At 35.3% G+C, this 57,671-nt stretch carries 53 protein-coding genes, 1 tRNA gene and 1 riboswitch (1 of these 55 running past the window's edge); of the genes, 36 read left to right on the top strand and 18 right to left on the bottom strand.

What is annotated here, in order from left to right; translation table 11 throughout:
* Nucleotides 1-148: riboswitch (cobalamin riboswitch) on the top strand; it begins 32 nt to the left of the window's first position.
* A 116-nt stretch (nt 149-264) separates the two neighbouring features.
* On the top strand, nt 265-648 hold the full coding sequence (locus tag DRF65_RS23675; RefSeq protein ID WP_047098292.1) for an acyl-CoA thioesterase: 384 nt from the start codon (nt 265-267) through the stop codon (nt 646-648).
* A 183-nt stretch (nt 649-831) separates the two neighbouring features.
* Here DRF65_RS23675 and DRF65_RS23670 read toward each other — a convergent pair whose 3' ends face one another.
* Together DRF65_RS23670 and DRF65_RS23665 are read right to left on the bottom strand one after the other, a co-directional pair.
* Nucleotides 832-1,422 carry an HD domain-containing protein gene (locus tag DRF65_RS23670; RefSeq protein ID WP_115973190.1) on the bottom strand — a complete coding sequence of 197 codons (591 nt, stop codon included), beginning with the start codon at nt 1,420-1,422 and terminating at the stop codon, nt 832-834.
* A gap of 1 nt (nt 1,423) precedes the next feature.
* Nucleotides 1,424-2,128 carry an XAC2610-related protein gene (locus tag DRF65_RS23665; RefSeq protein WP_115973189.1) on the bottom strand — a complete coding sequence of 235 codons (705 nt, stop codon included), beginning with the start codon at nt 2,126-2,128 and terminating at the stop codon, nt 1,424-1,426.
* Between the two features lie 519 nt (nt 2,129-2,647).
* Here DRF65_RS23665 and DRF65_RS23660 point away from each other — a divergent pair.
* From DRF65_RS23660 to DRF65_RS23625, 8 genes are all read left to right on the top strand, one after another.
* A complete protein-coding gene (locus tag DRF65_RS23660; RefSeq protein ID WP_115973188.1) occupies nt 2,648-2,977 on the top strand; it encodes a PadR family transcriptional regulator in 330 nt (109 codons plus the stop codon).
* An 11-nt stretch (nt 2,978-2,988) separates the two neighbouring features.
* Nucleotides 2,989-4,710 carry a PspC domain-containing protein gene (locus DRF65_RS23655; RefSeq protein WP_115973187.1) on the top strand — a complete coding sequence of 574 codons (1,722 nt, stop codon included), beginning with the start codon at nt 2,989-2,991 and terminating at the stop codon, nt 4,708-4,710.
* Between the two features lie 315 nt (nt 4,711-5,025).
* The gene (locus DRF65_RS23650; RefSeq protein WP_115973186.1) at nt 5,026-5,610 is read left to right on the top strand and encodes a 1-acyl-sn-glycerol-3-phosphate acyltransferase; all 585 of its coding nucleotides are present in this window, start codon (nt 5,026-5,028) and stop codon (nt 5,608-5,610) included.
* A 39-nt stretch (nt 5,611-5,649) separates the two neighbouring features.
* The gene (locus DRF65_RS23645) at nt 5,650-6,078 is read left to right on the top strand and encodes a PaaI family thioesterase (RefSeq protein WP_115973185.1); all 429 of its coding nucleotides are present in this window, start codon (nt 5,650-5,652) and stop codon (nt 6,076-6,078) included.
* Between the two features lie 105 nt (nt 6,079-6,183).
* Complete coding sequence (locus DRF65_RS23640; protein ID WP_115973184.1) at nt 6,184-7,242, top strand: hypothetical protein; 1,059 nt, start codon at nt 6,184-6,186, stop codon at nt 7,240-7,242.
* Between the two features lie 200 nt (nt 7,243-7,442).
* Nucleotides 7,443-8,540: an RNA polymerase sigma factor gene (locus tag DRF65_RS23635; RefSeq protein ID WP_165852305.1), complete on the top strand. Its 1,098-nt coding sequence runs from the start codon at nt 7,443-7,445 to the stop codon at nt 8,538-8,540.
* Nucleotides 8,527-9,432 (top strand): hypothetical protein, encoded by a 906-nt coding sequence (locus DRF65_RS23630; RefSeq protein ID WP_115973182.1) that lies wholly within the window; start codon nt 8,527-8,529, stop codon nt 9,430-9,432. The genes DRF65_RS23635 and DRF65_RS23630 overlap by 14 nt, the downstream gene beginning before the upstream one ends.
* 26 nt (nt 9,433-9,458) lie before the next feature.
* Nucleotides 9,459-10,427 carry a chorismate-binding protein gene (locus tag DRF65_RS23625; protein WP_115973181.1) on the top strand — a complete coding sequence of 323 codons (969 nt, stop codon included), beginning with the start codon at nt 9,459-9,461 and terminating at the stop codon, nt 10,425-10,427.
* Nucleotides 10,428-10,730: 303 nt separating this feature from the next.
* Here DRF65_RS23625 and DRF65_RS23620 read toward each other — a convergent pair whose 3' ends face one another.
* From DRF65_RS23620 to DRF65_RS23570, 11 genes are all read right to left on the bottom strand, one after another.
* Nucleotides 10,731-10,928 (bottom strand): hypothetical protein, encoded by a 198-nt coding sequence (locus tag DRF65_RS23620; RefSeq protein WP_066694630.1) that lies wholly within the window; start codon nt 10,926-10,928, stop codon nt 10,731-10,733.
* A 5-nt stretch (nt 10,929-10,933) separates the two neighbouring features.
* On the bottom strand, nt 10,934-11,536 hold the full coding sequence (locus DRF65_RS23615) for a MarC family protein (protein ID WP_115973180.1): 603 nt from the start codon (nt 11,534-11,536) through the stop codon (nt 10,934-10,936).
* A gap of 44 nt (nt 11,537-11,580) precedes the next feature.
* Nucleotides 11,581-13,320 carry a BatD family protein gene (locus DRF65_RS23610; RefSeq protein ID WP_115973179.1) on the bottom strand — a complete coding sequence of 580 codons (1,740 nt, stop codon included), beginning with the start codon at nt 13,318-13,320 and terminating at the stop codon, nt 11,581-11,583.
* Complete coding sequence (locus DRF65_RS23605; RefSeq protein WP_115973178.1) at nt 13,320-14,060, bottom strand: tetratricopeptide repeat protein; 741 nt, start codon at nt 14,058-14,060, stop codon at nt 13,320-13,322. The genes DRF65_RS23610 and DRF65_RS23605 overlap by 1 nt, the downstream gene beginning before the upstream one ends.
* Before the next feature lie 99 nt (nt 14,061-14,159).
* Nucleotides 14,160-15,167 carry a vWA domain-containing protein gene (locus DRF65_RS23600; RefSeq protein ID WP_115973177.1) on the bottom strand — a complete coding sequence of 336 codons (1,008 nt, stop codon included), beginning with the start codon at nt 15,165-15,167 and terminating at the stop codon, nt 14,160-14,162.
* Nucleotides 15,167-16,159 (bottom strand): VWA domain-containing protein, encoded by a 993-nt coding sequence (locus DRF65_RS23595; protein ID WP_115973176.1) that lies wholly within the window; start codon nt 16,157-16,159, stop codon nt 15,167-15,169. Before DRF65_RS23595 ends, DRF65_RS23600 begins: the two co-directional genes overlap by 1 nt.
* Entirely contained in the window at nt 16,152-17,048 is an 897-nt protein-coding gene (locus DRF65_RS23590; protein ID WP_115973225.1) for a BatD family protein, read from the bottom strand. Before DRF65_RS23590 ends, DRF65_RS23595 begins: the two co-directional genes overlap by 8 nt.
* Before the next feature lie 54 nt (nt 17,049-17,102).
* Nucleotides 17,103-17,966 (bottom strand): DUF58 domain-containing protein, encoded by an 864-nt coding sequence (locus tag DRF65_RS23585; RefSeq protein WP_115973175.1) that lies wholly within the window; start codon nt 17,964-17,966, stop codon nt 17,103-17,105.
* A 45-nt stretch (nt 17,967-18,011) separates the two neighbouring features.
* Nucleotides 18,012-18,470 carry a GNAT family N-acetyltransferase gene (locus DRF65_RS23580; RefSeq protein ID WP_115973174.1) on the bottom strand — a complete coding sequence of 153 codons (459 nt, stop codon included), beginning with the start codon at nt 18,468-18,470 and terminating at the stop codon, nt 18,012-18,014.
* On the bottom strand, nt 18,470-19,474 hold the full coding sequence (locus tag DRF65_RS23575; protein ID WP_115973224.1) for an AAA family ATPase: 1,005 nt from the start codon (nt 19,472-19,474) through the stop codon (nt 18,470-18,472). The genes DRF65_RS23580 and DRF65_RS23575 overlap by 1 nt, the downstream gene beginning before the upstream one ends.
* Nucleotides 19,475-19,743: 269 nt before the next feature.
* Nucleotides 19,744-21,045 carry a hypothetical protein gene (locus tag DRF65_RS23570; protein WP_115973173.1) on the bottom strand — a complete coding sequence of 434 codons (1,302 nt, stop codon included), beginning with the start codon at nt 21,043-21,045 and terminating at the stop codon, nt 19,744-19,746.
* Between the two features lie 239 nt (nt 21,046-21,284).
* Between DRF65_RS23570 and DRF65_RS23565 the strand changes: the two genes are divergently transcribed.
* The 8 genes from DRF65_RS23565 (at nt 21,285) to DRF65_RS23530 (ending at nt 30,738) form a co-directional block, all read left to right on the top strand.
* On the top strand, nt 21,285-22,622 hold the full coding sequence (locus DRF65_RS23565; protein WP_115973172.1) for a peptide-N-glycosidase F-related protein: 1,338 nt from the start codon (nt 21,285-21,287) through the stop codon (nt 22,620-22,622).
* A 294-nt stretch (nt 22,623-22,916) separates the two neighbouring features.
* Nucleotides 22,917-23,387, top strand: coding sequence for a DinB family protein (locus DRF65_RS23560; protein ID WP_047487264.1), 471 nt, complete (start codon nt 22,917-22,919; stop codon nt 23,385-23,387).
* Nucleotides 23,388-23,476: 89 nt separating this feature from the next.
* On the top strand, nt 23,477-24,214 hold the full coding sequence (gene rlmB, locus DRF65_RS23555) for a 23S rRNA (guanosine(2251)-2'-O)-methyltransferase RlmB (protein ID WP_115973171.1): 738 nt from the start codon (nt 23,477-23,479) through the stop codon (nt 24,212-24,214).
* Nucleotides 24,215-24,251: 37 nt separating this feature from the next.
* A complete protein-coding gene (locus DRF65_RS23550) occupies nt 24,252-25,301 on the top strand; it encodes a DUF6263 family protein (protein ID WP_115973170.1) in 1,050 nt (349 codons plus the stop codon).
* Between the two features lie 35 nt (nt 25,302-25,336).
* On the top strand, nt 25,337-26,518 hold the full coding sequence (locus DRF65_RS23545; protein WP_123947426.1) for a hypothetical protein: 1,182 nt from the start codon (nt 25,337-25,339) through the stop codon (nt 26,516-26,518).
* Between the two features lie 11 nt (nt 26,519-26,529).
* On the top strand, nt 26,530-26,760 hold the full coding sequence (locus DRF65_RS23540) for a hypothetical protein (protein WP_115973168.1): 231 nt from the start codon (nt 26,530-26,532) through the stop codon (nt 26,758-26,760).
* 31 nt (nt 26,761-26,791) lie between these two features.
* Entirely contained in the window at nt 26,792-29,332 is a 2,541-nt protein-coding gene (locus DRF65_RS23535) for a YfhO family protein (protein ID WP_115973167.1), read from the top strand.
* Between the two features lie 122 nt (nt 29,333-29,454).
* A complete protein-coding gene (locus tag DRF65_RS23530) occupies nt 29,455-30,738 on the top strand; it encodes a glycosyltransferase family protein (protein WP_115973223.1) in 1,284 nt (427 codons plus the stop codon).
* Nucleotides 30,739-30,874: 136 nt separating this feature from the next.
* Here the strand turns inward: DRF65_RS23530 and DRF65_RS23525 are convergent, their stop codons facing one another.
* On the bottom strand, nt 30,875-31,519 hold the full coding sequence (locus tag DRF65_RS23525; RefSeq protein WP_115973166.1) for a hypothetical protein: 645 nt from the start codon (nt 31,517-31,519) through the stop codon (nt 30,875-30,877).
* A 185-nt stretch (nt 31,520-31,704) separates the two neighbouring features.
* Here DRF65_RS23525 and DRF65_RS23520 point away from each other — a divergent pair, with 185 nt between their 5' ends.
* The 6 genes from DRF65_RS23520 (at nt 31,705) to DRF65_RS23495 (ending at nt 38,393) form a co-directional block, all read left to right on the top strand.
* A complete protein-coding gene (locus tag DRF65_RS23520; RefSeq protein ID WP_115973165.1) occupies nt 31,705-32,682 on the top strand; it encodes a YpdA family putative bacillithiol disulfide reductase in 978 nt (325 codons plus the stop codon).
* A gap of 72 nt (nt 32,683-32,754) precedes the next feature.
* Nucleotides 32,755-33,699, top strand: coding sequence for a hypothetical protein (locus tag DRF65_RS23515; protein WP_123947425.1), 945 nt, complete (start codon nt 32,755-32,757; stop codon nt 33,697-33,699).
* A gap of 3 nt (nt 33,700-33,702) precedes the next feature.
* Complete coding sequence (locus DRF65_RS23510; RefSeq protein WP_115973163.1) at nt 33,703-33,990, top strand: hypothetical protein; 288 nt, start codon at nt 33,703-33,705, stop codon at nt 33,988-33,990.
* A gap of 21 nt (nt 33,991-34,011) precedes the next feature.
* Nucleotides 34,012-34,728: a hypothetical protein gene (locus DRF65_RS23505; RefSeq protein WP_115973162.1), complete on the top strand. Its 717-nt coding sequence runs from the start codon at nt 34,012-34,014 to the stop codon at nt 34,726-34,728.
* 48 nt (nt 34,729-34,776) lie between these two features.
* Nucleotides 34,777-35,295 carry a hypothetical protein gene (locus DRF65_RS23500; protein WP_115973161.1) on the top strand — a complete coding sequence of 173 codons (519 nt, stop codon included), beginning with the start codon at nt 34,777-34,779 and terminating at the stop codon, nt 35,293-35,295.
* Between the two features lie 344 nt (nt 35,296-35,639).
* The gene (locus DRF65_RS23495; protein WP_115973160.1) at nt 35,640-38,393 is read left to right on the top strand and encodes a reprolysin-like metallopeptidase; all 2,754 of its coding nucleotides are present in this window, start codon (nt 35,640-35,642) and stop codon (nt 38,391-38,393) included.
* A gap of 84 nt (nt 38,394-38,477) precedes the next feature.
* On the opposite strand, the gene DRF65_RS23490 is transcribed toward DRF65_RS23495, so the two are convergent.
* Entirely contained in the window at nt 38,478-39,659 is a 1,182-nt protein-coding gene (locus DRF65_RS23490; RefSeq protein WP_115973159.1) for an MFS transporter, read from the bottom strand.
* A 303-nt stretch (nt 39,660-39,962) separates the two neighbouring features.
* Between DRF65_RS23490 and DRF65_RS23485 the strand changes: the two genes are divergently transcribed.
* Nucleotides 39,963-40,841 carry a helix-turn-helix domain-containing protein gene (locus tag DRF65_RS23485; protein WP_115973158.1) on the top strand — a complete coding sequence of 293 codons (879 nt, stop codon included), beginning with the start codon at nt 39,963-39,965 and terminating at the stop codon, nt 40,839-40,841.
* Between the two features lie 90 nt (nt 40,842-40,931).
* Nucleotides 40,932-42,872 (top strand): oleate hydratase, encoded by a 1,941-nt coding sequence (locus DRF65_RS23480; protein WP_115973222.1) that lies wholly within the window; start codon nt 40,932-40,934, stop codon nt 42,870-42,872.
* Nucleotides 42,873-43,028: 156 nt separating this feature from the next.
* Here DRF65_RS23480 and DRF65_RS23475 read toward each other — a convergent pair whose 3' ends face one another.
* Nucleotides 43,029-44,699, bottom strand: a complete 1,671-nt coding sequence (locus DRF65_RS23475; protein WP_115973157.1) for a glutamine--tRNA ligase/YqeY domain fusion protein — start codon at nt 44,697-44,699, stop codon at nt 43,029-43,031.
* 154 nt (nt 44,700-44,853) lie between these two features.
* Here DRF65_RS23475 and DRF65_RS23470 point away from each other — a divergent pair, with 154 nt between their 5' ends.
* The 8 genes from DRF65_RS23470 (at nt 44,854) to DRF65_RS28645 (ending at nt 51,429) form a co-directional block, all read left to right on the top strand.
* Entirely contained in the window at nt 44,854-45,984 is a 1,131-nt protein-coding gene (locus DRF65_RS23470; protein WP_115973156.1) for an alpha/beta hydrolase, read from the top strand.
* A gap of 817 nt (nt 45,985-46,801) precedes the next feature.
* Nucleotides 46,802-47,986, top strand: a complete 1,185-nt coding sequence (locus DRF65_RS23465; RefSeq protein ID WP_115973155.1) for an NAD(P)-dependent alcohol dehydrogenase — start codon at nt 46,802-46,804, stop codon at nt 47,984-47,986.
* Nucleotides 47,987-48,067: 81 nt separating this feature from the next.
* Complete coding sequence (locus DRF65_RS29325) at nt 48,068-48,271, top strand: transposase (RefSeq protein WP_394337827.1); 204 nt, start codon at nt 48,068-48,070, stop codon at nt 48,269-48,271.
* On the top strand, nt 48,262-48,396 hold the full coding sequence (locus DRF65_RS29320) for a hypothetical protein (RefSeq protein ID WP_123319075.1): 135 nt from the start codon (nt 48,262-48,264) through the stop codon (nt 48,394-48,396). Before DRF65_RS29325 ends, DRF65_RS29320 begins: the two co-directional genes overlap by 10 nt.
* A 54-nt stretch (nt 48,397-48,450) precedes the next feature.
* A complete protein-coding gene (locus tag DRF65_RS23455; protein WP_115973154.1) occupies nt 48,451-49,278 on the top strand; it encodes a phosphatase PAP2 family protein in 828 nt (275 codons plus the stop codon).
* Nucleotides 49,265-50,785, top strand: a complete 1,521-nt coding sequence (gene eptA / locus DRF65_RS23450) for a phosphoethanolamine--lipid A transferase EptA (protein WP_115973153.1) — start codon at nt 49,265-49,267, stop codon at nt 50,783-50,785. Before DRF65_RS23455 ends, eptA begins: the two co-directional genes overlap by 14 nt.
* 126 nt (nt 50,786-50,911) lie before the next feature.
* A complete protein-coding gene (locus DRF65_RS28650; protein ID WP_165852304.1) occupies nt 50,912-51,079 on the top strand; it encodes a bacteriocin-like protein in 168 nt (55 codons plus the stop codon).
* 197 nt (nt 51,080-51,276) lie between these two features.
* Nucleotides 51,277-51,429, top strand: coding sequence for a bacteriocin-like protein (locus DRF65_RS28645; protein WP_165852303.1), 153 nt, complete (start codon nt 51,277-51,279; stop codon nt 51,427-51,429).
* 8 nt (nt 51,430-51,437) lie between these two features.
* Here the strand turns inward: DRF65_RS28645 and DRF65_RS23440 are convergent, their stop codons facing one another.
* Together DRF65_RS23440 and fbp are read right to left on the bottom strand one after the other, a co-directional pair.
* The gene (locus DRF65_RS23440; RefSeq protein WP_115973151.1) at nt 51,438-52,442 is read right to left on the bottom strand and encodes an o-succinylbenzoate synthase; all 1,005 of its coding nucleotides are present in this window, start codon (nt 52,440-52,442) and stop codon (nt 51,438-51,440) included.
* On the bottom strand, nt 52,442-53,458 hold the full coding sequence (gene fbp / locus DRF65_RS23435) for a class 1 fructose-bisphosphatase (RefSeq protein WP_068944199.1): 1,017 nt from the start codon (nt 53,456-53,458) through the stop codon (nt 52,442-52,444). The genes DRF65_RS23440 and fbp overlap by 1 nt, the downstream gene beginning before the upstream one ends.
* A gap of 571 nt (nt 53,459-54,029) precedes the next feature.
* Here fbp and DRF65_RS23430 point away from each other — a divergent pair.
* The 3 genes from DRF65_RS23430 to DRF65_RS23420 all read left to right on the top strand — a co-directional run bounded on the left by DRF65_RS23430 (nt 54,030) and on the right by DRF65_RS23420 (nt 57,314).
* Nucleotides 54,030-55,268, top strand: coding sequence for an aspartate kinase (locus DRF65_RS23430; RefSeq protein ID WP_115973150.1), 1,239 nt, complete (start codon nt 54,030-54,032; stop codon nt 55,266-55,268).
* A 22-nt stretch (nt 55,269-55,290) separates the two neighbouring features.
* The gene (locus tag DRF65_RS23425; RefSeq protein ID WP_115973149.1) at nt 55,291-57,132 is read left to right on the top strand and encodes a lysophospholipid acyltransferase family protein; all 1,842 of its coding nucleotides are present in this window, start codon (nt 55,291-55,293) and stop codon (nt 57,130-57,132) included.
* A gap of 109 nt (nt 57,133-57,241) precedes the next feature.
* Nucleotides 57,242-57,314, top strand: a tRNA-Phe gene (locus DRF65_RS23420).
* The last annotated feature ends 357 nt before the right edge of the window (nt 57,315-57,671 follow it).

Genomic DNA, 57,671 nt, shown 5'->3' with positions numbered 1-57,671 from the left:
GCAGATTAAAAGGGAACCGTGTGAAAATCACGGACTGTCGCGCAACTGTAAGTAACTGAAATCTTTATCAAAAGATCCACTGTGCGAGGCATGGGAAGGAGATAAAGATGTTACAAGTCAGGAGACCTGCCGCTTTCTTAAACAAGAAACTTTCGCGATCTGAAGTTTTATTGATCTGATGGATTATTTCAGGGATTTCCAAAGTTCCTGTCATTATTCTGTTGTTTTGATACTATTTCATTTCGCTTTAATTAATAATGAAATATGACTACAGAAGAAAGAATTGAAGCTGCCGAAACCAGAATCTTTAAAGCGGTTTTCCCTAACACAACCAATCATTATGATACCCTTTTCGGAGGTACTGCCATGCAGCTTATGGATGAAGTAGCCTTTATTGCAGCGACTCGTTTCGCAAGAAAAAGAGTGGTAACAGTAAGCAGTGATAAAATCGATTTTAAAAAACCTATTCCTGCAGGAACGATTGTAGAGCTTATCGGAAAAGTTTCATATGTTGGAAAAACCAGTATGAAAGTAAGTGTAGAAATCTATACAGAGCAGATGTATTCTTATGAAAGAGAAAAAGCAATTGTAGGTGACTTCACCTTTGTAGCAATTGATGAATTCAAGAAACCAATCCAGATACTATAAATAAAAATTTTCGGGCGGCCTTTGGCCGCCCGAAAATTTTATGATATTTATTTTACTCTAAATTCAGAATAAAACATTTCTGTTTTTATTGATATCAGAAAGGCCAAACAAGTGACTTTTATTAATTACAGGAATAACTTCCAGCCTCCATGCTCTAAACTGACCATCCTTATCAAACTCAGATTATTTTAAGACCTTTTCTGTTTCCAGACCTCTGCTCAACAACATTTCAAAAGCCTCTCCCATTTCATCTGACGCTCTGGTAATAGCATTTTCAAGCATATTTCTGATCTGTTTTTCAGTCACTCCAGCTTCTGTCCAGCTTTTGCCGGAAGTATAGGAATTAAGAATAAAAGGCATAATTCTGTCGATAGAACATGCAAAAATAGCATCTGGAGTTGCTTCTTCCTCAAACTCAAGCCATAGATTAAAGAATTCTGTTCTTAAAGGTTCATCGAGAATTCCGAAGATCTTCTGTGCGGAAATTTTTTCTCTTTCAAACTTCCCCACCATTGCTGCCTCATCAAAAAGGAAAGTATCACCTGCTTCAATCTCCACAAGATCATGAATCGAAAGCATTCTTATAACTCTTAACAAATCAATATCTGTGCGGTTTTTTGCATACGGATAAAGGATTTGGGCAAGAATAATAATCTGCCATGAATGCTCTGCTGTATTCTCTCTTCTGGAATCGTCTGCATTATAATTTCTTCGCTGTACATTTTTCAGGGCATCTACTGCCAGGATAAAATCAATTTCTTTCTGGATCTTCATCTTACTTATCTTTATTATATTGTTCTGATGTATATACCTTGGTTTTGGTTACCCATTTATTGTTTATTTTTTCTTTCGTGATCACTTTTACACGATCTTCACTAGTCATATCCACTTCTTTTTCAAAAACTCTATCCAGTCCTTTATTCGGAATTATGGCATATTCTGTAGTGAAAATATCACAACATCCCGATTTTCCGGAAGTGATAAGACGTTTACGTTTGGAATCAACATCAAAAATATCAAACCCATTCGATGCCAGATCCGTAAGCTCTTTACTTTTTACAAAACTCATTCTTGTACTGTTGAAAACGTATACATCATATGAAGCACTGTGATAGTTCCCCATATTTCCGTTCCTTATAGCTATATCTTCGGTACCATCAAAATTAAAATCATCTATAATAAGCGATCTCTGTTCATCGGTCAGCGTCATCATTTTTCCGGGCCTCGGTTTTTGATCCGGCTTTAAGTCTATTACCAGGTCATCAGATACAAAAGTCTGGACCTTGGCATTGTTGTTATTAAACAGATCTACTGTACTTTTGCCTTTACAACTACCTTCAAAACAGTTTTCAGAATGAATGACAGCACTATAATTTTTTGATATATTTTTGACTTCAAGCTGGTATTGCCCAAAACATAAAGGTCCTAATAATATAAAAGCGGATAAACTCCTGTAATAATTCAAAATATTCATGTTCATAGTAATATAGGTTCAAATGTTTTTTAAAAACGTCCAAACAAAAATACGAATCATTACTCCGATTTCAAAACCCAAACGTATTTACATGAGTGACAAAACTTGAAAAGATAGCAGTCAGTTCTGTTATTTTGAATTTTGGATATTTTGTACACAAAAATTATACAAATACTTCACTAATTATTTGGATCGCTATACATAAAACACATTTTACCACAGATAAAAAACCAGATATATAAACTATCAGTAAAAACGGTTTTCATCCTCTATATTTTTCCAAAATTCATCAAAATCTTAAACTTTTCAAAAGACTTTTTTCTCAAAATAAGATTTTCAAAAATATGAATTAAAAATTATAATACTGATTATCAATTAATTAAATGTTTTATTTTAAAAATTTCACTACTTTGTATTGCATAATACCATTTTATTTACATATCTTTGTAATGTAAAATTAGAATAGGCTCAACTAGCTAGGAGCATTTTTCTAAAAATATAACCTAATTAACAAACTTATACAAGATGAATACTGAAAATACCAAAGCGCAAATGCGAAAAGGAATTCTGGAATTCTGTATTCTAAGTCTCATTAATAATCGCGAAATGTATGTTTCCGATCTTATAGATGAGCTGAAAAAAGGAAAACTGGATGTAGTGGAAGGTACCCTCTACCCTCTTCTTACAAGACTTAAAAACGGAGAGTTTCTCTCTTATAGATGGGAAGAATCTACAGGCGGGCCACCCCGAAAATATTATCAGATCACGGAAAAAGGAAAACTTTTCCTGAATGAACTTCTAAATACGTGGAATGAGCTTACAGCCTCAGTAAACCAAATCACACAACAACATTAAAAAACAAAGCTATGAACAAGACACTCTCAATAGGACTCGCAGGTTTTTCTTTTACGATAGAAGAACACGCATATATAAAGCTCAGCGATTACCTGAACGCTCTGAGAAGCTCACTGGATGCTTCCGAAGCAGATGAGGTAATGCATGACATAGAAATAAGAATGGTGGAGATCTTCAGAGATTCACTGGGAAAACGTGAAGTGATCAACGATACAGATGTAGAAAAAGTAATCGCACAGATCGGAACCCCTGAAAAAATCGAAGAACAGGAAGAGGCTTATTTTTCTGAAAAAAATACAACTAAAAATACCAATACAGGAACTAATTACTCAGATAAGAAACAATTGTTCCGTGATCCTGAAAAACAAAAAGTAGCAGGTGTTTGTGCTGGTTTAGCTCAGTATGTAGGAATGGATATTACGGCTATGAGAGCGATTTGGCTGGGGGTTTTCGTCTTAGGAATCTTCACTGCAGCAATCTCCTCTTCATTAATAGGTCTTCTTTATGTAATTCTTTGGGCCGTACTTCCAAAGGCTGAAACTGCAGCAGATTTCCTGAAAATGCAGGGAAAGCCTATGAACTTCGACAATCTTAAGAATGAGTCTAACAAATTGGTACAGTTTGCCAATGAATCCACTCAGAGAGTCGGAGAAATCTACAACGAAAACAAGCCTTACATCAACAATGCAGGAAGTGGAGCATGGAATATAATCAAATATATTGTAGGAGGAATCTTCGTATTGATGGCGGTAGGAAGTATTATCGGAGTATTTGTGTTATTCGGTCTTTTCGGAATGGATACAGATTTTCCCGGGGCTAATCAGATCAGATTTTATATGGATGATCAGGGACTTGATAAAGTATTGGCAGCCATAATGGTAATCGGAAGCTTAATCCCTGCAATTCTGTTCAGTTTATTAAGCATCAAGATCTTTTCTCCAAAAACAAAGTTGAGAAACATAGGATGGGTAATAGGAGGTTTATTCCTTCTTCTGATAGGACTGGGAACTTACTTTGGAATCAGTATGGCTAAGAAAAATCTGATCTACAAAGGAAGTAAAGAAGATACTGAAAATGTAGCGATCAATACAACTTCTGATACGATATATGTAGACATGAAACAGGTAAGTATTCCACAGAACTACAAAGCGTATGATGATGATATTTATTCGGATAAGAAAAATGTGTATGAGGAAGATTATGTTTCTGTAGAAGTTACAAGAAAGCCGGATATCAAAACACCATACCTTATTATCAAAAAAGAAGGAAACGGATATAACTTCCCTATCCAGCTTACCGTTCCTGTAGAAGTAATTAACAATAAAGTAATGCTTCCTAACTTCGTAAAGTATCCTTATGATCACAGATTCAGAGATTACAGAGTGAACTATGAACTTGTAGTACCACAGAAAATGCGGGTAATCTCAATGAACAAAAACAGAATCAATATAGATGGAGATCTGGATGGTGATGGTATTAATGATGATGATCAGAACAGAGATGAAGACGAAAACGGAATCAGAATTGAAAAGAATAAAATCACAGTAAACGGTTCCAGCATAGAATATAACTCTGATGACAAGGACAGCATTATCATCAATGGTAAAAAGGTTCCGAATAACCAGGCTAAGAAAGTAATTGATTCTGTAGCATCTGATATTAAAAAGATCAACAAGGATGTAGATATCAAAATCAAGGACGGAAAAAACGAAATATCCATACAAACTAAATAATTAACTACAGAGAGTGGTAGCAGGTGTGAATGGAAAGCAACCGTTTGAAATTCACACCATTCTTCTCTCAGAAAAGTGAAAAAAGCTACTATTTAGTTCTCTATGTGAAAAAATTGTTTTAATTTCGTATAGTTAAAAATTTAATAACCAACCAACACTAAAAAAACACTCTTATTATGATACAATTTGCAATGGAATTCGTAATGAAAATCGTAGATTTAATCAACGGTTTGTTTTAAGAGCAATAATATTTCAATATATTTGTAAAAGTATAACCAATTTGGTTATACTTTTTTGTTTTTAATCCAAGAATCTATGAAAAAGCTGATAGGCAAACTGATGTTAAAGTTATTAGGATGGAAAGTTGTTCTGCAGGGCGATGTTAACGTCCTCAACAGATGTATCCTGGTGGTGGCACCGCACACCCATAATATGGAATACATTTTAGGAAATTTTGCCTATTGGTCCCTGAATAAACCTTTGAAAATCATCATCAAGGATGCTCACACCAAAGCCTGGTACGGAGGAATTGTAAAAGGACTGGGAGGAATTGGAATAGACAGAAGCCAGAAAAACGACCTTGTTAATTTTGTGGCCAGTCAGTTTGCTAAGGAAGATTTCAGCCTTGTGATTACCCCGGAAGGAACAAGAAGCTGGGTTCCGAAATGGAGAAAAGGATTCTACCATATGGCTATGGCAGCAAAAGTGCCTATTGTACTGGCGGCAGGAGATTTTAAAAGAAATGTTGTTTACCTGGGTTATACCATTCCTTATGAAAGAATTGCATCTGTGCCATTTTCTGAAATCATGCAGGAAATTCAGGATTATTATGTAACAAACGATATTGTACCTAAAATTCCGGCCAACTGGAACCCTAATATTATGGGAACAGGCGAATAATCAATTATTATATATTAATCATCACATATCTTTATAAAAATGAAAGGTCAGACCAAAGAAGAAATACTAGCATTCATCAACAATTGGGGTGATGAAACCTTTGCAAAAGCAATGGAAATTAAATTCATCGATATAGATTTCGAAAATGAAACTCTTACTGCCACCATGCCGGTATTGCCAAGAACACACCAGCCTTTTGGAATCATGCACGGAGGAGCAAGCTGTGTATTGGCTGAAACGCTGGGTTCAAGTCTTTCTAATATTTTCATTGATGGTGATAAATACTATGGTGTAGGAACCAATATCAACTCCAATCACTTAAGAAGTAAAAAGGATGGGATTGTAACAGCCACTGCCAGATTCATCAGAAAAGGAAAAACAATGCACGTTTCTGAAATTGAAATCAGAGATGAAAAAGGAACACTTATTAACCATACTACGATGACGAATAATATCATTAATAAGTAGGTTGAATTGACATTAAAGAATCAAAGGCTCAAATTTTTTTGAGCTTTTTTTATATTCTTACTGCAACCTTTTCATTTTCTTTCGTCTTATAAGAAACCAACAACCATGAAAATTCAAATTTTAGCTTTTTTAACTGCTTTCTTATTCTGTATTTCCTGTAATAATGAAGATTCAACTCTTATAGAAAAGAAAGCATCTTATGACGTCTATCTTGGCGGGGTAGATGAATTTAAAGCCTGTTACTGGAAGAACGGGCAGCAAACCTTTGTACAGGGAGGAGAAAACCTGATGGGAACTAAAATTATTGTTGATAATAATGATATGTATCTCTTCGGAACAAATATAGATAAGATTGACCCAAAACCTGCATGGTATTTCTGGAAAAATGGGATAAAACATAATGTATCAGAATATTTAAATGCATCAAATGACCCAAATTTTTCCATTGTAAATGGGATCGTTCATAACGGGAATATTTATTTTCTAGGGACTTTAACCAATCCTTCACCTACCTCTCCAGAGGACAAATACCAATATTGTTACTGGAAAAATGGAGTAAAAACAGTATTAGATTATTATGGAGGGAATAATAATATGATAATGAATAATATGGCAGTGTTTAATAATGACATCTATATATCTGTTCGCAAAAACTTTAATTATTCTTCAAATCCGACACCTACGTGGGATCTAGGATATTACAAAAATGGAAATTATCAGAGTCTTATTAATGGTACCAATGAACTTTTGTCTCACAGCTTTATTAATGATCCTTCTAATCCTTCTCAGTCTTATATGCTAACAAAATATACCAATAATCTGGATAATTTTATTAGCTCTGCTAAAAATATTTCTTCAGGAAATGATATGCAGATTCCAAGTAATATTCTTCAGAGCGGAGTCAACCAAATATATTTTGAAGGATCTGATCAGTATTATATAGGTAAAGATTTCTATTATAAAAACAATACATTAGTTACAATGAATAATCCCAGTGGGTTCAATACTATAGGACATTTCGCTGTAAAAGATCAGAATATCTACACTATCAGATACAACTCATATCAGCCATCAGTGAAGTTTTATATAAATGATGTAGAAACTCAAAGCCTCCCTAATATATTTAGAGGGTGTTTCAATTCAATCTTTGTTGTAAAAAAATAACACAATTGATGATAAAGATTAGTGATTGAGAAATCTACAAGGTATATTCCCAAAAAGTTTTGGGGATATGCCATTTTTTATTTTCCCATCTTATAAAATAACACCTATAGAAATAACTTTACTTTCAAGAAATAAAAAACATAATACTCATATTAGAGAGAAGATCAACTCTTAACATAAGTAGCTAAAAATTAATACGATTGATAGTAAAAACTAACGACTGGCAAAAAATATACAGTACACACTCTCCTAAATTGTTGGGGATTTGCCGTAGGTATATACAAGACCTGCATACAGCGGAAGACATTCTTCAGGACAGCTTTATTGCAGCCATCCAAAATATTCATCAGCTTAAAGATGAGAAGATGCTTTTTGCCTGGCTCAAAAAAATTGTAGTCAACAATGCGTTACAGTATTTACGGAAAAGCAATAAAGAAACTTTTATTACGGATGAATTACCAGAAACCTTTGATGCATCACTTGCAATGAGTAATACTGACGAAAAAGTGAATATTCTTGCCTATGATTTTACTCAAGAAGAACTTCTGTCTTCTATTGACAGCCTACCTAATCATCATAAATCAGTTTTCAATTTATATTTTATTGAAAACTACTCACATGCAGAAATTGCCAATCAACTTGGAATTACTATCAATACATCAAAGTCACATCTTTTAAGAGCTAAAAAAGCAGTACAAAGCCATCTGCTCAAAACAATACAACCAGCTACTCCTAAAAACAGAAAAAAACTCACTCAGCTATTGGTTTTTATTGGCTTAGGAAATCTATTGTGGGCGCAGACTTTCAGAAGTAAATTCTCAGATTTTTCACTGTCAACTTCAAGAATATTGAGAATACCGGAGGATGTTACTCCTACACCTTATCCTATTCCTGTAAGCTCAAGATTGACAAAAAGAATGGGAACGGTAACGGGTGGCGGAACTCTTTTAATTCTTATCATTGTCTGTGTTATTATTTACCGACCAAGCAGAAGTATCTTTTTCAGCAATAGTATTCATTCTGGAAATTCAGAAACGATAGAAAATGGAATACAACCTAAAACTGAAACTGAATCCCTACAAAATTCTATTTCTACTATTAATCGATACGATGTACAGGAAAATAAGCAAACAACACCAGAAATAGAAAAAACAGAAATTCCGGAGGTAACAGCAGGTAATATAAAAGCAAAAGGGCATCAAATCACCACAAAAGATACTGCTAAAGAAGACTCTCCCCGAAAAGTCATTGTTGTAAAGAAAATTATACAGAGAGACACCATATATGTTGAAAGATAAATATACAACCATCATGTTTTTTAAAAAATCATTTTTAATAATTTTCCTGATTATTTTACAGACCTTCAATGCTCAAAGAAAAAAAACAGACACTCTATATGTTTATGAAAAAGTCATTATTTATGACACTATTTATCTGGAAAAAGCGTTGAAAATACAGCCCAAAGGGATTATTCTCAATGAAACTACAGCAACAGCTGGAAAAGATCCGATACAACAATTTACCTTTTTCAGGGATCAGGTTAAAGGAATCCCGATATCCGTAACAAAAAAAATTCAGTTTGGAATAGAGATTGGAACGGGCATTAAAAATAGTAATTGGGCTAAAGAGCTTGGCAAAAATAACACTCAATTTGGAATAAATGCCGGATTATGGATTTCAAAGCCGATTATTAATAAGTTATCATTAATGTTTTCAGCTCATGTATATCATTGGAATTCTAATTTTGATCTGGACGCCCGCAAAGAAGATACATGGCTGAATGGTTATTATTTTACAAAAGATTCCCAACCTCTACTCTTTCAGCAATTCAATAATAAACATTTTGAATATGCTTTACAATTAAAATTATTATATGAATGGAGAAACTTCAAGCCGTTTATAGGTATTTTAACCCATAAAAATATTTATAAAATGAAATTTTTAACACCAGAAAACAATATTCTAAACAAACCGGATGATTTTACTTCCAATCAGCTTAATTTTGGATATAGTATGGGAATTCAGTACAAAGCGCTGAAAAAATGGATACTATCTGTGGACTACCAGGAATATAAAATGAACAATGTTTCCTTAAAAAACAGCACATATAATTTTGACATCTTTCAGACTAATAATACCTTTGCAGAAAGGAAAATCAACTTCGGAATTTCCTATATTATTTCCGGTTAGTGATTTTCAAAATCCATTCATAACTCATGATTTATTTCAAACTTCCCTTCAATGAAGGATTGCATACTGTAGAGGAAACAAACGATAAAGATGCTGTCAATTTTTATTCTTATAACAGCCTTACCCAAATTAACTTTAATGGAAATATCATCAAAGCTGATCTGATAAAGTTTCATGATCTCTCTGTTACCAATGAATTCCTTCCTGAGGATACAACCGGTTTTACAGCAGAAACCAAAGAGGAATACTGCAATACTTTACAGCAGGTAATTGAAATCATTAAAGAAAACAATCTTCCTAAACTGGTTTATTCAAGAAGAAAAATCTTTACAGCCTTTAATACGATTGATTATAAGGCTAGTTTTGAGAATTTATGCCAATCCTACCCTAATGCCTTCAGATATTTGTTTAATGACAGAGAAAATGCGTGGATGGGGGCCTTTTCGGAAGTATTGGGAAAATTCAACAAAGCTACACATGAGTTTGAAACTATGGCATTGGCAGGAACTCTTCCTGTTTCTGAAGAATGGACAGAAAAAGAAATTGAAGAGCAAAAACCGGTTACCTCTTACATTCAGACTATTCTTAAAAACTATTCTGATCAGGTTCAGCAATCCGAAACGTATGACCATGTTTCAGGGAATATCAAGCATCTCCGTACAGATTTTAAAACAACTATAAAGCCTGATGACCTTGATAACCTGATTCAGGATCTACACCCTACTCCGGCAGTTTGTGGTATACCTAAGGATTTTTGCAATGAAAACATCAGAAAGTACGAGAAATTTCCGCGTGAATTCTATGCCGGTTATATAAAAGTGGAAACTGAAGAGAGTGTTCTTTATTTTGTAAATCTTAGATGCGCAAGGCTTTATAAAGATTCTCTACACGTTTTCGTAGGAGGTGGAATTACTGCTCAAAGTAATCCAGAAAAGGAATGGATGGAAACAGAGCTTAAGTCTGAAGCTATTTTGAAAAACCTGGTTGTCTCCTAGTAAATAGAAAGTTTGTGTTTCAATAGTAAATTTTGGCTAAAGCCAATAATGGAATTATTTCATTTACTAGGATGGGCTAAAGTCCACCTCTATCGATGCTGATATCCAAATGGATATGTATATGGGGAATAGTTGTTTAATGACAAGATCTTTTATCTTTTATCTTTTATCTTTTATCTTTTATCTTTTATCTTTTATCTTTTATCTTTTATCTTTTATCTTTTATCTTTTATCTTTTATCTTTTATCTATAAAAAAACCTCCTTCAAAACGAAAGAGGCTATATCTATAAAATTTAATTTATTTACTTCTTTACACCGATTCGGCTCCAGGTATCCATTACAAAAAGAAGGATAAGGCCTATTGCAGCAGCGGATGCAGAAAATACAAACTTAATGTTGTCTTCATCAGCGATAAGGTCATTCTGCCAGTTGATAGCATAAAGATTGATGGCAATGAAAACAATGAACAGTACTAAAAATACTTTATAAAACTTCTTCATAATTTTTAAAAATTAACATAATTCAGCACCAATTGGGCAAAATTTGCAGTGAATAATTTAATTGAAATCGCTAAAAGAATAATACCGAAAACTTTCTGAAGAATCATCAAAGTTGCATCTCCTATTTTCTGCTCCAGCCATTTCGCTGATTTCAGCACCAAATATACGAAAATTGTATTAAGAATAATTCCGCAGATAATATTAATATCATGAAATTCAGCTCTGAGGGATAATGCTGTTGTTAAAGTTCCGGCACCTGCAACCAATGGAAATGCGATGGGCACAATGGATGCAGCCTTTGCTTCCGTTGTTTTATTGATCTCTATACCTAAAATCATTTCAAGCGCTATGACAAAAATCACAAAAGCTCCGGCAATGGCAAATGAATTGACATCTACTCCAATCAGCTTTAGAATTTTATTCCCTACAAACAGGAAAACAATCATAATTGCTCCGGCAGTAATCGAAGCTTTTCCAGCTTCAATCTTTCCGAACTTCTGCTGAAGGCTTACTATAATAGGAACCGAGCCGATAATATCGATAACGGCAAAAAGAACCATAAAGCTGGTAACGATCTCTTTAAAAGAGAAACCATCAAAAATTTCCATCTCTTTGTAATTAAAAATTTCGCAAAAATATGAAAATAAACTGACTATTTGCTAATTTGTGAATATAAATTAACAATTGTTTTCAAAAGTTCTTCAATACCTTCTTGAGATTTCACAGGAGAATATTTCTCCATTTGAATTTTCTGCTGCAATCTTGCATACTCTTCTGCAACTGAAGAACCTTTATGCTTTTCAAGAAAAGTCTTAAACTCAGCAACAGAGCCTTGGAAATACTGATTTCGTACTTCCTGATCCAACTCTTCCAAAGTGGTAAAGAACTTTTCATACTCACCATTATCCTTGAGGTTTTCAAGATAACCAAAATAATCATTGATGTCCGTTTTCAGCAACTCTCTGATTTCTTTTTCTGTTTCAGCCACTGAACCTAAGGGTTTTTGAGATATAGTTTCATTAACTAATGCGCGCTTTTTTTGCCAAGTTTTAAATATCAGATAGACAACAAATAAGCCTAAAAGAATAGTAATATTGGTCAAAAGAATATTCCAGTGGAATTTATTTTTTTCTTTTACTTTAAATGAGGTGGTTTTTAAGACCGGTGTATTTACCGTTTCCAGCAGATTATTGGTATATTCATTTACCTTTTCTACTGTAGAACGGGACTCCATTACCTGGTCGTGTGAAAGTGCATTTACATCTAATGTTTTTTGCCCCAGATCCACATATTCCTTATTTTCAGGATCAAAAAAGGCAAATGGCTCTGTCTTAATGGAAATGGCTCCTGATTTATTAGGAATCACTACATAGTTAGCCATAATGGTACCTTTCATCCCGGAAGCTCCAGGAGAAACCTTCGATGTGATTTTTGGTGCAAAAACTTCATAGTCGGGAGAAGCTACAATTTTAGGAAGCTCCATATCGGGTAAATTTCCTTCTCCGGTAACCTTTACAACAACATTTAGTGGTTTTTTGGCTTCGGGTTTTTCCTTAGTTGTATTATGAACGCTTACACTGAAGTTTCCTACTGCATTTTTAAAACCATCAGGTGCTCCTTCCGGAAGCTTTCTTACATTAAGCTTTATCTTATTGGAAACAATTTTATTTTTGTTTGAATAAGTACTTACTGATGCTGATACTCCAGGAACTTCAACATATCCGGCTTTATTCGGGAATACCATAAACATGGCCAAGATCTGCGATGACATATTTCCGTTACCGGAAGGATCAATCTCGGATTTAGTGAAATTGATAGGATGTACATTGATATTTTCCTGTTGCGGAAGACGGATATTTTTTACTTTTCTGAGATTATCCATATTTCTGGAATATACTTTCAGAACAGCAATAGTAGGCTGATCCTGATAAACATCCCTGTCTTCGATTTCCATATTCAGAAATACTTCATTGGAAGTATTACCAGCTAAGGATCTTTTATCAACAATATCGCGGATATTAACGTCGAAAGGCTCTGTTTTATAGATTTTGTTATTTACAGTAACCAATACGGACCCTATTTTGATTTTACCCTTTTTCTTGGGTTCAAGCGCAATTCTGGATACTTTTTGAGTAATAAGCGTATTGGTAGCGGGATCAATTACAGTATTGGTTACAGATCCGCTGCCTATAATATTAAATTTTGAAAGGTCCGGAAGCTGGAAACCTGTCTGCTGAACAAGGTCTGTTCCATTAAGTTCGAGAACAATGGTAAGGTTTACAACATCTTTTCCACCATACTCTGTTTTATCAGCATCAAGAGAAAGATTTACCTGTCCGTAAGTAATTACGGATGCCAGAGTAAGCAATATGTAAATCAATCTATACTTCATCACCAATCTTTCTCGTTGCTTTCGGGCATCGAATAAGAATTTTTGTTTAAAATTCTTCTGGCGGTTTCTTTTTCTTTTTCGTTTATTTTATCTAAGAGCTGATTTTCAAGATTTTTGGGCATTTTACCCTCATTATTCTGATTCTGCTGAGGATTGCCTTGGTCACTTTTGCCTTCGTTTTGTTGGCCATTTCCCTGATCCTGCCTTTGGTCTTTTTTATCACCCTGATCATCACCTTTGTTCTGATCGCTTCCGCCGCCACCTTTTCCAGAGTTATTCTGCTGGTTTTTATTTTGTTGCTTTTCTTTTTCTTTCAGCTTGGCAATTTCATAATTCTTACGGGTAGCCTCACTGTAAGGGTTTTGTTTAAGCGCTTTTTTATAATAATCTGCCGCTTTTTCCGGCTGATTCATCTGCATATAGGTATTCCCTAAATTATGAAGTGCTGCAGCCTTATCAGGAAGAGTTTGGGAAAGCTGTTGTGCTTTTTCAAATTCGGACTTTGCCTCTTCATATTTTTTACTTTTATATAAAGCATTTCCCATATTATAATGAGCCGTAAAATCCTTGTCATTGGATTTCACAGCCTCCATATATTTGGAGGACGCTCCATCATAGTCTTTACCGTCAAATTTCTGATTGCCTTCATGAACCAAAGTTCTGTAGTTTTCCTGCCCAAACAAAAAGCCTGAGAATGAGAAAGCAACTATAAACGATAAAAATATGGTTTTAGTATTCATTACTTGCAAAATTATTCCTTTATATGTTAAGAAACAGAGTTTTATTTGTTAAAATTCGGTTAAAGTATCTGTAGATATTCTTCTATAAATAAAGGAAAATTATAGATTAAAATCATTTTTAAGATTAAAAATATAAATTAAAAAGAAAAACAGGATAGAGACCGCTAAGAAATATTGATAATAATGATTGGCATTCTGTGATTTCACAAGTGTTTCCGATCCTGAAGACTTCTTATTGATCGCATCAATGATCCTATCCGGAGCTTCATTAATGTTATTTCCATCAATATAGGTTCCTCCTGTAGATCCCGCCATTTTATTTAAAGCTTCGGTCTGTCTTTTAGAAATTACAGTCCCTCCGTTTATGTCTGTTTTATATCCCATCAGCTGCCCATCATTGTATACCGGAACGGGAGCCCCTTCATCTGTTCCTATTCCTACAGAGGTAATAGCTATTCCTTCTTTATTGGCAAGTCTTATTGCTGCATTATCATTTCCTTCATTATCCTCACCATCACTCAGCAGTATAATTTTCCGTGATCCTTTGCTTACATTTTTAAATTTTTCAGTAGCTGCCTGTATCCCTTTCAGAAAATCTGTTCCCTGAATCTTCATAGAGGTAGTTTCAATACCACTGATATAAGTTTCTGCAGAGTTATAATCTGTTGTTAATGGCATAATGGATATTGCCTGTCCCGCAAAAATGACAATTCCGATCTTATCGTTTTTCATTTTCGACATGGTCTGTATCATCACATTTTTCGCTTCCATCAGTCTGCTTGGTTCAATATCTTCAGCATTCATGGAATTGGAAACATCCAGCATAAAGATCACATTATTCAGTTTTTGGTTGCTTTTCACTTCTTCGGACCCATTCAGAAGATCAATGATAGAAAATATTAAAAACAACGTTCCCAACAGATATAATGCCGGAAAGAACCTTGTAAATCCCGAACTCTTTTCAAATAAATTATCATGAAACTGGCTTGCTGCAAAGATGTCTCTCTTTTTCTTTCTCCATTTCAGAAAATGAATCAAAAAGGAAGCTAACAGCGGCAGAAGCAGCAGTAAGAACAAATACCAGTAATTTCCTAAAGACCAACTCATCAACTTAAAATTTTATAAAACATCCATCTCAATAATGCATCCAGCACCAGCATCGCCAAAGCAATCCACAAAAAGATTTTAAAATACTCTTCATAATTGTACAGCTTTGACACTTTCACATCAGATTTTTCCAGATGATTGATCTCATCATATACTTCTTCAAGACTGCTGTTGGAAGTAGCTCTGAAATACTTTCCGCCTGTCGTTTGGGCAATTTCTCTCAATGTATTCTCATCAATCGTCACCTCAGCCTCTGTAAAGATAAGATCTCCGAAAAAATCTACCGCTGTAGGCATCAGCGCATACCCATTTGTTCCTATCCCAATGGTATATACTTTTATGTCATTATTTTTTGCAAGTTCTGCGGCAAGCTGTGGTGGAATTGCATTTTCTATATTACTTACCCCATCAGTCATCAGAATGATCACTTTACTTTTTGCTTTACTTTTCGTTAAATGATTTACGGCAACAGAAAGGCCTTCTCCGATGGCTGTCCCCGGCTCTAAACCTGTAGAATTAAGATTTTTAATCTCATCTATCACCACCTGATGGTCTGAGGTCACAGGAACTTTGGTAAATGCTTCTGCAGCATAAGCCACCACTCCTATTCTATCATTTGGACGTTTCTGTACAAATTTAATGGCAATATCTTTAAGAGCAGTAATACGGTCAGGATTTAAATCCTTCGCCAGCATACTGAGTGAAACATCAATAGACAGCATAATATCAACTCCTTTGGTATCATCCCTGTCCTGTGAAACTGTAAAGGTTCTCGGTCTTGCCATCGCAATAATAAGTGCAGACAGAATAATATACTTGGATATTTTCAATAAGAAAAGAATTCCTTGTATTCCACCACTCATTCCCATATTTTTTATGGTAGGAACTTTTATACCTTTTCTTTTATTTTTACCCGCATCTTTTACAAGAAGAGGAATAAACAGCAAAAAAAGCAGTAAAAACCACGGACTGTAAAACTCAAAATTAAACATCCTTTCTTAAGTTTTCAAATTCTAAATCCTGGGACGACCTTTTCACAAAATCTCTGATATCTGCAAAATCTTTCTCCATTGTAATCTGATCCGGAAATGTTTTGGCAAATTTCACCAGATCCCCTCTCAGGAATACTTCTTCAATAATTTTCTCGTTATCCTGAGAAATGGTATTGTTCTTTTTCATCACCTCAATAAGATCATCTGTCAAAAGAACATCAGCAGGAAGGCGATATTGTTTGGTAATAAAATTTCTGGATATTTCGATAAGTTCAACATAAAAGGAACGGAAATTACCTTCTTCAATATATTTTTTCTTTTTAAGAGAATCCAGCTCCTTTAAAGTCTGATTGGTAGCCACTACCGGAGATCCTTTTGCTTTTCTGCCCCATTTTACAATCATAAAAATGGCAATAATCAGAGCAATGGCTGCCAATGCTGCCAGAATATAAAGTTTGTAAAGCTCCCAATAATCCTGAGCAGCAAGTTTTATCTCCTTATTTTTCATGATATCATTAATCTGGTCTGCTTTCTGAGCAGTATTAATGACATCTATTTCATAAGGAATGGTTTTAAGAATTTTATCTCCAACTTTAAACTCCAGTTCCGGAATAGTAAACTTTCCTTCCTCAAAAACAGCAAATTCTATTTTCCTTTCATAAAAATTAGCGTTTTGCCCAATACTGTCCTTGGTTTCTTCAAAATGAAAAGGCAACAGTTCGTTTTTGGCTGCAGAGTTTACCTGCTCATTATTTAGATTATCAATCTTTATCGTAAGATGATTGAGTTCCCCCAGAGCCAAGGTTTTCTTCTCTACATTAGAAGATAAGATCTGTGAAAACGCATTTGCACAGACTAGGAAAGATAATATTAAAAGTATTTTTCTCAATGTTAAAATAATAATAAAGGCTAACGCCTGATTTACTGCGGGCAAAACCCGATGTTATTTTTTCTGAAAATAATTATACAACAATTTTGAATAATCTGAGCCGGTATTTACATTCATAAAACTGGCCGAACTGTTGGCAAAATCTTCCTCCAAAGCTCTTAATTTTTGTTTCTGAGCTTCAGCAAAGGTATATCTCCATCTTGCACTTGAAGTATTCGCCCATATCTGTTTCCCTGTTTCTGCATCGTACAGCAAAGTATACCCTACATCAGGAATCTCATTATCTTTCTCATCAAATATCCGCATTCCTAAAAGGTGATGCTTCTTTGAGGCTACTCTCAGCATTTTGGAATCATATTCGTCCTGAAAGTCTGAGAACAGGAAAACCAGAGATTTTCTTTTAAAAATTCCCATCATATATTCCAGCGCCTTATCTATTTTAGATTCTACAGGAATATAATCTGCGGTAAGAATATTACTGATAATGGAAAGGATATGCTTTCTTCCTTTTTGGGGAGGAATTACTTTATACACTTTATCTGCAAAAAGAATCAATCCGACTTTATCATTATTCCCGGCTGCTGAAAATCCCAGGCTGGCTGCTATTTCTGCAACATATTCTCTTTTCAGCTGAGCTTTTGTTCCATAATCCATAGAGGCAGAAATATCTACCACAAGCATCATGGTGAGTTCCCTTTCTTCTTCCATTACCTTTACAAATGGCTCACGGAAACGCGCGGTTTTGTTCCAGTCGATTCTTCTTATCTCATCACCAAACTGATAAGGACGGACTTCTGAAAAAGTCATTCCCTGCCCTTTAAAGGCGCTGTGATATTGTCCCATCAAAGCAGCCTCCGTCTTTTTTCTGGTACGGATTTCTATCTGCTTTACTTTTTTTACAATATCTTTTATCTGCATAGAAGAATTTTATGTTTAAGGTTCAATGTTTCTTGTTTTCGACCTCTAGTTTTTAAACTCAATAGAAACATTCAACCATTCGTCGTCAAACTTTGGACTGTATTTTTTATAAAAGTTAATGGCCGGTTCATTCCAGTTCAATACCTGAAAAACCATTCCGCTATATTCATTAGATTTTCCATGTTCAAGAGTTGCATCAAACAGAAGCTTTCCGATCTGTTTTCCTCTCATTTTTTCTGTTACTACCAAATCTTCAAGATAGAGTCTTCTTCCTTTCCATGTTGAATATCGGTCATAATATAATGAGATCCCTACAATTCCGCCATTCAATTCTGCAACGAAAGCTCCCCAAACCGGAGATTTCCCAAATCCGTCTTCAGTAAACTGATCCAGGGTTACCGTTACTTCATGCAACGCTTTTTCATACTCTGCAAGCTCCTTAATCAAATCCAACATGGAAGCACAGTCTTCCTGAACTGCCTTTCTAATAATAACATCACTCATTATGGTGCCTGTATTTTTGCTAAAATCCTGTTAATGATTTCTTCAGTTGTTATCTCTTCTGCCTCTGCCTCAAAAGTTAAGCCCATTCTATGTCTCAATACATCTTTAGCCAATGCTTTTACATCTTCAGGGATTACAAATGCTCTCCCTTTTAAGAATGCGTATGCTCTTGAAGCAATCGCAAGGTTGATAGATGCTCTTGGAGAAGCTCCGAAACTGATATAGTTTTTAAGCTCAGAAAGTCCGTAATTTTCAGGATAACGTGTTGCAAAAACCATATCCAGAATATATTTTTCTATTTTTTCGTCCAAATAGATCTGATTGATAATCTCTTTTGCCTCAACAATATCCTGAAGTGAAATCACTGGTTTTACAGTGGGCTGATGGGATGTGGAAACCATTCTCATCACCAGTCTTTCGTCTTCAAAAGAAGGATAATCTATAGTACATTTCAGCATGAAACGGTCACTCTGTGCTTCCGGCAACAGATAAGTCCCCTCCTGATCGATCGGGTTCTGGGTAGCCAGTACTAAAAATGGCTTTGGAAGCTTCATGGTTTCATCACCAATGGTCACCTGCTTTTCCTGCATAACCTCTAAGAGTGCCGACTGTACCTTTGCCGGAGCACGGTTGATCTCATCCGCAAGAACAAAATTCGCAAATACCGGACCTTTTTTTATAGAAAAATCATTGTCTTTGATATTGTAAATCATGGTTCCTACCACGTCTGCCGGGAGCAAATCCGGGGTAAACTGAATTCTTGAGAACTCACCATGAACAGCATCTGCCAGAGTTTTGATGGCTAATGTTTTTGCCAATCCGGGAACACCTTCAAGAAGAACGTGCCCGTTTCCTAAAAGCCCTACCAATAAGCGGTCTACCATGTATTCCTGCCCAATAATCACCTTGTTGATTTCCTGTCTCAGAAGAGAAAATAAGTAGTTTTTTTCTTTTACTTTTTCCGTCAACTGACGGATATCCTCGGCTTGATATGTATCTGACATAGCTTGATTTAAATAAGTGGTAAATTTCTGATAAATACTTGCATTAATCAACATAATGAATGCCATATTTGAGTTAAAGTTTGTTAAATATTCCGGGTTTAACAACCTTTTAGAATTCAAAATAAATTCTGCTGCAATGATCTTACGGTCATATTTCAATCTTTCCCATTATAATTCAATTCATTATAAAAAATGTTGTGACAATAATTGCCACAACACCTTTTTATCAATTTATATTTTCCTTAATACGAAAACCTATACAAAGAAAATTACAGTTTTGTAATATTTATTGTAAATGCGCCCTCTGGCATATCTACCGAATCTTCGTAAGACCCTACATTTATATAATATTCTGTTCCTGCAGTTGTTGTAATTGTCATTGTTTCAGCAGAACCGCCACCACCGTTATCCATTGTTCCTACACAAACCAAACTATTACAAGTTCCGCTGTACACTCCTATTTTAGGATCAAAAGTAGCTACTGAAGGAGTAGCCTTGACCGTATACTGACTGCCATCTCCTGTAAATCTAAACCATAAACCATCGTTCATTCCATCATTAGCACAGGCCAATATAAATCCGCCGTTATTAGTGGAAGACATCCCATCAGCCTGTGTATAAGCATAAGGAAATGCAGTAGCCTGCAAAGCTCCGGAACATGCATCATTTACAGGCACAGGAGGAATTGTTTTGAAAGTATAGTCTGTACAGCCGGCAGACTCCCCGTTTGCCGAAACAGCTGTAACTTTTAAATAATAATTAGTATCATTGTTAAGAACAATAGATGGAGAAAGAGTATAACCCACTCCGTTTACAGTTTGATGGTTGATAACATCCGTTCCTCCAAGGGTTGTACCTAAAGACACTCTATAAGAAGCTGCATCCATTACCGATTGCCAGGTAATACCAGGTGACAAAGAAACGAATTGAGCATTATTAGCTGGCGAAATCACAAAGGGACAGCCTGGAGCAGAATTCACCGTCAGACCTGAAATAGTTATTGCAGATTTATAATCTACTCTTATCCCTCCTGGCGGAGATACCGGATCTACAACAGCACGGTCACCCTTGTAAACAAGAGTGGAATTCTGCAGGTAGGAATAAACACGAAAAGCTTCATTAAAATTATTAATGTCAATACTTGGCGAATTTTCTTTAGCAGCCACTACCAGATTATCAATATTATTATAAGCGAATGGTGTTGTAAAAACTACTTCAACCTTATTCCCATTTTTAGTTACTGTACCCGCAAAAACCTGTGTAAGCTGAGCCGCGGGAACCCAGTCTGTATTGGATACAAAAGATATTTTTGGGGTATGCCCCAGATAAACGGTCCAATTGGATGAGTCATTAATGGTTGCAGAAGGATCAAGATAAAAAGTAAGACCCGTAATATTTCCTGCTGCATTAGCATTAACTTCCTGCTTAGGATAAATCTGCTGAACATAGGAATAAGAAAAAAAACTACTCACTGGTGCAGTTCCCAAACTTGTACTTCCGATATTGATATTGATCTGAGCATTCACAGCAAACACTGCAAACAACAAGGATAAAAGTAAAATTCTTTTCATTATTAATAATATTACCATTGAATACAATGCTAATTTAATAATAAAATATTGATTCTTGTAATAAAAAAAAATATTCAATCACATCTATTTATTAAGATGGATGCTTTTAGTACTAATCCTAGTATTTAATTAAAATATTTAAACATTCAACAACAAAAACACCATTAACACAAAAACAAAACTAAACAATCATTATTTTTAATACATATTTTAATATATTTACATTAAATACCAACGATATGTATAAAAGATTATTTTTTGCAAGTCTATTCCTTACAGGTCTCTTCAAATCACAGACAACAACCGTGACGAATCTGATTTCAGATGCCGTATATTACGACGGCTATGCTGCTCCTGTAGCCAATCCGGTTCCTACCGGTCTGATCAGACTGGGAAATACCAGATATGCAAGAAAGCTTACAGATACTGAACTGGATTCCTTTAAGGCAAAAATTGCCATGAGAGTAACTATAGGAGCCCTATGTGACGATTATGACCGTCTTGGTGAGGTTTTTCTGGCTATGGTTCCCAAAAATCAGCCTACTTATACACTCAATGATACCAATATCAAAAGAATTGAAGTTGCAAGGTATATTACCCCATTTATGAACAAAAACCGTTTCCCTGATGAAGTTCCTTATACTTATGACATTAGCAATCTTTACAATATATTTCATGATGCTACATTACGTAACACCTATGATTTGTATATGGAATTAGACGTTTTTGGTGTATCCGGCAGTGCAAAAATAAAAATAGCAGGATGTGCAAATAGGGATGATGTTTTTTCCGGAACCCTCTCCTTTTTTTCAACCGATGTTGGAGCAACTCCTACCGATTACAATACGCTAGTTCCCATATTAAATTACAATAAACTTAATAATTACAACAGCACAGATGTTACAGGGGAAACAGTAAGAATTGTCAACTTTAATCTACCAGAAACAGTTAACAATGCTCGTTTTTTCGTAATTTCCACTCCTCATGGGGCTAATACAGGTGGTGAAGAATATGTGAGGAGACAAAACTACACTTATTTAGATGATGTACAGGTATTAACCTATACTCCTGGAGGAATTTCCTGTGAACCTTTCAGAGTATATAACACTATGGGCAATGGAATCTATCAAAGTGCTCCTGCAACATTTGCACAGTGGACTTCATGGAACAACTGGTGCCCGGGAAATTCAGTACCTATCAGAGGGTTTACTTTACCCTCTATGACAGCCGGAAATCATACTTTAAAACATACCATTCCTACTGCCGTTTTTAACGGACAGCAAGGAGATGTTTATTTATCAGTTTACATGCAGGGAAAAAGTAATGCTACTTTAAATGTAAAAGATGTAAAAAGCATTGATGTAAATATCTACCCAAATCCTACTACTGATTTTGTCAATATAAGATCGAAAGAAGATGTAAAATCAATAATCCTTTACAGCATTGATGGAAGAAAACTGGCTGAAACCTACAGGGAAAACAAAATTAATCTTTCCTCTTATCCCTCTGGAGTTTACTTTTTAAATATTATTCTGAAAGATGGAACCACATTTAAACATAAAATCATAAAAAAATAGTCATCATCAGTTAAAAGGTAAAAACTTATAAAAAACAGTTAACAAACAATAAAAAACCCTCCTTTGATCAAAAATCATCGGAGGGTTTCAGCTTCTTAAAAATTGATAAATATCTAAAAAGGAGTCGTTAAATTTTCTAAAACAGATTGTAATCCTGTCAGATTTCTACCTAAAAAGAAAATAATAAATAATCTATTTTTCCGGCATTGTGCAACTTTTACTTTAATCCTTTAGCCAAAAAATTGTCATTTCCAGTTTATTAAACTATTTTTGGTGATTAAAATTTTCTGCAAAATGAATTATCATTTTCAAGCACACAGACAGGTGAGAAGAAACCTTTTAGATATCCTACAGAACACTTCCCATGAGGATCTTCTGCTGATTCCGGATGGCTTCAACAACAATATTTACTGGAATATTGCCCATACGGTTGCCACTCAGCAGCTTCTGCATTATTATCTGAGCGGAAACCCTTTCCGTATTGATAAATATTGGATTGAAACTTACAAAAAAGGAACTTTACCGAACCTTAATGTTCAAAAATCAGAGGTGGAAGACCTTGAGTTTTTACTAACGGAAACCTCAAAGATATTAATGAAGGATTATGATAGTGATTTCTTTTCAGACTATACTCCCTACACTACCAGTTTCGGGATGGATCTGAAGAGTATTCAGGATGCCATTATTTTTAACAATATGCATGAAAGCCTGCATTATGGATATGCAATGGCGCAGAAAAGAGCAATTTTAGGAGAAAAGTACTAAAAGGAAGCTGGAAGTTCGTAATCATAATAAATCATGAACCACCTGCTCTAGATTCCGATAACCTTAAACATAAAATTTTAAACAAATCAATGAAAGACGATTTTATTTTCGGGCTGCGTCCCGTGATTGAAGCAATTGAAGCGGGAAAAACGATTGACAAGATCTTTGTGCAAAATGCACTTCAGGGTCCTATTTATGCTGAACTGAAAGCAATTTTAGCAAAAAATAAAATCCGTCCCAATTATGTTCCGGTTGAAAAACTGAACCGTTTTACAAGAAAAAACCACCAAGGTGTGGTTGCTTTTATTTCGGATGTTCCGTTTCATAAAGTGGAAGATATTGTGCCACAATTATTTGAAGAAGGGAAAACTCCATTCTTATTAATTCTGGACAGACTTACAGATGTAAGAAACTTTGGAGCCATCTGCAGAACGGCAGAATGTGCGGGTGTAGATGCTGTTATTATTCCTGAAAAAGGTGCTGCTCCTATTAATTCTGACGCTATTAAAACGTCAGCCGGAGCGCTTTATAATATTAAAATCTGCAAGGAAAATAATCTTGCTCACGTTGTAGATTTCCTTCAACAGAGCGGAATTACTGTATTTTCAGCATCTGAGAAAGCTCAGAAACTGATCTATGATGTAAATTTCACAGAACCATGCGCTATCGTTATGGGAAATGAGGAAACAGGAATTTCTAAAGAAGTACTGCATCATTCTGATGAAAAAATAAAACTTCCTATTGAAGGAAAAACTCAGTCTTTGAATGTTTCCGTAGCATGTGGCGCAATCCTGTATGAAGCGGTGAGACAGAAAAGTCTGAAATAAATTAATTCGATAACACAACACTTAAAAAAATCAGAAAATGAAAAATATAGCAGCAATAGCGCTATTATCATCTATAGCTCTTGTATCTTGTAAAAAAGAAACGGCAAAAATCACAAAAGTAGATCCTAAGACCGGAAAAACGGTTACCGTGGAAGTTCCTGCGGATTCTGCAGCAAAAGTTGCAGAAAACCCGGCAATCAGAGACTCTGCAGGGATTGTTTCTCAGTCTTTCAAACTTGAAAAAGGAAAGACTTATCCCCTTACTACCTACCAGAGAGATGTAAAAACGATGACTGATCCTCAGGGAAAATCTATGACAGCTACTGTAGAATCTACTGACGAAATGAACTTTATTGTAAATGATATTAAGGGAAATGTATATGAAATGACTCTTAATCTTGTTTCTAAAAGAAGCTCTCAGGCTGCACAGGGTAAAACGGTTGTAGTAGATACTAAGCTGCCTCTTCCTAAAGAAGATGATCTTAAAATGATCTGGAATATCAACAAAGCTCTTACCAACAATAAGCTTGATATGAAGATGGATACCAAAGGAAATGTGATTTCCATTACAGGTTTTGATGCAGTATATACCAAAGTTACCAATGCGGTAGGACCGCTTATCAAGGATGCTAATGAAAGAGCAAGTGTTGTAGCAAGTCTTAAACAGTCCTTCAATGAGAAAGTATTGAAAGATCAGTTCAATAAAAACCTTTCAATTATTCCGAAAAAAGGAGTAAAAGTAGGTGAAAAATGGTCAACTTCTGAAAATGCAGATCCGAACGGAAGCATTAAAGTAACTTCAAATTATGTTTTAAAGAGCTTAGGAAACGGAATTGCTGAAATCAGTGTAACCGGAGGTATTCCCAAGAAAACTGAAAAGAAGGCTCAGGGACCAATCACTCACAGCATGAGCAGTGAACTTGCTCAAAACGGGACCATTAAGTTTGACGAAAATACAGGATGGATTATCAACCAGAACATTAATGTAAAAACTACACAGATTGAAACTATTTCAGACGGAAAACAATCACAGTCTATGAAAAGTGTTTCCAATTCTTCTGTGATGGTAAACCCTTCTGCAAAATAAGAAACAAAAAACTATATAAAAACTAATAACCAATCATGAAAAATCTTTTTTACGCCGTTCTATTTTTATTTCCTGCTTTCATGTATAGTCAGATTAATTTTGAACAGGGATATATAATTAATGAAAACGGCGGAAAAACGAATGTTTTAATAAAAAACAAGGACTGGAACAATAATCCGGAGGTCATTGAATATAAAATAAACGGAAATGAAAAAATAAATCAGATAGCGGCCATGAATTTAAAAGAATTCTCTGTTGGAAATATCAAATATCTGAAAGCAAAAGTAATGATAGACCGTTCTTCTTCAAACTTAGATCATTTATCTATAACAAAAGATCTTAAAAATAATGAAGAGATCCTTTTATTAAAGTCTTTGGTAGAAGGTAAAATTAATCTGTACAGATATAATAGTGGAAATATTACTCGCTTTTTCTACAAAAAAAAAAATGAAGATACTTTTCACCAGTTAGAATACAAAGAATATTTAAATTCAAATAGAATAGAAAAGAACGAAACATATAAAAATCAACTGAAGAATGAATTTTCTGATAACAGTAAAATAACAGATACTGATATTGAAAGATTAGGATATACAGAAAATAAGCTTAAGAAAATCTTCATTCTTTATAATGGTTTGGATCCTGTAACTGCAGAGGGTAACGGTAAAAATAATTTCCATATTTATCTAAAACCTGGAGTTGGATTTTCAAATTATACAATACATGCCCCTCAAGGCACCACTGATATAGGAGAATATAAAAAGAATGGTATTGCCTATCGTTTTGGGGTGGAACTTGAATATATTTTGAACTTTAACAAAGGGAAATGGGCCATTATTTCAGAACCAGCTTTCCAAACTGTGAATCTTAAGGTGAATGATTACAACAGAAGAAATTTTGAAATAAAGTATTCAGCATTACAGCTGCCATTTGGATTTAAACATAATATGTTTTTGAATCAAAAATCAAAAATATATGTATCAGGACTATTGTGTTTTGAACTGATATTAAACAATGATGTATACACTGTAGATAATATTTCTACATCGGCAAATGGAAGAGTTTATCCTACATTTGCTGCAGGCTATAATTATGACCGATTCGGAGCTGAGTTGAAATGGGGATCTGTTCCTTATTTCTCTTCCCTGTATTATGGACAGCCTGAAAAACTAAATATGAATGGATTTAGCGTATCCTTATCATATAAGCTATTTTAAAAAGTAAAATTATGAAGTACATTCTTGAGTTAGTACTCACCGCTATTATTATATTCTTCGTCTGGAATATTCTGAAAAGAATCTTCTTTAAGACATTTTACAGCTACAGGTTCAATAACCAACAGCAAAATAACAATCAGCAGGACCTACATAACTCGAATAAGAATAACAAAAAAAACCTTAAGTGGGATGCAGAAACCGTAGACTATGAAGAGGTAAAAGAGAGTAATGACAAAAGGTAAAAAATCCAAGAAATAAAAGATCATAACCAGCATGGCAAAAAACAAAAACTTAATTTATATTGCAGTTTCATTAGTAGTATTTATAGTTTTAGCATTTTTATATTCCACTCCTGTATTTTCAGGAAAACAACTTTTCCAGCATGATATTGTACAGTACAGAGGGGGAGCAAAAGAACTTTTAGATTATAGAGCTAATACAGGAAATGAAACCTATTGGAGTGATTCCATGTTCGGGGGAATGCCGACTTACCAGATGGGTAGCCAGTTTAAAGGTGATATCATCAAGAAAATCGACAGCAATCTGAACTTTCTACCAAGACCTGTTAATTATCTCTTCCTTCTTTTTGCAGGTTTTTTCCTTTTGGGAATGGTCGTAGTCAGAAACTGGAAATATGCCTTACTAGGCGCAACCTTTTTCGGGCTTTCCACTTATTTCTATATCATTATTGCGGCGGGACACAATGGAAAGGTCAATACCATTGAATATTTCGCACCGCTTTTAGCCGGAATTTTATTAGTTTACATCAGAAAACAATACATCTGGGGATTTATTGTTACTACCCTGTTTATGGGGCTTCAGATAGCAGCGAACCACCCGCAGATGACCTATTATCTATTTCTGGCACTAGGATTTTTATTCCTGTCTGAGCTTATCAGGGCGATTCAGAAAAAAACTCCAATGAAACACTTCCTTATTTCTTCAGGAATCATTGCAGCATCTTGTGTGATTGGTGTTGGCATGAACTCTCAAAGGATCATGGCCAACTCTGAATATGTAAAGGAAACCGTTCGTGGAAAACAGATTTTAACCAATGACAGCCATACTTCAGGAAAATCCGGAATGGATAAAGAAAGTATGCTGATGTGGAGCTATGGGCAACTGGAAACTTTAAACCTTTTTATTCCAAGATTAATGGGTGGTGGAAGCCAGGAACCGGAAGCTAAGGAAATGATGAATAAAGTTCAGGAACTTGTTCAGGAAAATGTAGGTTCACAGGCTGAAATGGACAGAATTTCAAAAGGTTTCAGCGGAATGACTTATTGGGGTGACCAACCGGGAACTTCAGGCCCGGCCTATCAGGGAGCTATTGTATGCTTCCTTGCATTATTAGGATTTTTCTTTGCATGGAAAAAATACCGTTACTGGATCCTGGGAGCTTCTATTCTAACCATTTTATTGGCTTGGGGAAGTAACTTTATGCCATTATCTGATTTCTTTATTGATTACGTTCCGTTTTACAATAAATTCAGGGCGCCGTCTTCTATCCTTGTTGTCGTGGAATTACTATTCCCTTTGATCGCAATTTTAGGATTATACAGATTCTTTACAGATGAAAAACTGACTGAAGAGTACAAGCAAAAAATTCTGACGTATGTAAGTGGTGGAACATTAGGATTATTATTAATTCTTTTAATATTTGGCAAATCATTATTAGGATTTTCAACAGCAGGAGAGAAAACGTACTTTCCTCCTTTCCTTCTTGATTTTCTGGTAGATGAAAGGTACAAACTGTTTAGAATAGATGCTATAAAGGCATTTATTTACGTAGCCATTGCTGCCACAGTTCTATTTTTAAGTTTAAAGAAAAAACTTAGCTCTAATATTGCTTTGGTCATCATTGGTGTAGTAAGTTTATTCGACCTATGGACTGTAAATAAGCGTTATTTAAATGACGAAAATTATGTAGACAAGATTTTTGCTGAGAACCCGTTCCAAACAGAAAGTTCTGAACTTCTTGCTGAAAAAGTACAGGGAAATCCAAATCTTGAATCTATTTTATCTACCGTAAATATCAACAAGACATTAGAGACTATTGCTGATAAAGATAAAGCTCACTACCGAATTTATAACCAGACTTTAGGAGTTACAAGTGAGACTAATACTTCATATTTCAAAGCTTCTATCGGAGGTTACCACGCTGTAAAATTAAGGAGATATGATGATGTACTGAATGCATATATCAATAATATCGACAGTGTAAAAACCCCTAAAATACTCAACTTACTGAATGCAAAATATATGGTTTTCGGAGGTCCGGATCAGCCTCAGGTAGTTCCGAATCCTAAAGCAAATGGAAACGCATGGTTTGTAAGTGATCTTAAATTTGTAGATACTCCTAACGAAGAAATTAACTCTCTTGGGGAAATCGACAATAAAAAAACAGCTGTGATTGCATCTTCTGACAAAGCTTATTTCAGTAATAAACCTGTTCAGGCAGATTCTACAGCATTTATCAATTTAACTACATACCAACCTAACGAACTGGAATTCAAATCTCAGTCAAAAACGCCTCAATTGGCCGTTTTCTCTGAGGTATATTATCCTCACGGATGGAAGGTTCTTGTAGATGAAAAAGAGGTTCCTTATATCAAAGCAGATTATCTGCTTCGTGCAGTACATGTTCCTGCCGGGAATCACCACATCAGAATGGTTTTTGAGCCGGAAGTAATTGAAACAGGAAAATGGATTTCTCTATTAAGCTTCGGATTGTTTATCGCACTGGCAGCATTTGGAATTTTCTGGATGAATAAGAATAAGAAAAAAGAGACTCTTATCGAACAGAAAGCCTGATCAAAAAATTAATTAAAGCATTCAATTCCGATTGGAAATTTCTGAATGAAGAGATAGAATGAGATTTTTCACTACCCTACGCTTCGTTCAGAATGACAATTGAAGGACAGACGACCAAAAGAATGGAACGAAAGAAAATATTGATTATCACCTATTACTGGCCTCCTGCGGGAGGTCCTGGTGTTCAAAGATGGCTGAAGTTTGCCAAATATCTGCCTGATTTCGGGTGGAAACCCGTTATCTATACTCCGGAAAACCCAAGCTATCCATTGTTGGACGAAACCCTGATGAAGGATGTTCCAAAAGATATTGAAATCGTCAGAACAAAGATCTGGGAACCTTATCAGCTGGCTGAAAAGCTTAATAAAAGCAACAAAAAATTTAAAGCAGGCCAATTTGATGTAGGAAAAAACCAGAGCTGGAAATCTAGACTTTCTATATGGGTAAGGGGAAATTTTTTTATTCCTGATGCCAGAGTTTTCTGGGTAAAGCCTTCTATTCAATTTCTGGAAAGATACCTGAAAGAACACAACATCGATACGATCGTAACTTCCGGTCCACCCCACTCTCTTCACCTGATTGGATTAGGTCTAAAAAATAAACTTCCCAATATTAAATGGATTGCCGATTTCCGCGATCCATGGACAGAGATCTCGTATTATAAACACCTGAAATTAACCAAAAGTTCAGACCAAAAGCACCGCCAGCTGGAAAGTGCCGTTTTCAAAAATGCAGATATTACCCTGGCCACAAGCTATACCGATGCTGAGAATTTCAAAAAAGCCGGAGCTAATGCAGTTTGTATCACAAACGGTTTTGATGAAAGTGATTCAAACGAAGGAAATAAACAGCACAACAAATCTTTTGTATTAAGTTATATTGGAGTTCTGGAACAGCTTAGAAATCCGGAGAACCTTTGGAGATCATTGGATGAACTGATAAAGGAAAATGCAGAATTTGCAAAACATTTCAGCTTAAAATTTGTAGGAAGAATTGATGATAAAATCCTTCATATGATTGAAAACTCAAGCCTGAAAAATCACATCCTGAATTTGGGGTATCTTCCACACGGTAAAGCTGTTGAAGAAATGCAGACTTCAGAAATGCTGCTGATCACCAATTTCCCGAATGAATCTTCAAGAGGAATTATTCCCGGAAAAATATTTGAATATCTGGTAAGCGGAAAACAGATTCTTTCATTTGGACCAGATAAAGCTGATGTTGCTAAGATCCTTGAAGAGACCCATGCAGGAAAACATTTCAGTTATGATGATTCTGTGTCTGTAAAAAAATTCATTCTGGAAAAATTTGACCTTTGGAAAAACGGAAATCTTTCTGAAAACACTCAACAGATAGAACAGTTTTCAAGAAAAAATCTCACCAGGCAACTGGCTGATATTTTATAAAGAAAGGAAGCTGGAAGAACTTTAATTGAAAAAAAACATCTGTAGTTTTTAATTACAATTGAAAATAAGAATAACAAATGTTTTCCCCAATTCTATAACTTCCAGTTTCCAGCTTCCTACATCCAGCTTCTAGCTTTTAAATTGTCCATTGGTCATTAACAACAGCAATGAGATAATATTTTCCCTGAAATTCTTCAAATACAAAACGGAGTGTTTTCCAGTCCATTTCACTATTTTTTTCTGTTCCTTTGATATAGTTTTCTGTAAAATCGCTTTTAGGATAGATCTCTTCAAGATTATTCAGCGAGTTTCCTCTGCCGAGAAATGTATTGAAAGAATATTGAGAAGCTGTAAAATCACCAGAGAACACCCATTTTCTTAGATAATCATTGATCGTCGCTTTATAAGGATCCCCTGAGCCGTCTTGCGCTCCCCAGGTAAACAATGTTTTGGTAGGCTGGTATTTTTCAAAATCTTCTTTCGAAAAATGCTTATCTGATTTCGGATCTACAAAAGCATACATTGAAAAATTAATCCCCTTCTCTGGGTGGATAAATGAAGCAAATGTCTTATAATCTTTAGCTTTTAAAGCCTGTAAAACCTCATCATTAGTCTTTTTAAGCGCTCCTTCTTTCAATGCTTTTTCTTTAGCAACTGCTGCACTGTCCAGCGGTTTCACACGGGTAACCGTATCAATCTCACTTGGAACCGGTTTTCCGGCCTCCTTTTTACAAGCTACTGCCAGTGCCAGTACCATCATTGAAATAAGTAGTTTTTTCATATTTTTAATTTAGTGGTTAATAAAAAAAGTACCAAAACTAATGCCAATACGAGATATAGAGAGTTTTAGGGTTTGACACCTGATCTATAAAACTGGATCTTTATTTTTACTCTTTGTTCCTAAGCGTCAATGATCTTATCCCTTCTTATGGATACAGTTTCCCAATTACATCGTACCTTTGTAATATGGAAATTTTGGATATTCTTATTATAGGAGCAGGACCTATTGGTATCAACTGTGCTATTGAAGCCAGTAAAAACAATTTGAATCATTTAATTATAGAAAAAGGAACTATTGTCAACTCATTGTACAACTATCCTTTGTATATGCGTTTCTTTTCAACAGCTGAAAAGCTGGAAATTGACGGTGTTCCTTTTATTTCTACTGCACCCAAGCCTGGAAGACAGGATGCTCTGGAATATTATCAGGGAATTGCCCGACAAAAACAGCTGAATATCCATCTTTATGAAAAAGTACTGAAGGTATCCAAAAAATCTGATGCATTTGATATTGAAACAACGAAGGGAAGCTACAGAGCTAAAAATGTAGTGATTGCCACCGGATTTTACGATATTCCTAACCTAATGAATATTCCGGGTGAAGAACTTCCGAAGGTAAAACATTATTATACCGAACCTTATCCGTATGCAAAGCAGAAAGTGGTGGTGGTAGGATCCAGCAATTCAGCGGTGGATGCAGCTCTTGAAACCTATAGAAAAGGTGCAGAAGTAACTATGGTTATCCGTCATTCCGAGATTTCAAAAAGTGTAAAATATTGGGTAAAACCGGATATTGAAAACCGGATCGCAGAAGGAAGTATTAAAGCTTATTTTAATGCTGAAATGACAGCAGTGAAAGAAAATTCCGTAATTTTTAAGGATGAAAATAATCAGATACATGAGATTGAAAATGATTTTGTTCTGGCCATGACCGGCTACCTTCCTGATTTTGAATTTTTAAAAAATTCAGGAATTGAACTAAATGGCGATTGCCTGAATCCTTTTTATAACCTTGAAACCATGGAAACCAATATTCCCAATTTATATCTTGCAGGAGTCGTGTGCGGCGGAAAAGATACGCATCTCTGGTTTATTGAAAATTCCAGGGTTCATGGTAATATGATTGTCAGTTCAATTCTTTGTAAGTGTACTGAAAATTCATAATTTTAAAACAGATCTAATTAATAATAAAAGCAGCAGATACAAATGGAGAGGAAAGTGTAGAAACATAAAGATATGATGAATAAATACTTGTTTTTGGGAGTCCTTTCTATTCTTCTGTTGAGTTGTAAAGAAGAAAAAGGACAGGATAAATTTCCGGATATTCCGGTTTTCCCAGCTACCTCTAATTCCAACATCGTAATACAGCCTGTAGTTAATGAGATAAATAAAATCTTATATAATGATTCTTCCCTGGTTTACAAACACTATCCGGACACTATCAGTTTTTATTCTGTTCGCACTGGTGTGAGTCATAGTATTAAGAGCGGTGTTTTCGTATATGGTGACGGCTTTTTTATTGTAGAAAATAAAAACAAGGAATATGAAGCCCTTAATGATATTACATTAGAAAAACAGGACATAAAAATCATTGACGAATCTGCCAGATATAAAAGAGGAGAAGATAGTTTAAGAAGTATTCACACTCAAAAATCGGATTATGAAATCAACCAGATCAATGATTCATTGTTTATCCGGTATTTTTCTGCTGAATATAATATTCCGAAGGATAAAATTCCATATACAGATAATCTGAAAAAAGGAGATCTTTATGTACATACGGGGCAGGATCAATTTATAATATTGAATGCTCCTTATTCTTTGGATCAATTTCTAAGCCCTTTGCTACAGCCCACAGAAAAAAAAATACTTCCTAAATTTAAAAGGCATTTCACTTCTCTTGAAGATGCTCAGCCTCCTAAAAATATTTTTAAGGAATATGACTATGCCATGATGAACAAATCCTGGGTATGGGGCGGTGGCGGAAATCATTATGTTTTATCCATTCCGTATAGGGTTGAAACTGGGTATTATTATATCGATATATTCATGAATCAACAGAAGGGGAAATTCAAAATAATGTCAAGCAGCGATCCGGAATTTAAAATCATACCTCACAAAATCAACAACCAGCTTTATTTTGTAAATAACAGGCAATTGTATAAGGCTTTCACAAAATAGAAGATGAGTACAGTAAATATTCTACCTATCATCCTATTAATACTACAGCTGGCCGGAATCAGTCATGTATGGTACTCTTATTTATATAAAGACGGCCAGATTCCTCAGTCATTCATAGAATTGAATATTCTGGCTGTATTCAGTATTGGAGTCTTAACTCTTTTCCGGTTCAGATATTATAAACCTGGAAAAAAAAGAGGTTTATGGCTCTTTCCTGTTAGTATTTCATTTCTTATCATCCTTACTCTTCTTATTTCTTATACAGTAATGGGAATTGAAAAATACAGATAGTCCGTATCAAACCTCTAAACCATGAAAATTAATCCTATTACTATTTTAAATATCTTAATTACCATTTTTCTGATCATTGCCATTATGGTTATTGTCCTGATGATAAAAAATAAGATGAATATTTATTACATTTCAGCGGCGGCTATGGTAAGTTTCCTTCTGTCTTTTATTTTATACACCATAAACAAAGGGGTTACCATGTCAAGCCATACAGAAGAAATTAATAAGTATAAAGCAAAACTGGTATACCATCAGGATTTCTTTACAATTGCTACCTACACTCAGAATCAGATCATCTGCTGGAGTGAAATAGAAGCTATTTTCTTTATCAGTTCTCCACCTCTTGACGGAGAATATCATACTATGGAATATCGGATTTTTTTAAACAAAAAGCCTGAAACGGTACGCAAGCAGCCTCTTAAATGGTATGATAAGATCTTACCTGAGCCCAGACAGGAAAAATTCCCAATGGTAAAAATTGATGATTATTACAATGTTGATTTCAATACGTTTTACCCGTCTATTGAAAAGTTCTTACTTACCGAAAAAATATCATCTGCTTTCCTAAACGGTACATTTGGAAATGATGTGAAGTATACCCAAAAGCAAAATGAAATAATAGGTATTCCTTACAGTAAACCGCTAAAAACAACAGGCTTTTATAAGCTATTTGACAGGGGAACTTATGCTGACAATGGCAGTTTGAAAGATTACAGAAAGCAGGCAACAGAAATATAATTTTGTACCGCGTAGGCCAGAGTAACAGAAAAATTTGAATTTTAGCCCATGAATGATGATAAATTAAGAACAATGACATTCAATCCGGAAGGTTTTATTCTCAATATTCCCATATTGGATGAAACCCATTTCTTTTCCTGGGATTCTATAGATACGATTCTTTATGGTTCTGAAATACTATACCATGACCATTCAGAATTTATTATTTATCTGAACCGGCCGCCGATCATTAAATTAAAGGAAAACGCATGGTGGCTGAACAGACTTACCTTTTGGATGAAAAACAGAAAAAATAAAAAGATCAGAATCTCTGATGAATGGAACAGGGATTTTTCAGTCTTCATAAATCATGTACAAAAATACCTTCATCATGTTCAGAATATTGATTTTGAAGAAAATAAAAGGAAAGGAACTCTTATCAGTAGAAACGAAATAAAGAAAAGTAACAGTTCTGTAACCACTGAAAAATGGAAACCGGTAAAAACAACAGATCTTCCATGGAAAATGGTATACGACAGGCATCACAGAACCGTTGAAGATATTTACAGCAGGGATAAGGGAATTTAAAATACCTCTAAAAGATCCGTTTTTGCTCACGCACAGAAAATGAGGAACTTTTCTCATCACTGTATATATCTGCTTATTTCAAGCTATTACAATATAAATTATAAAGCAGCCCATTTTTGGGCTGCTTTATAATTTCATGCAAATATGATTTTATTCAAAAAAAAATATTATTCATAAAAAATAAACATTCTGTTTTTTAAACACAATATAATTTTCAACGAAAAACAATCACAAAACAATGACAATCAATTATTTAACATAAAATAAAATATTTCAAACCTATGAGATTAATTTATACTTTTAACAACGTTATTATCAATTTAATAACCTAAAAAAGTAAAAACATGAAAAAAAAAATCTACCTATTTCTGGCCATTGCTGCCATAGGAGGCCAAAGTCTGTATGCACAGAGCTTCTGGAAAAAAACAAAAGTCAATGAGAGAAATGTAATTGACTCTAAAAGGAACATTGGAACTGATTACTCCAATGCCTACATTCTGGATATCAATCAATTGAAATCAACATTACAGGCGGCTCCAGTATCAAAAACAGGGGCAGCAACCCAATCTACTGTAACCATAGACATTCCCGGATTAGATGGAAAGTTTGAAAAATACAGTGTCTATGAAACTTCAAACATGGCTCCGGAATTGGCAGCAAAATTCCCGGATATCAAATCTTACAGAGGAGTATCTGTAAATGACCCCAGTAAAACCATCAGTTTTGCGCTCTCTCAAAACGGTCTAAAATTGATAATGTTTGCCCAAGATAGAAAACCTGTGGTTATAGAACCAGCAACAAAAGAAGTATCTGTTTATCTGGTAAGCCCAGCTGTTCCCAATATATTATCGGACACCAGTAATTTTGAATGTTCTGTTGACGGAAAAAATATTGAGACCATTATAACAGCTCAAAGAAACACCAATGATCGGAAGTTCAGGACTTTCCGTTTAGCAGTATCTGCCGACGGAGAGTTTAGTACCTTCCATGGAGGAACTACTGCCAGTGCATTAGCCGCGATTAATGATATAATGACTGTTATTAATCCTGTTTACGAAAGGGATCTCTCTATCCATATGAACCTGATTGCCAATAATGATCAGATTATCTTCTTAGATAAGACTACGGATCCTTATAGTACGTTCAACTCCGCAAACCCACAAGCTTCTGGCAATAAGATGGGAGGTGAAGTTCAAATGACAATGATTCAACGTATTGGTGAAGCTAATTATGATTTAGGTATACTATTATCCGGCCAAAAAACAGGAGGAGGAAATGCCGGCCTGATCTCATCTGTATGTAAGGACAGTCAGGGTGACCTTTTTCCGCTATTCCCAGGAATACTCATAGATAAAAAGAAAGGAGCTGCCTATATGGGATCTATGGGAGCTGGTCCTGCAGGTTTTGAATTTACTATAGCTACTGCTCACGAAATGGGACATCAGTTTGGAGCTAACCACACTTTTTCAAGAGATGAAGGAACAGGGGCTGGCTCTTATCTCGAACCTGGAAGTGGTGTTACTATTATGGGCTATCCTGGTATAACCGGAACTCATGATGTAGCTGATAAATTCAACGACCAGTTCCTTCATCACAGCCTCAAACAGATCAACAATTATATTACAACCACAAGCTGTGCAACAACAGTAGATATGGCAAATCATCCACCTACGGTGAATGCAGGTTCTGATTACAGCATTCCTAAAGGCACTGCATTCAAACTTACAGCTGCAGGAAGTGATCCTGACAATGACCCCTTTACCTATTCCTGGGAAGAATCAGATCTTTCGACTTCCGCCGGTTATTCTTTTCCGGATCGTAACTCCACAACAACTCCTAATTTCAGAGTATATTCTCCAACTCCCAGCCCTACCCGGTATTTCCCCCCACTTGCGGAAGTTCTTAATGGAAGTTTATACAGCACCTGGAACATGATTTCTGATGTTGCAAGAAATATGAAGTTTGTAAGCCTGGTAAGAGACAATGCCTCAGAAGGTGGACAAACAGCAAGTGATGAAGCCATCGTAAGTGTAGATGGCAACAGCGGACCATTCAAGATTACATCAGTTTCGTTAAACCAAAATTATCCGTCAGGCTCTTCTCATCTTCTTAAATGGGATGTAGCAGGAACTAATGCAGCTCCTATTAATACACAATCTGTAAATATCTTAATATCAACAGATGGAGGAAGTACATTTAATCAACTTGTTTCGAATACACCTAATGATGGAGAAGAAACAATTACAATTCCTTCTACTCCTTCACAGCAGGCATACATCATCGTAGAGTCGGTAGGCAATGTCTATTATGCAGCAAGTCCTGCATTTGCTATAGACTATAATGTTACCCTTAACTGTACTCAATACCCTGCGGCTAGCGGACCGTTTGCATTTTCACCAGGCCAAGGTAATCATGCTACTATGAATATTAATGTTCCTGTGACCGCTACTATTGAGGATATTAATATTGTTATAGATCTAAATTATACAGATATAGGGGAAACGGGTCTATTACTAACAGATCCATATGAACCTAACAAACAAAATATTTTCTGGTTAGGAAACTGTTCAGGAAGTAATACTTTAAAAGCTACATTTGATCAGGAAGGTGCATCTCCAATAGTAAGCTGTAATAATCTGAATTCCAATCCTACTGCAAAAATAGAACCTATAAGATTGGATCTAAGCAAGTATTACGGACAAAATCCTAATGGAACCTGGAAAATTCTTGCAGCACACACCTCATCACTGTTGAATAATGTTCAGCCTAATAACAGTTCTGGAACCGTAAATACTGCAGCTATAGAACTTTGCACCAGACAAACCGTTTCTTCTACTTTAGGTGCAAAAGAGACTGCCTTAGAAAAAGATGAATTCCAGATCTATCCTAATCCTTCTAATGGAAAGTTCAATGTCCTGATGAAAAAGAATGCTTCTACAGAGGTACATATCTTTGATATTGCCGGAAGATTGGTACACAGCCAAACCGGTATTACGAATGATACCCGAATAGATCTGACCAGCTTTGCTAAAGGAAACTACATTATAGTCTTCAATGTAGATGGTAAAAAAGTAGCTAAAAAAGTCATTATCAAATAAATTTCAGATTTTTATTTCCAAGAAAAACCCAGCCGAATTGATTTCGGCTGGGTTTTGTATATTGTACAAGAAACGGTTATGAATTTAAACCAAATCTCCTTCCACTTTCTTCCTATCTTTAAGCATCCACGGAATAACAAAGTAAAATGCAATCGCAATTCCTGTTGCCAATACTCCTGTTCCAATCCATAGAATATTAAAACCTAATTTATCAGCAATCAATGTTCCTATATAAGGAGTAATAATAAACGCGATGGAAAATGACATCCCATTCAGTCCCATATAGGCTCCTTTATTATTCTCTCCGGAGCGAAGAGCTGTAATGGTTGCCATAAACGGAAGCGTCCAGATCTCCCCTATACAAAGCAATGTCATGGATAACAATAGGATAACAATACTATAATCAAAAGCAAGCATTGCATACGAAAATCCACAAAGGAAAGTTCCGATCAGCATGGTAAAAGCCAGAGTAAAATATTTCTCTGAAAGCTGTACAAACCCCATTTCAAGAAGAACAATCAGAAAACCACTGTATCCTAAAATATATCCTATATTCTGTTGGCTTAAATGAGCGGTATCTTTGTAAAAGATCGTCAGTGTACTGAACAGCTGGAAGAAACAGATCGAGAACAGCATACATAAGAAACAGAAAATTAAAAACTTATTGTCCTGATAAGGAGAATTTTCCTTTTTAACAGCTATTGCTTCCTTTACTTTTTTAGCTTCCTGTTTGGCCAATTTTGCCCGGCCTCTGAAAAACCAAATGTACATTAACCCCGCCAATAAAGCAGCTAAAGCATTACTGTAAAATAAAAATTCATAGGAAATAGCAGATAGAATACCTCCTAATGCCGGACCGATGGAAAAACCAAGATTTACTGCCATTCTGTTCAGGGAAAATGCTCTCGTAATATTTTCCGGTTTGGCATATTTTGTAATAGCAACTGAGTTTGCCGGACGGAATGTTTCACTCACAATACTCTGCGCTAAAATAATCCCGGCCAATCCCGCTTCTGTTGTGAAAAAAGGGATCATACAGAAGAGAGGCACACTGAGCAGTAAACTCAGGCTCTGTACACTATATTCTCCAATCTTATCCGTGATCATTCCTCCAAACCATGAACCTATCACCGAACCTATTCCAAAAAAGCTCAGGACAATTCCTGAATTTTCAATACTGAAATGTAAATGATTGGTCATATACACTCCCAAAAATGGAAGTACCATAGAACCTGCCCTGTTGATAAGCATTACCAACGCCAGCATCCAACTCTCCTGCGAGAGTCCTTTAAAAGAACTCGTATATACATTTATCAGTTTCACAATAATATTTGGGGGGAAAAATTTGAAAGTGCAAAGTTAGGGAAAAATAGGCTCAAATACCTTTATTTTAAGCCTTTTTCTAAATAACAATCATAAAAACAAACAATCAACTGCATCCGAATAAAAACAAATATTTTAGACACATACCCTTAGTAAATATTTATAAAATTCGTAAATTGCAGTAACAATAGGCTTTTTAACCTTAAATTTCAAAAAAAATCTATAAAAAATCAATCAACAGCAAAAATGGTAACCTACGAAAACTTACACGATACGCTGTCTTTTTATAGTATTGACTGCCGGCAATCCTATTATATCTCCTCCGGAAACCCCATTTTCGAATTTCCTAAAGCTCCTTTCAGGATGGATTATTATGCCCTATGCATCTGTACGGCAGGAGAAGTAAGTGTTGAAATAGACCGTCATCAGTATAAAGCTGATGCCCATAGCATTCTGGTTGCAGCTCCGTCTACTATTGTGAGATTTATGAAAACCAGTCAGGATTTCAGGATAAAATTATTATTCTTCGACAAGAATTTTCTGATCAAAAATATATCTAATCCTTTTATCATTGAGAAAATGAACCTGTTCTCCAACGGTTCCTACAGTATTGTAAAAACCTCTCCTAAAAATGCTTTGGTATTACAAAACCTTTTGGATTACCTCAAAAAGAAATCCAGAAAACAGGGAAAATTTACTGAAGAAATTGTTCGCACTATTATTTTCAATCTTCTGCTGGAAACCGCCGAAATTCTGGATGCTAAATATGTTAAAGATCCTGAGAAAGAAGAAGGGAAAAAGGATCTCTATCTTAAATTCAGTCAACTTATCCGGGAAAATATCAGACTCCACAGAACCGTTCAGTTCTATGCCAATGAACTTTGTATTTCGAACAAATACCTTATTGAAATCATTAAAAAAGCCTGTGGCAAGACTCCTCATGAAGTTATTGATGAAACCCTGTTGAAAGAAGCCTATGTCATGCTGGGAAATCCGGACCTGACAATCTCGGAAATAGCTTTTGAACTTCAGTTCAATTCCACCTCTGCTTTTGGCCGTTTTTTTAAAAAACACACTTCTCTTTCTCCTTCTGAGTATAGAATAACGGAAAATATCCAGTCGTAGGAATTTCGGGACACTAATTCTGACATTAGGGATATACATTGCTTTTTGAATAGGGGTACCTTTATCATGTTCATTAAAAACAACATAAAAATGAGTACGATCGATTCAAAATTCAACAAAGTTTTAAATACCTCTGACCAGTTTGGGAAAGTGAACCACGAACCGGATTCAAGCAAGGAAGTTCAGATTAACACTCCTGAAAAGACAATGCCTTTTTCAGACCAGATCGGAAACTATCAAAGAAATAAAGGAATTCCTTTACAATCCTACGAAAACAGTAAAATCTATATTGTCGGAAGCGGCATTGCAGGGATGTCTGCAGCATATTATTTCATCCGTGACGGCCATGTTCCCGGTAAAAATATTATCTTTCTGGATCAGCTGGCAATTGAAGGTGGATCACTGGATGGTGCCGGGAATGCAAAAGATGGGTATATCATCCGTGGTGGCCGTGAAATGGATATGACTTATGAAAATCTGTGGGATATATTCCAGGACATTCCTGCTTTGGAATTGCCTGCACCTTACAGTGTTCTGGATGAATACCGTCTCATCAATGATAACGATCCCAACTATTCAAAAGCAAGATTGATTCATAATCAGGGACAGATCCAGGATTTCAGCAAATTCGGGTTGGAGAAAAAAGATCAATTGGCGATTGTCAAACTTTTATTAAAGAAAAAAGAAGAGCTAGATGATCTGAGTATTGAAGACTATTTTTCAGAATCTTTTCTGAACAGTAATTTCTGGTTCTTCTGGCGTTCTATGTTTGCTTTTGAAAACTGGCACAGCTTACTGGAACTGAAACTGTATATGCACAGATTCCTTCACGCTATTGACGGAATGAAAGATTTTTCATGCCTTGTATTCCCTAAATACAACCAATATGATACCTTTGTTACCCCTTTAAAAAACTTCCTGGTAGAGAAAGGAGTACAAATCCAGTTCGATACTTTGGTAAAGGATCTTGATGTTCATATTAATACAGAAGGAAAAACAGTAGAAGGCATTATTACCGAGCAAAACGGAGAAGAAGTCAGAATACCCATCGGAAAAGATGATTACGTAATTGTAACTACCGGATCTATGACGGAAAGTACTTTCTACGGAGATAATAATACAGTGCCGGAAGTCACCATAGACAACAGCAGTGCCGGACAAAGTGCCGGATGGAAATTATGGAAAAACCTTGCAGCCAAATCTGAAGTTTTCGGAAAACCTGAAAAATTCTGTAGCCATATTGAAAAATCATCTTGGGAATCTGCAACATTAACATGCCGTCCTTCTGCATTTACTGAGAAATTAAAAGAATTATGTGTAAATGATCCTTATTCCGGAAAAACAGCTACGGGAGGTATTATTACGATTACAGATTCTAATTGGGTAATGAGCTTTACCTGTAACAGACAGCCACACTACCCTACCCAGCCGGATGATATTCTTGTAGTATGGGTATATGCCCTACTCATGGATAAAGAAGGGAACTATATTAAAAAAGCTATGCCTGAATGTACCGGAAATGAGATCCTTGCAGAACTGTGTCACCATCTTGGAATGGCAGATCAGCTTGATAACGTCATTGAAAATACGATTGTCCGTACTGCCTTTATGCCTTACATCACCTCTATGTTTATGCCCAGAGCTCAGGGAGATCGCCCGAGAGTGGTTCCTGAAGGCTGTACTAACTTAGGATTGGTTGGCCAATTTGTAGAAACCAATAACGATGTTGTATTCACGATGGAAAGCTCTGTAAGAACAGCCAGAATAGCAGTATACAATCTCCTTAACCTCAACAAGCAGGTTCCTGATATAAACCCATTACAATATGATATCCGACATCTGTTAAAAGCAACTCAGGCATTAAACGATTATAAACCTTTCCTGGGAGAAGGAATTCTAAGAAAAATCCTGAAAGACACTTACTTTGAACATATATTGGTTAACCGTCCTGAAGAAAAAGAGGAACATGAGTCTTTCTTTATGGAACAGGTTGGTAAATTCCAGGATTGGATCAAGGGAGTAAAAGGTTAGAAAACATTGGATTCCTACTATTGGAAAATAGAAGACGCAAAGTTTTTTATTGCTACTAATACACGAATTATTTTATTAGATTATTCGTTGTAAAAAATAAAAAATCAGGACTTATTTCTAAGTCCTGATTTTATTTATATTCATTCCTTACAATTATTAAGGCTTGAAAGAATCTTTTAGTGTTACTGTACGGTTGAATACCAATTCAGTATCTGTAGAGTCCTGATCTTTTGTAAAGTATCCGATTCTCTGGAACTGAAGCGGTTCTCCAACAGCTACATCCTTCAGACTTGGTTCAGCAAAACCTTGAACTGTAGCGACAGATTCAGGATTGATGAAGTTTAAGAAATCTACATCTTTTTCAGCATCCGGCTGTTCTACCGTAAACAATTGGTTGTAAATTCTTATTTCTACAGGGATTGCATGTTTGGCAGATACCCAGTGAAGTGTTCCTTTTACTTTTCTTAAACTTTCTTCTGTTCCGCTTCCGGATTTACTCTTCTCATCATAAGTAGCATAGATCGTAGTAATCTCACCATTTTCATCTTTTTCTACTCTTTCAGCTTTGATGATATATGCTGATTTTAAACGAACTTCTCCACCTAATTTCAGTCTGAAGAATTTATTGTTAGCCTCTTCTTTGAAGTCCTCACGTTCAATATATAATTCTCTTGAGAAAGGAATCTCTCTGGTTCCTGCATTTTCCTGTTCAGGATTGTTTTCTGTTTCTACCCATTCTTCTTTGTCTTCAGGATAGTTTTCAATCACTAATTTTACAGGATCTACTACAGTCATTACACGCTTAGCCACTTTATTAAGGTCTTCACGTACACAGAAATCAAGTAACTGAATTTCGATCAGGTTTTCTCTTTTCGCAACCCCTACTTTATCAATAAAGTTTCTGATAGAAGTGGGTGTAAACCCTTTTCTTCTCATCCCTGAAATGGTAGGCATTCTAGGATCATCCCATCCTGTTACTGCTCCTTCAGCCACCAATCTTTGCAGTTTTCTCTTAGAAGTAATCATATAAGAAACGTTCATCCTTGCAAATTCTCTCTGCTTAGGAGCTACTTTAGTTTCATCATATACCTGCTCCAGGTACCAGTTATAAAGAGGTCTGTGATTTTCAAACTCTAATGAACATAATGAATGCGATACCTGCTCCAGATAATCAGACTCACCGTGTGCCCAGTCATACATCGGATAGATTTTCCAAGCAGTTCCCGTTCTGTGGTGAGGTCTTTTCAGGATTCTGTACATTACAGGATCACGCATATTCATATTGGGAGAAACCATATCGATTTTTGCACGAAGTGACATTGTACCTTCCTCAAATTCTCCATTCTTCATTCTTTCAAACAGATCCAATGATTCCTCTACCGGGCGGTTTCTGTATGGTGATTCCACTCCTGGTTCTGTAGGATTCTTTCTCTGCTCGGTAATCATCTCAGAAGGTTGCTCATCTACATAAGCTTTTCCGTCTTTTATTAATTGTACTGCCCATTCGTAAAGCTGCTGGAAGTAATCTGAGGCATACAATTCTTTGTCCCATTTGAAACCTAGCCATTCAACATCTTTCTTAATAGAATCTACGAATTCCTGCTCTTCTTTTTCAGGGTTCGTATCGTCGAAACGAAGGTTTACAGGAGCGTTGTATTTTTCACCCAGACCAAAGTTGATGCAGATAGCTTTTGTATGCCCTACATGCAGGTAACCGTTTGGTTCAGGCGGAAAACGGAAACGGATCTGATCTTTATTCAAACCGTTTGCCAGATCATCTTCAATAATTTGCTCAATAAAATTGAGTGATTTTTTTTCTTCTTCCATTAAATTAGCTTTTATTTTATAGCAAAAAAAGTGGTACAAAGTTACGGAAAAATAAGCGTTTCTGAAAATGATAATTTTAAAGCCATTTGCATTGTAATTCAGTATTTTTCACTAATTTAGGTCAAGCTAAAACCATTGTACCAAATTATCGCTTATGGCCGTTTACATCTTAAGCAACCGGAAAATCATCCGTCATAAGGGTGAAAAAGTGGATTCTTTTTCCAATGACGAATACTCAATTCCTAATTTCAGGATTGCAAAATGTGATTTTGATAATTATAAGGAGCCCACTGCTGCGGCCAAAAAGAAAAAAGACTACACCAACAGAAACATCCTGAACTACAAACTGTTTTCAGAACCTGAAAAACAAGGCTATGAAGAAGTTCTGGAAGTTCTGCAGAATGAAAAAGGCATCAAAAAATCCTCTCTTACAGCCAATAATCTCGGCGGAACCCAAAGACTGTTCTACGAACTGTACAAAAATATGTCTGCCACTAAGGACCGAAGTGATGTACTGATATTTATTCATGGTTATCTGTACAATTTTGATGATGAATTAAAGGCTATTCTTGATTTAAAAAAAATATTCATTGACAATCCCGCTTCTCCTGTTGAACATATTTTATTTGTGAGCTGGCCGGCTTCTGGCAGTATTATTCCATTGAGCTATTTTGACGACAAGGCATCAAGCATCAATTCCGGAACATCATTATTGAGACTCTTTTACTTTTACACTCAGTTTTTAAAGGATATTTTTTCCAACCGTGATCTCATCCCATGTAACCAGAGAATTCATATTATGGCTCACTCTTTGGGCAACAGAGTACTTCAAAGCATGCTTTACAGTCTTAAAAGAGAGAATATCCTCAGAGTGATTGATCAGGTAATCCTATTGAATGCCGATGTATCCTATAAAGTATTTGAAGACTCAGAAGATTCCTTTAATAAATTACCGTTGCTTGCCAACCGGATTTCCATTTATCTGAACAGGCAGGATCTGATCCTGGGAATCTCACAGTTTACCAAAAATATTCTTACCCCAAGGCTTGGTAAAAACGGGCCGAGTGATATTAGCCCTTATAAGGATATCGTATCTATCATCGACTGTACTTTTGTGAAAGATGATGTACTGAGCAGCTTTAAATTTGAAGCCGGAAATCATTGGGGATACCTTTCCAGCTCTCAGGTTCAGAGTGATATTTTTCAGAATTTATATGGAACAGATAGGAATCATATCACCAATAGAACAATAAATAACGAAAATATTTTCACAATTATTTCATAATGATTAATTAAAAAAATGCTATAAAATCAGACCTATGTTAAAGTTACCACAGACCTGACAAATGGCATAATGATTGCCAATTCAAATAATAGAGAATTACAATTTTTTTATCATGAAAAAGATTAAAAAAAAGTTTTCTTATATCTTGACCTATATAAGGAAAGCCATTTTTGTAAAAGATGTCATTTAATTACAACTACAATCTAAAAAAAACCTATCCGAGCCAACAATTACTTTATTCCTTAAAACAAATCAAAATTTCATTTAAAAATTCCTACAGATCTATTGCAGGAATTTATTTTCTTGTTTTTTATAATAAATAATTTAAATCACTTCCACTAAAATTCTTTTTTTATATTCTTAATAATGTTTGAGTGATTGATCATTTAATGCATTTTCTTACAATGCTAAAAAATATTCAAATTGATCTTTTTATAAAAAAAAATCCCCAACAATAAAACTGATCACTAGACAGTTATATAAATACACCCTAAGAAAAACAAAAAAAACTGCCCCTTTCTTTTTCTTGAGAAGTTTGAAATAAAGATGTTCAATCCAGGTGTAAAAAGCAATATTATTGAACAGCTAGGGATAAGTATTTAATCTAAAGAATTCCCTGAAGCAAGTCTCAGGGTTAAAAGAGGAAAAGTTTGAGTGTACGAGAATTATTTAAAAAATCCACGGTGAACAACTCAAACTATGGGGTTAACCAATACCTCGGGGTAATTTGTTTAATGACTTGGTAATCAATTGAACAATCTTTTTATTATTTATTTCCTAAATGCGCAACAGGTTTTAACTAAAAAAATCAAAAAAAATGAAAGAAAAAAACAGCAATCCATCCCGAAGGAAATTTATTCAGCAAACGGCAATTGCAAGTGCAGGTTTGTTGCTTGTAAATCCAATTTCAATTTTTTCACAAACAAATAAGTCAAAAAAAATGAGCACAAATATTAAATCTAAAGGTTACGCAGGAAATGACGAGGTAGGAAAATTAACAGCCTGGAACTTTGAAAGAAGAGCGGTCGGTGACAATGATATTTTAATCGATATTAAATTTTCGGGTATTTGCCATTCCGATATTCATATGGTTAAAGGACATTGGGGCAAACAACAATATCCGCTAGTTCCAGGTCACGAAATTGCCGGAATTGTAACTGCAGTTGGTAAAAATGTAACCAAATTTAAAGTTGGCGACCAAGCTGGAGTTGGCGCTATGGTAAACAGCTGTATGCAATGCGACAGTTGTAAAAGTAGCCAAGAACAGCATTGTGAAACAACAGGAATGGTGGAAACTTATGGCATGCCAGAAAAATCATCGCCAACTGGAATTACACAAGGTGGATATGCCAACAACATTGTAGTAACAGAACATTTTGCCATTAAAATTCCTGCTACTATTAAACTGAAATATGCGGCACCATTACTTTGTGCAGGTATCACGACGTATTCGCCAATGATGAAAATGAAATTTAAAAAGGGCGATAAAATTGGTGTGGTTGGCATTGGCGGTTTAGGTCATATTGCTGTGAAATTAGCGGTTTCAAAAGGTGCAAAAGTTTTTGCTTTTACCACGTCTGCTTCAAAAGTGAAAGACATTAAATGTTTTGGTGCAAAGGAAGTAATCGTGGTACAATCGGCAGAAGATTTAAAACCCTACAAAGGCAAATTGGATTATATGATTTCTACCGTTCCTTATGCTTACGAAATGTCACCGTACATCGACTGTGTAAAACCTTACGGCTTTTTTACGCAAGTTGGGGAACCGATAAATGGTATTTTGGAAATCAATAATTTCAATATGACTCAAAATCGAGTAAATTTTAACGGTTCGCTGATTGGTGGCATTCAAGAAACCCAAGAAATGATGGATTATTGTGCCAAAAATAAAATTTATCCTCAAGTAGAAGTGATAAAAGCATCAGAAATAAATGAAGCTTGGGACAAAGTAGTAAACAAAAAAGCCCATTATCGTTTTGTAATTGATGCCACAACATTTTAATCTAAAGAATTCCCCGAGGCAAGCCTCAGGGTTAAAAGAGGAAAAGTTCTAAATGAAGTTTCCGGAGAAACTTTACAGCTCATATGCAAAGAAATTTCAGAGCGTTATGAGATTGAATTTATAGAAATTGGTTATGAATCAGATCATGTGCATTTTCTGATACAAAGTGTTCCTTCTTTGTCATTAAGCCAAATTGTTCGAACAGTAAAAAGTATAACAGATAGAGAGTTATTTCGCCTTTATCCTGAAATAAAACAAATTCTTGGGGAGGAAATATATGGATAAATGGATTCTATGCTAATACTGTAGGGCAATATGGTAATAAAGAGGTTATTCGGAAGTATATTGAAAACCAAGGTAAAGAAAAACAATACACAAAAATTTATACAGGGCAACTCAAGTTATTCTAACATCTCGTGGGCCTGCCCCGAGGTAGTTTATTAGAAATAAGTAAATCAAATATTATGAATAAAACTATAATTGGTCATTACATTCACCCGGTCTTATTTTTATTGTATCTACCCTTATTTTTATTAACTTTGATCTTTTTCATTCTTTATAAACAGGATGCACTCAATACTGTCGCCTATATAGGTGTTCAAGAGCACTGGTTCTTTTTTTTAAATTCCAAATTATCACAATATCCCAAACTGCAATATAACTTAACTCAATTGGGAGATGCTCTTGTTCTTTTGCCTTTTCTATCCGTTTTCGTAATCTACATCCCAAAAATCTGGCAGTCTTTATTATCTGCATCACTTCTGTCGGCTTTATTTTGCAACCTTTTAAAAAGATTATTTACTGTACCAAGACCGGCGGCGGCATTTGATAATGAAAGCTTTGTCATCATAGGGAAAACATTATCTGGATACACTAGCCTGCCTTCCGGACATTCCATTACTATTTTTACAACGCTTACTATTCTGATGTTTACTTTTATGCCTCAGAAATCAGGATATAAATTCATATGGTGCTGTTCTCTGCTCTTAACAGGATTAATTATTGCATTCACAAGAGTAGCCGTTGGAGCCCATTACCCTCTTGATGTCATTATCGGAAGTATTATTGGATATATTTTAGGACTTTTAGGTATTTTTATCAATCACCAATATAATATATGGGCATGGGTTGGCAGTAAAAAATATTATCCGGTTTTTATCATAGCATTTACCATTGGTAGTATCATTTTAATTAACAAAATAATTAATGAGAATTTGATTATATTTTATTTGTCATTTATAAGCTTAATAATATCACTTTATATAATCACCTACACTTATGTTAAAAAATAATTTGAAATTATTGGATTTTGCCCTCTTAATGAGCTTTCTTAATTTCATATTCTTTCATATTCCCTTTTTTACCTTTGTCTTCAGTAAAGTTGATTATAAAAGTTTAAATGGCGTTGTGCTCATCATAAGTTTAATCACTCTCATGTTAGTTGCCAATGCTTTTGCGTTCTATTTAATCTTTTTTCTGTCGAGGATTGTTGGGAAAATTTTATTGGTACTTACCTTTATAATCAGTTCCATTGCGGTCTATTTTATCAATACCTATAGTGTTATCATTGATGAAAGTATGATTGGCAATATATTCAATACCAATTACGAAGAGTCCAGCAGCTTTTTTTCCATAAAATTAATTCTCTATATTATTTTCCTTGGTATACTTCCCGGCATTTATATCATTAATGTCAAAATCATTAGTATCCCACTAAAAAAGTTTTTAATCACATCTTCATTAACTCTGTTATTCATAATTATTGTAGCATTTGCGAATGCAAGTAATTGGTTATGGATTGATAAAAATTCAAAAACATTAGGTGGCCTTGCCATGCCATGGTCTTATTCTGTCAATATCTCTCTTTTTTACATTCATGAATATAAAAAAAACGAAAAGGAAATTTTGTTACCTCCCGCAACCATTAAAAATAATGAAAAATCAGTTGTCGTTCTGGTTATCGGAGAATCGGCACGAAGCCAAAATTTCTCGTTGTACGGATATGAAAAAAATACAAATCCATTGCTTTCCAAAGAACAAAATCTACACAGTTTTAAAGCCACCTCTTGTGCAACATACACCACTGCTGGTGTAAAATGTATTTTGGAACATACTAATACAGATGATCTGTATGAAATCTTACCTAATTATTTATATAGAAATAATGTAGATGTTATCTGGAGAACAACAAATTGGGGAGAACCACCGGTGCATATTAAAAATTATCAAACCAAAGAAAGCCTGTTTTCAAATTGCAAGGGTGAAGACTGCAATTATGATGGGATACTTTTAAACGGTCTCAAAGAGCAGATAGCAGCAAGCACCAAAAACAAAATATTGGTCATATTGCATACAAGTACAAGCCACGGTCCGACATACAGTAAAAAATATCCATCCCGATTTGAGGTCTTTAAGCCTGTCTGCAATAGTGTTGAACTAGGTAATTGCTCTCGGCAGGAGCTTATCAATGCCTATGATAATACAATTGTTTACACAGATTACCTTTTATATAATGTCATTGAGGATTTAAAACAATTAAAAGACTATAAAAGCACAATGCTTTTCGTCTCAGACCACGGAGAATCATTGGGCGAAAAAAACCTGTACATGCATGGAATGCCCCTAAGTATAGCCCCTAAGGAACAGTATGAAATTCCTTTTATAGTATGGGTTTCTGATGGCTCGAGACAACTAAAGCCTAATGATATAGTTTCTCAAAATCACGTGTTTCACAGTGTCTTAAATTTCCTGAGTATACAAAGCTCAGTTTATAAAGAAGAGATGAATATATTTAAATAATGACCTCCCAACATTCATTTTCATTTTATTCAATTCTCGATATCTCACAATATTTACTTGTCTAAAAAATTGTATATCTGAAAAAAAATTCAGACATTTAACTATCATCAAGCTAAAATATTAACAATGAAAAATCTAAGAAAATTAAACAAAGGAGAATTAAAACAAATTAGTGGAGGACGACCTCCTCTTGGATGTAATAGCTGGAGTCCACAGGAAGGATGCTGCAGGGCATGGGCACCAGATTACTGTGGCGGCACTACCTGCCCGGATTCACCACCTCCATATTGCTAGGTAATTTTGCACTATTCTATTTTGAATCAGCTTAACTCTTATTTCTGAGATCTAAAACCGGGTTCAAAATTATGACCTCATATAGCTCCAATGTCCCAACTTTGCGGCATTGGAGTTTTTTATTAAATAAGATGGCAGTCTCTATACTCCTGACTGTCATTCACCAGATTCACTATCACCAAAACTCAATACCAATTATGAAAAATCTAAGAAAGCTAGAAAAAAAAGATTTAAAAACCATTCATGGAGGAAATATTCCGGTAGTCCCTATAGGCTGCAACAACTGGGATGCCAGAGCCAGATGCTGCAGAGAATGGGATTGGGAACATTCAAATAACCCAACCTGTTAATTCATTTTTTATTTTTTGAACCACAACAACTCATTTCTGAGCTCTAAACTGGATTCAAAATTATTTGTAAATAAAGCTCCGGTACCTAAACCTTGTGGCATCGGGCTTTTTTTTGTGAATGTATATTGTGCAATGGCATTCAGGCCGATATTACTTTCTAACGCAGAAGTAATCCACCAGCCGACATTCTGTTCTTCAGCAAGGGAAATCCATTCATCAGATCCAGCAAAACCACCTATTAAAGCCGGTTTTAAAATGATGTATTGCGGTTTTACCGTTTCTAAAAGTTTTTTCTTTTCTTCCGGACCTGTAATCCCAATCAATTCTTCATCCAAAGCAATAGGAGTTGGCGTCTGAGCACACAATTCCGTCATATTCTTCCAGTTTCCGGCTTTAATAGGCTGTTCAATGGAATGAATGTGCAAATCTGCCAGCTGCTGCAAAACAACGGCTGCTTCTTCTTTACTGAATCCTCCATTAGCATCCACCCGAAGTTCCAGTTGCTCTTTTGAAAATTTCTCTCTTAGCTTTTGAAGAATGATATGTTCAGATTTCCAATCGACTCCAATTTTTAATTTAATGCAATGAAATCCTTTTCCCAGTTTATCCTGAATCTGTTCTTCCATATACCCCACATCTCCCATCCAGATTAATCCGTTGATAGTAATGGCAGATTCTCCTTCGGTAAACTCACTTGGAAAATAAAGATCAGCTCCAAATTTCAGGTTCAGAACGGCCTGTTCGTATCCAAACCATATCGAAGGGAAGTCTTTTAGTTCTTCTTTTAAGAAATCCGGATCCTGGCTAATGTTTTCACAGAGCCATTTTAACTTGTCTTCATAATCAGGCCTGTCATCAAAGCTCAGGCCTCTGAAAACAGCACACTCCCCTGTTCCTTTTTTTCCATTTTCTGAAATTTCAAGGATGAAGGTTTCCTTATCAAGCAAAACGCCGCGAGATGTTCCACTCGGGCGCTTAAATTGTAATAAATATTTAAAATATGATGCTTCCATTATTTTACGCTGTCGATTCGCATAAACTCTTCTGCTTTCTCCACCATATCAATGCTTCCGCAGAAAAACGGAATTCTCTGGTGAAGTTCTGTAGGTTCTACTTCCAGAATTCTTCTGAATCCGTCTGTTGCTTTTCCTCCAGCCTGTTCTGCAAGGAAAGCCATTGGATTACATTCGTATAATAATCTTAATTTCCCATTGGGTGCCTGAGAATAAGATGGATAAATATAAATCCCACCTTTCAGCATATTTCTATGGAAATCGGCAACCAAAGACCCAATATATCTGGAAGTATAAGGACGGTCTCCTTCCTCCATCTGGCAATATTTAAGGTAGTTTTTCACTCCCTGAGGGAATTTGATGTAATTTCCTTCGTTGATGGAATAGATTTTACCAGTTTTTGGGAAAGTCATATTGGGATGAGAAAGATAATAGGTTCCTAAGGATGGATCCAGTGTAAATCCGTTCACTCCGTTTCCTGTTGTATAAACGATCATTGTGGAAGAACCGTAGATGACATATCCTGCTGCAATCTGATTGACTCCTTTCTGTAAAAAATCTTCAAGCTGCACAGGCGTTCCCGGTTCGGTAACTCTTCTATAGATAGAGAAAATGGTTCCTACGGAAACATTCACATCAATGTTTGAAGATCCATCTAAAGGATCAATCAACACTACATATTTGCTTAAATGTCCGTTTTCACCACATTTAATATCAATAAAATCATCATTTTCCTCTGAAGCAATACCACAAACAACCTCTCTTTGAGACAAAGCCGTAATAAAAATTTCGTTAGCGATTACATCCAGTTTCTGCTGTTCTTCCCCTTGAATATTCTGGTTTCCTGCAGCTCCTGTAATATCTACAATTCCGGCTTTATTTACTTCTCTGTTAACCACTTTCGAAGCCAATCTTATTGCACTTAGAAGACGAGAAAATTCACCTGTTGAATACTGAAAATCGTCCTGCTTATCGATAAGAAATTCTCCTAAAGTCTGTAATGGTTGATTTGACATATTTTTCTTTTTACGTTTTCCCCAAATTTCGGAAAATTTATTGCATTAAGAAAATTTAATTACAAAAGAACTTAAACTCTGTATATCAATACAATACAGTCAAAACAAAACATAATACTGAATATCCGCCTGTGATTACCTCTCCATTTCTTTATCCCAAACTAATGAAAAATTCTGTTTACTTATTTTAATGCAGAACATGAAACGATTCAAATGAAAAATTGAAAAACAGATCTTATTATATTATATTTATTTTTGACCTTATCCTCAGGTTTTGAATAAAGTGACTTTCTATTAAATTCCTTATATTACAGATAATGACGCCAAATTTTGGCATTCAAAAAAATAAATATCAAATAAATGTATGGAATAAATAAGATTCTTAATAGAGGTTAATCTCCTCTATTCCTGCATTCAAACATAGTCAGGCATTCCCTTCAGAGCTATTTTAAGGAAATCTTAATTCCATCGCATCATCAGCCTATTTCATATCTCGCTGTAAATTTATAATTTTGTCCTCCGTAAAAAACTCATGTAATTTTTATCTAACAATTTTATTTTTAACAATTTAATGAAAATTTTCAAGTTTGGTGGCGCGTCTGTGAAAGACGCCGAGAGTGTAAAAAATGTGTCCATGGTTCTAAAAAGCCAAGGATTTGCCAAATGTTTGCTGGTAATTTCAGCAATGGGCAAGACGACCAATGAATTGGAAAAAGTTGTAGAACTTTATTTCAAGAAGGATAACTATCAAACTGAGATTGAAAAGATAAAACGAAAACACATCGAGATTGCGGACGGTCTGTTTCCTGAAAATCATGCGGTTTTTGCTGAAATCAATCTCTTTTTTGACGATATTGATTCTTTTTTAAGAAGAAACAAATCACCTAATTATAACTTCGTGTATGATCAGGTGGTAAGCTGTGGAGAGATGATTTCTACCAAAATCGTAAGTGAATACCTGAATGAAATCCAATTTACCAATCAATGGCTGGATGCAAGAGATTATATCAAAACGGATAATTCATACAGAGAGGGTGCGGTAGACTGGGCAAAAACGGAAGAGTTTATTTCAAATCTAAACCCTGAAGTCTGCTATGTTACCCAGGGATTCATCGGATCAGATGACAATAACTTCACGGTAACCTTAGGAAGAGAGGGGTCAGATTATTCAGGAGCCATTTTTGCGTACTGCTTAAATGCTGATGCCATGACGATCTGGAAGGATGTACCTGGAGTAATGACCGGAGATCCAAGAAAATTCAATGATGTATCGCTGCTTTCCAATATTTCTTATGAAGAAGCTATTGAAATGGCCTATTATGGGGCAAGTGTTATTCACCCAAAGACGCTACAGCCATTACAGCAAAAAAATATTCCTTTTTATGTAAAATCTTTTGTGGATCCTACCAAGGCAGGAACCAAAGTGGGAGCTTCAGACCAAAATCAACAGGAAGAAACTTATATTCTGAAAGAAAACCAGGAACTTTTAAAGATCTCTACCAGAGACTTCTCTTTTATTGCAGAAGACCATATGAGTTTGATCTTCGGATATCTTTCTAAATATAAGATCAAGGTTTCCCTGATGCAGAATTCTGCCATTTCACTGGCATTATGCCTGGAAGATAAATTTAATCACCTTGAAGAACTCAACGAAGAGCTTCAAAAAATTTTTAAAACTGAAGCAATTAAAAATGTATCTTTATTCACAGTAAGAAATGCGAAGATGGATCACATTGACAGATTTTACCACGAAAAAAATGTATTATTGGAGCAGATTTCCAAGAATACTCTTCAAATGGTAACACAATAATATTAATTGCGACTAAACACACATGAGTTTAATTTCGAAAAACGATCTGATCAAAGCTTCCGGCTTAAGTAAAATCGGGTTCCTTAAGAATCCGGTGGCATCTGCTGTAATGAGCATTGCCAAAATAAATGAAGTAAATAAATTATACGATAAATTAAAAGATAAGGAAGGCAAAGACTTTTTCGACTCATTTGTAAGAGAAAGAAACTTAAGCTATGTGGCTTTTGAAGAGGATCTGGCAAAGATTCCGAAAACGGGACCGTTTGTTCTGGTTTCCAATCACCCGCTGGGTGCTATTGACGGAATTCTGATGTGCAAGATCTTATCAGAGGTTCGTCCGGATTTTAAGGTAATGGGAAATTTCCTTCTGGAAAAGATCAAACCTATGGAACCGTACGTAATCGCAGTGAACCCTTTTGAAAACAGAAAAGAAGCTTACAGCAGCTCTTCAGGAATGCGTGAGACCCTCAAGCATTTGCAGAATGGAGGCTGTGTAGGTATTTTTCCGGCAGGAGAAGTGTCTAATAAGAACAATCCTTATGGAGAAATTTTAGATAAAGAATGGGAAAAAACGGCACTTAAGCTGATCAGAATGGCTAAAGTGCCGGTAGTTCCTATGTATTTCCATGCCAAGAACAGCCGTCTTTTTTATCAGGTAGCTAAACTTCATCCAAGCCTGCAAACGCTTATGCTTCCTTCAGAAATGATGAATGACAGGGAAAAACCTATCAGAATCAGGATTGGAAAACCAATCTCTGTAAAGGCAATGGATGAAATGGAAACTATTGAAGAATTGGGAGAGTTTCTAAAACGTAAGGTTTATATGATGAAATCTTACTATGAAAAAAGAAAATCTCTGGCTCAAAGTATCAACCTACAGAACCTTACTGTTAAGTTTCCTTTATTAAAAGAAGAAAACATCGTTCAGAACATTATTGATGAAACTCCTATAGAGGATATCGTCAAAGATGTTGATAAACTGAGAGGAACAGAAAAAATGCTGTTCAGCAACGGAAACTACGAGATCTATTTTACAACTTACGAGGAAATTCCTTCTATTATGAGGGAAATCGGGCGTCAGAGAGAGCTTACATTCCGTGCGGTAGGAGAAGGAAGCAATCTTCCTTTTGACCTGGATGAGTATGATAAACATTACCATCACCTGTTCCTTTGGGATAATGGCGAGAAAAAACTTGCAGGAGCCTACAGAATGGCATTGGGTAGAGAGGTCATGAAGAAATATGGCATCAAAGGCTTCTATACCAGCTCTTTATTTGAGTTTGAGCAGGATATTCACCCTTTCTTTAAAAAGGTGATTGAAATGGGCCGTGCTTATATCTGTCAGGAATATCAGCAGAAACCGCTTCCACTTTTCCTTTTATGGAGAGGAATCGTGCATGTATGCCTGAGAAATCCGGATCATAAATTCCTGATGGGAGGGGTAAGTATTTCCAATAAGTTCTCAGAATTCTCAAAGTCTCTGATGATTGAGTTTATGCGTTCCAATTATTTTGATTCTGCAGTAGCTCAGTACATTACTCCGAGAAATGAGTATAAAGTAAAGCTTCGAGACAGGGATAAAAACATTTTCTTTGAGGAAATGGAGTCTGATCTAAACAAACTGGATAAGATCATTGACGATCTTGAACCGGAATTGAGATTACCTGTGCTTATCAAGAAATATATAAAACAAAATGCAAAAGTAATCGCATTCAACGTTGATCCTAACTTCAATGATGCAATTGACGGATTAATGTATATCAGGATCAGTGATCTTCCGGAAAACACGATTAAACCGGTATTGGAAGAGATGAGTGAACAAATCCGAAAGGAGCAGGAAAATAATTCGTCTGATAATCAATAGTTTTTTAGGGTTAAGTAAAAAAAGTACGATGAATACTTGCTTTATATACCAAAACTTGCTACTTTTGCATCACTTTAAAACAACGAAGTAAGTCAAACAAAAATATAATGGTTTCTTAGCTCAGTTGGTAGAGCAATGGATTGAAAATCCATGTGTCCCTGGTTCGATTCCTGGAGAAACCACTTTAAAACCTCTGATTAGTCAGAGGTTTTTTTGTTTTCTTATCTGGTCGCCAATTCACGGATTATTCATGGTAAAGTTATACAGTTGTTCAACACTCTCAGGAAGCCTATTTAAAGGAGATATTTTGTTCATGGCTCTTACAGAGGACAAGTTTACAGAATAGGCTCATAAATGTCAATTATTACCATGATGGCTGATATTTTTTGAAGGCTATGCTTATTTTATATTACCATCAGCAGTTTTCAATACAATAAGATGGATCAGTGCTAAAAGTTGTGGAGGAACAAATAAGAGATTAACTTTGAGGATGCATATTCCCGACGAGCTATTAAAATTATTGTTACCTGATTTTTTGG

The organism is Chryseobacterium pennae (assembly GCF_003385515.1).
In the GTDB taxonomy this organism is placed as follows: Bacteria; Bacteroidota; Bacteroidia; order Flavobacteriales; family Weeksellaceae; genus Chryseobacterium; species Chryseobacterium pennae.
Note: the sequence above shows the minus strand (reverse complement) of the source record. Positions and strands in the feature narration are given on the sequence as shown.

Excerpts from the sequence above, each read along its gene's own strand:
- DRF65_RS23575 (WP_115973224.1), bottom strand. The coding sequence starts at position 19,474 with ATGTCAGATACATATCAAGCCGAGGATATCCGTCAGTTGACGGAAAAA.
- DRF65_RS28645 (WP_165852303.1), top strand. The coding sequence starts at position 51,277 with ATGAAAAATCTAAGAAAGCTAGAAAAAAAAGATTTAAAAACCATTCAT.
- eptA (WP_115973153.1), top strand. The coding sequence starts at position 49,265 with ATGTTAAAAAATAATTTGAAATTATTGGATTTTGCCCTCTTAATGAGC.
- DRF65_RS23545 (WP_123947426.1), top strand. The coding sequence starts at position 25,337 with ATGAAAAATCTTTTTTACGCCGTTCTATTTTTATTTCCTGCTTTCATG.
- DRF65_RS23645 (WP_115973185.1), top strand. The coding sequence starts at position 5,650 with ATGAAAGGTCAGACCAAAGAAGAAATACTAGCATTCATCAACAATTGG.
- DRF65_RS23425 (WP_115973149.1), top strand. The coding sequence starts at position 55,291 with ATGAGTTTAATTTCGAAAAACGATCTGATCAAAGCTTCCGGCTTAAGT.
- DRF65_RS23620 (WP_066694630.1), bottom strand. The coding sequence starts at position 10,928 with ATGAAGAAGTTTTATAAAGTATTTTTAGTACTGTTCATTGTTTTCATT.
- DRF65_RS23500 (WP_115973161.1), top strand. The coding sequence starts at position 34,777 with ATGAATGATGATAAATTAAGAACAATGACATTCAATCCGGAAGGTTTT.
- DRF65_RS23650 (WP_115973186.1), top strand. The coding sequence starts at position 5,026 with ATGAAAAAGCTGATAGGCAAACTGATGTTAAAGTTATTAGGATGGAAA.
- DRF65_RS23470 (WP_115973156.1), top strand. The coding sequence starts at position 44,854 with ATGGCCGTTTACATCTTAAGCAACCGGAAAATCATCCGTCATAAGGGT.
- DRF65_RS23505 (WP_115973162.1), top strand. The coding sequence starts at position 34,012 with ATGAAAATTAATCCTATTACTATTTTAAATATCTTAATTACCATTTTT.
- fbp (WP_068944199.1), bottom strand. The coding sequence starts at position 53,458 with ATGTCAAATCAACCATTACAGACTTTAGGAGAATTTCTTATCGATAAG.
- DRF65_RS23675 (WP_047098292.1), top strand. The coding sequence starts at position 265 with ATGACTACAGAAGAAAGAATTGAAGCTGCCGAAACCAGAATCTTTAAA.
- DRF65_RS23600 (WP_115973177.1), bottom strand. The coding sequence starts at position 15,167 with ATGAGTTGGTCTTTAGGAAATTACTGGTATTTGTTCTTACTGCTGCTT.
- DRF65_RS23615 (WP_115973180.1), bottom strand. The coding sequence starts at position 11,536 with ATGGAAATTTTTGATGGTTTCTCTTTTAAAGAGATCGTTACCAGCTTT.
- DRF65_RS23520 (WP_115973165.1), top strand. The coding sequence starts at position 31,705 with ATGGAAATTTTGGATATTCTTATTATAGGAGCAGGACCTATTGGTATC.
- DRF65_RS23605 (WP_115973178.1), bottom strand. The coding sequence starts at position 14,060 with ATGAATACTAAAACCATATTTTTATCGTTTATAGTTGCTTTCTCATTC.
- DRF65_RS23580 (WP_115973174.1), bottom strand. The coding sequence starts at position 18,470 with ATGAGTGATGTTATTATTAGAAAGGCAGTTCAGGAAGACTGTGCTTCC.
- DRF65_RS23665 (WP_115973189.1), bottom strand. The coding sequence starts at position 2,128 with ATGAACATGAATATTTTGAATTATTACAGGAGTTTATCCGCTTTTATA.
- DRF65_RS23570 (WP_115973173.1), bottom strand. The coding sequence starts at position 21,045 with ATGAAAAGAATTTTACTTTTATCCTTGTTGTTTGCAGTGTTTGCTGTG.
- DRF65_RS23655 (WP_115973187.1), top strand. The coding sequence starts at position 2,989 with ATGAACAAGACACTCTCAATAGGACTCGCAGGTTTTTCTTTTACGATA.
- DRF65_RS28650 (WP_165852304.1), top strand. The coding sequence starts at position 50,912 with ATGAAAAATCTAAGAAAATTAAACAAAGGAGAATTAAAACAAATTAGT.
- DRF65_RS23515 (WP_123947425.1), top strand. The coding sequence starts at position 32,755 with ATGATGAATAAATACTTGTTTTTGGGAGTCCTTTCTATTCTTCTGTTG.
- DRF65_RS23475 (WP_115973157.1), bottom strand. The coding sequence starts at position 44,699 with ATGGAAGAAGAAAAAAAATCACTCAATTTTATTGAGCAAATTATTGAA.
- DRF65_RS23660 (WP_115973188.1), top strand. The coding sequence starts at position 2,648 with ATGAATACTGAAAATACCAAAGCGCAAATGCGAAAAGGAATTCTGGAA.
- DRF65_RS23670 (WP_115973190.1), bottom strand. The coding sequence starts at position 1,422 with ATGAAGATCCAGAAAGAAATTGATTTTATCCTGGCAGTAGATGCCCTG.
- DRF65_RS23485 (WP_115973158.1), top strand. The coding sequence starts at position 39,963 with ATGGTAACCTACGAAAACTTACACGATACGCTGTCTTTTTATAGTATT.
- DRF65_RS23595 (WP_115973176.1), bottom strand. The coding sequence starts at position 16,159 with ATGTTTAATTTTGAGTTTTACAGTCCGTGGTTTTTACTGCTTTTTTTG.
- DRF65_RS23640 (WP_115973184.1), top strand. The coding sequence starts at position 6,184 with ATGAAAATTCAAATTTTAGCTTTTTTAACTGCTTTCTTATTCTGTATT.
- DRF65_RS23540 (WP_115973168.1), top strand. The coding sequence starts at position 26,530 with ATGAAGTACATTCTTGAGTTAGTACTCACCGCTATTATTATATTCTTC.
- DRF65_RS23530 (WP_115973223.1), top strand. The coding sequence starts at position 29,455 with ATGGAACGAAAGAAAATATTGATTATCACCTATTACTGGCCTCCTGCG.
- DRF65_RS23625 (WP_115973181.1), top strand. The coding sequence starts at position 9,459 with ATGATTTATTTCAAACTTCCCTTCAATGAAGGATTGCATACTGTAGAG.
- DRF65_RS23535 (WP_115973167.1), top strand. The coding sequence starts at position 26,792 with ATGGCAAAAAACAAAAACTTAATTTATATTGCAGTTTCATTAGTAGTA.
- DRF65_RS23630 (WP_115973182.1), top strand. The coding sequence starts at position 8,527 with ATGTTGAAAGATAAATATACAACCATCATGTTTTTTAAAAAATCATTT.
- DRF65_RS23490 (WP_115973159.1), bottom strand. The coding sequence starts at position 39,659 with ATGCTGGCGTTGGTAATGCTTATCAACAGGGCAGGTTCTATGGTACTT.
- DRF65_RS23565 (WP_115973172.1), top strand. The coding sequence starts at position 21,285 with ATGTATAAAAGATTATTTTTTGCAAGTCTATTCCTTACAGGTCTCTTC.
- DRF65_RS23525 (WP_115973166.1), bottom strand. The coding sequence starts at position 31,519 with ATGAAAAAACTACTTATTTCAATGATGGTACTGGCACTGGCAGTAGCT.
- DRF65_RS23585 (WP_115973175.1), bottom strand. The coding sequence starts at position 17,966 with ATGCAGATAAAAGATATTGTAAAAAAAGTAAAGCAGATAGAAATCCGT.
- DRF65_RS23510 (WP_115973163.1), top strand. The coding sequence starts at position 33,703 with ATGAGTACAGTAAATATTCTACCTATCATCCTATTAATACTACAGCTG.
- DRF65_RS23455 (WP_115973154.1), top strand. The coding sequence starts at position 48,451 with ATGAATAAAACTATAATTGGTCATTACATTCACCCGGTCTTATTTTTA.
- DRF65_RS23550 (WP_115973170.1), top strand. The coding sequence starts at position 24,252 with ATGAAAAATATAGCAGCAATAGCGCTATTATCATCTATAGCTCTTGTA.
- DRF65_RS23430 (WP_115973150.1), top strand. The coding sequence starts at position 54,030 with ATGAAAATTTTCAAGTTTGGTGGCGCGTCTGTGAAAGACGCCGAGAGT.
- DRF65_RS23495 (WP_115973160.1), top strand. The coding sequence starts at position 35,640 with ATGAAAAAAAAAATCTACCTATTTCTGGCCATTGCTGCCATAGGAGGC.
- DRF65_RS23465 (WP_115973155.1), top strand. The coding sequence starts at position 46,802 with ATGAAAGAAAAAAACAGCAATCCATCCCGAAGGAAATTTATTCAGCAA.
- rlmB (WP_115973171.1), top strand. The coding sequence starts at position 23,477 with ATGAAAGACGATTTTATTTTCGGGCTGCGTCCCGTGATTGAAGCAATT.
- DRF65_RS23440 (WP_115973151.1), bottom strand. The coding sequence starts at position 52,442 with ATGGAAGCATCATATTTTAAATATTTATTACAATTTAAGCGCCCGAGT.
- DRF65_RS23610 (WP_115973179.1), bottom strand. The coding sequence starts at position 13,320 with ATGAAGTATAGATTGATTTACATATTGCTTACTCTGGCATCCGTAATT.
- DRF65_RS23560 (WP_047487264.1), top strand. The coding sequence starts at position 22,917 with ATGAATTATCATTTTCAAGCACACAGACAGGTGAGAAGAAACCTTTTA.
- DRF65_RS23480 (WP_115973222.1), top strand. The coding sequence starts at position 40,932 with ATGAGTACGATCGATTCAAAATTCAACAAAGTTTTAAATACCTCTGAC.